38 protein-coding genes and 8 tRNA genes are annotated in these 42594 nt (G+C 48.7%); 6 read left to right on the top strand and 40 right to left on the bottom strand.

Annotation, left to right across the window (positions count from 1 at the left end; genetic code table 11):
* Window positions 1-38: 38 nt before the first annotated feature.
* From DWY84_RS13210 to DWY84_RS13195, 4 genes are all read right to left on the bottom strand, one after another.
* A complete protein-coding gene (locus tag DWY84_RS13210) occupies window positions 39-1496 on the bottom strand; it encodes a 4Fe-4S dicluster domain-containing protein (protein ID WP_118533839.1) in 1458 nt (485 codons plus the stop codon).
* An 88-nt stretch (window positions 1497-1584) separates the two neighbouring features.
* Window positions 1585-2766 carry a SpoIIE family protein phosphatase gene (locus DWY84_RS13205; protein WP_118533838.1) on the bottom strand — a complete coding sequence of 394 codons (1182 nt, stop codon included), beginning with the start codon at window positions 2764-2766 and terminating at the stop codon, window positions 1585-1587.
* A gap of 1 nt (window position 2767) precedes the next feature.
* Window positions 2768-4501 (bottom strand): [Fe-Fe] hydrogenase large subunit C-terminal domain-containing protein, encoded by a 1734-nt coding sequence (locus DWY84_RS13200; RefSeq protein ID WP_118533837.1) that lies wholly within the window; start codon window positions 4499-4501, stop codon window positions 2768-2770.
* Window positions 4502-4503: 2 nt separating this feature from the next.
* On the bottom strand, window positions 4504-4743 hold the full coding sequence (locus tag DWY84_RS13195) for an NAD(P)H-dependent oxidoreductase subunit E (protein ID WP_118533836.1): 240 nt from the start codon (window positions 4741-4743) through the stop codon (window positions 4504-4506).
* A gap of 258 nt (window positions 4744-5001) precedes the next feature.
* Here DWY84_RS13195 and DWY84_RS13190 point away from each other — a divergent pair.
* Window positions 5002-5075 (top strand) — tRNA-Pro (locus DWY84_RS13190).
* Window positions 5076-5079: 4 nt separating this feature from the next.
* Window positions 5080-5151, top strand: a tRNA-Glu gene (locus DWY84_RS13185).
* Between the two features lie 149 nt (window positions 5152-5300).
* Here DWY84_RS13185 and DWY84_RS13180 read toward each other — a convergent pair.
* The 17 genes from DWY84_RS13180 to DWY84_RS13100 all read right to left on the bottom strand — a co-directional run bounded on the left by DWY84_RS13180 (window position 5301) and on the right by DWY84_RS13100 (window position 16120).
* A tRNA-Gln gene (locus DWY84_RS13180) sits at window positions 5301-5372 on the bottom strand.
* A 110-nt stretch (window positions 5373-5482) separates the two neighbouring features.
* On the bottom strand, window positions 5483-6544 hold the full coding sequence (gene trpS, locus DWY84_RS13175; RefSeq protein ID WP_118533835.1) for a tryptophan--tRNA ligase: 1062 nt from the start codon (window positions 6542-6544) through the stop codon (window positions 5483-5485).
* Between the two features lie 156 nt (window positions 6545-6700).
* A tRNA-Leu gene (locus tag DWY84_RS13170) sits at window positions 6701-6781 on the bottom strand.
* Between the two features lie 56 nt (window positions 6782-6837).
* A tRNA-His gene (locus tag DWY84_RS13165) sits at window positions 6838-6911 on the bottom strand.
* 36 nt (window positions 6912-6947) lie between these two features.
* Window positions 6948-7021 (bottom strand) — tRNA-Arg (locus DWY84_RS13160).
* 25 nt (window positions 7022-7046) lie between these two features.
* Window positions 7047-7117, bottom strand: a tRNA-Gly gene (locus tag DWY84_RS13155).
* A 14-nt stretch (window positions 7118-7131) separates the two neighbouring features.
* Window positions 7132-7206 (bottom strand) — tRNA-Pro (locus DWY84_RS13150).
* 176 nt (window positions 7207-7382) lie between these two features.
* Window positions 7383-7874: a metallophosphoesterase gene (locus DWY84_RS13145; protein WP_118533834.1), complete on the bottom strand. Its 492-nt coding sequence runs from the start codon at window positions 7872-7874 to the stop codon at window positions 7383-7385.
* The gene (gene rdgB, locus DWY84_RS13140) at window positions 7874-8485 is read right to left on the bottom strand and encodes an RdgB/HAM1 family non-canonical purine NTP pyrophosphatase (RefSeq protein ID WP_118533842.1); all 612 of its coding nucleotides are present in this window, start codon (window positions 8483-8485) and stop codon (window positions 7874-7876) included. The genes DWY84_RS13145 and rdgB overlap by 1 nt, the downstream gene beginning before the upstream one ends.
* Window positions 8486-8499: 14 nt before the next feature.
* A complete protein-coding gene (locus tag DWY84_RS13135) occupies window positions 8500-9933 on the bottom strand; it encodes a lectin like domain-containing protein (protein WP_243024859.1) in 1434 nt (477 codons plus the stop codon).
* A 26-nt stretch (window positions 9934-9959) separates the two neighbouring features.
* Window positions 9960-11147, bottom strand: a complete 1188-nt coding sequence (locus DWY84_RS13130) for a class I SAM-dependent RNA methyltransferase (protein ID WP_118533833.1) — start codon at window positions 11145-11147, stop codon at window positions 9960-9962.
* Window positions 11148-11158: 11 nt separating this feature from the next.
* Window positions 11159-11704: a phosphodiesterase gene (yfcE, locus tag DWY84_RS13125; RefSeq protein ID WP_118533832.1), complete on the bottom strand. Its 546-nt coding sequence runs from the start codon at window positions 11702-11704 to the stop codon at window positions 11159-11161.
* A 115-nt stretch (window positions 11705-11819) separates the two neighbouring features.
* Window positions 11820-12137: a rhodanese-like domain-containing protein gene (locus tag DWY84_RS13120; protein WP_182434957.1), complete on the bottom strand. Its 318-nt coding sequence runs from the start codon at window positions 12135-12137 to the stop codon at window positions 11820-11822.
* 150 nt (window positions 12138-12287) lie between these two features.
* Entirely contained in the window at window positions 12288-12872 is a 585-nt protein-coding gene (locus DWY84_RS13115; RefSeq protein ID WP_118533830.1) for a TetR/AcrR family transcriptional regulator, read from the bottom strand.
* A 71-nt stretch (window positions 12873-12943) separates the two neighbouring features.
* Window positions 12944-14746 carry an alpha/beta fold hydrolase gene (locus DWY84_RS13110; RefSeq protein ID WP_118533829.1) on the bottom strand — a complete coding sequence of 601 codons (1803 nt, stop codon included), beginning with the start codon at window positions 14744-14746 and terminating at the stop codon, window positions 12944-12946.
* A gap of 279 nt (window positions 14747-15025) precedes the next feature.
* Window positions 15026-15259: a hypothetical protein gene (locus tag DWY84_RS13105; RefSeq protein ID WP_347560801.1), complete on the bottom strand. Its 234-nt coding sequence runs from the start codon at window positions 15257-15259 to the stop codon at window positions 15026-15028.
* 246 nt (window positions 15260-15505) lie between these two features.
* Window positions 15506-16120 carry a C40 family peptidase gene (locus DWY84_RS13100; protein WP_118533827.1) on the bottom strand — a complete coding sequence of 205 codons (615 nt, stop codon included), beginning with the start codon at window positions 16118-16120 and terminating at the stop codon, window positions 15506-15508.
* A 200-nt stretch (window positions 16121-16320) separates the two neighbouring features.
* Between DWY84_RS13100 and DWY84_RS13095 the strand changes: the two genes are divergently transcribed.
* Window positions 16321-17403, top strand: a complete 1083-nt coding sequence (locus DWY84_RS13095; RefSeq protein ID WP_118533826.1) for a M23 family metallopeptidase — start codon at window positions 16321-16323, stop codon at window positions 17401-17403.
* Window positions 17404-17431: 28 nt separating this feature from the next.
* Here DWY84_RS13095 and DWY84_RS13090 read toward each other — a convergent pair whose 3' ends face one another.
* The gene (locus tag DWY84_RS13090; protein WP_118533825.1) at window positions 17432-17935 is read right to left on the bottom strand and encodes a DUF1700 domain-containing protein; all 504 of its coding nucleotides are present in this window, start codon (window positions 17933-17935) and stop codon (window positions 17432-17434) included.
* Window positions 17936-18044: 109 nt separating this feature from the next.
* Here DWY84_RS13090 and DWY84_RS13085 point away from each other — a divergent pair, with 109 nt between their 5' ends.
* Entirely contained in the window at window positions 18045-18848 is an 804-nt protein-coding gene (locus DWY84_RS13085; protein ID WP_118533824.1) for an MBL fold metallo-hydrolase, read from the top strand.
* 63 nt (window positions 18849-18911) lie between these two features.
* On the opposite strand, the gene DWY84_RS13080 is transcribed toward DWY84_RS13085, so the two are convergent.
* From DWY84_RS13080 to DWY84_RS13055, 6 genes are all read right to left on the bottom strand, one after another.
* A complete protein-coding gene (locus DWY84_RS13080) occupies window positions 18912-19319 on the bottom strand; it encodes a PTS sorbitol transporter subunit IIB (protein WP_118533823.1) in 408 nt (135 codons plus the stop codon).
* A gap of 58 nt (window positions 19320-19377) precedes the next feature.
* Window positions 19378-20601, bottom strand: a complete 1224-nt coding sequence (locus DWY84_RS13075; protein ID WP_118533822.1) for a hypothetical protein — start codon at window positions 20599-20601, stop codon at window positions 19378-19380.
* 123 nt (window positions 20602-20724) lie between these two features.
* Complete coding sequence (locus tag DWY84_RS13070; protein WP_243024858.1) at window positions 20725-21546, bottom strand: PTS system mannose/fructose/sorbose family transporter subunit IID; 822 nt, start codon at window positions 21544-21546, stop codon at window positions 20725-20727.
* Entirely contained in the window at window positions 21539-22309 is a 771-nt protein-coding gene (locus tag DWY84_RS13065) for a PTS sugar transporter subunit IIC (RefSeq protein ID WP_118533821.1), read from the bottom strand. The genes DWY84_RS13070 and DWY84_RS13065 overlap by 8 nt, the downstream gene beginning before the upstream one ends.
* Before the next feature lie 17 nt (window positions 22310-22326).
* Entirely contained in the window at window positions 22327-22812 is a 486-nt protein-coding gene (locus DWY84_RS13060) for a PTS sugar transporter subunit IIB (protein ID WP_118533820.1), read from the bottom strand.
* Window positions 22813-22821: 9 nt separating this feature from the next.
* Window positions 22822-25590, bottom strand: a complete 2769-nt coding sequence (locus tag DWY84_RS13055) for a PRD domain-containing protein (RefSeq protein WP_182434956.1) — start codon at window positions 25588-25590, stop codon at window positions 22822-22824.
* Between the two features lie 279 nt (window positions 25591-25869).
* On the opposite strand from DWY84_RS13055, the gene DWY84_RS13050 reads away from it, so the two are divergent.
* Window positions 25870-26694, top strand: coding sequence for a Cof-type HAD-IIB family hydrolase (locus DWY84_RS13050; protein WP_118533818.1), 825 nt, complete (start codon window positions 25870-25872; stop codon window positions 26692-26694).
* 70 nt (window positions 26695-26764) lie between these two features.
* Here DWY84_RS13050 and DWY84_RS13045 read toward each other — a convergent pair whose 3' ends face one another.
* The 5 genes from DWY84_RS13045 to recA all read right to left on the bottom strand — a co-directional run bounded on the left by DWY84_RS13045 (window position 26765) and on the right by recA (window position 32840).
* A complete protein-coding gene (locus tag DWY84_RS13045) occupies window positions 26765-27751 on the bottom strand; it encodes a cell wall-binding protein (RefSeq protein WP_118533817.1) in 987 nt (328 codons plus the stop codon).
* A 217-nt stretch (window positions 27752-27968) separates the two neighbouring features.
* Window positions 27969-29144, bottom strand: a complete 1176-nt coding sequence (locus tag DWY84_RS13040) for a DUF819 family protein (RefSeq protein ID WP_118533816.1) — start codon at window positions 29142-29144, stop codon at window positions 27969-27971.
* Window positions 29145-29503: 359 nt separating this feature from the next.
* Entirely contained in the window at window positions 29504-31048 is a 1545-nt protein-coding gene (gene rny / locus DWY84_RS13035; RefSeq protein ID WP_118533815.1) for a ribonuclease Y, read from the bottom strand.
* Between the two features lie 117 nt (window positions 31049-31165).
* Complete coding sequence (locus DWY84_RS13030; protein ID WP_118533814.1) at window positions 31166-31747, bottom strand: regulatory protein RecX; 582 nt, start codon at window positions 31745-31747, stop codon at window positions 31166-31168.
* A 4-nt stretch (window positions 31748-31751) separates the two neighbouring features.
* Window positions 31752-32840 carry a recombinase RecA gene (gene recA, locus DWY84_RS13025; RefSeq protein WP_118533813.1) on the bottom strand — a complete coding sequence of 363 codons (1089 nt, stop codon included), beginning with the start codon at window positions 32838-32840 and terminating at the stop codon, window positions 31752-31754.
* Window positions 32841-33328: 488 nt separating this feature from the next.
* On the opposite strand from recA, the gene DWY84_RS13020 reads away from it, so the two are divergent.
* Complete coding sequence (locus DWY84_RS13020; RefSeq protein ID WP_118533812.1) at window positions 33329-34222, top strand: S8 family peptidase; 894 nt, start codon at window positions 33329-33331, stop codon at window positions 34220-34222.
* Between the two features lies 1 nt (window position 34223).
* Here DWY84_RS13020 and DWY84_RS13015 read toward each other — a convergent pair whose 3' ends face one another.
* The 7 genes from DWY84_RS13015 to DWY84_RS12985 form a co-directional block, all read right to left on the bottom strand.
* Window positions 34224-35384: a phosphoglycerate dehydrogenase gene (locus tag DWY84_RS13015; protein ID WP_118533811.1), complete on the bottom strand. Its 1161-nt coding sequence runs from the start codon at window positions 35382-35384 to the stop codon at window positions 34224-34226.
* Entirely contained in the window at window positions 35381-36466 is a 1086-nt protein-coding gene (gene serC, locus DWY84_RS13010) for a 3-phosphoserine/phosphohydroxythreonine transaminase (protein ID WP_118533810.1), read from the bottom strand. Before serC ends, DWY84_RS13015 begins: the two co-directional genes overlap by 4 nt.
* A 56-nt stretch (window positions 36467-36522) precedes the next feature.
* Complete coding sequence (gene ilvB, locus DWY84_RS13005; protein ID WP_118533809.1) at window positions 36523-38229, bottom strand: biosynthetic-type acetolactate synthase large subunit; 1707 nt, start codon at window positions 38227-38229, stop codon at window positions 36523-36525.
* 42 nt (window positions 38230-38271) lie between these two features.
* Window positions 38272-39933 (bottom strand): dihydroxy-acid dehydratase, encoded by a 1662-nt coding sequence (ilvD, locus tag DWY84_RS13000; RefSeq protein ID WP_118533808.1) that lies wholly within the window; start codon window positions 39931-39933, stop codon window positions 38272-38274.
* Window positions 39934-39968: 35 nt separating this feature from the next.
* Window positions 39969-41054: a 3-isopropylmalate dehydrogenase gene (leuB, locus tag DWY84_RS12995; protein ID WP_118533807.1), complete on the bottom strand. Its 1086-nt coding sequence runs from the start codon at window positions 41052-41054 to the stop codon at window positions 39969-39971.
* A 281-nt stretch (window positions 41055-41335) separates the two neighbouring features.
* Window positions 41336-41716, bottom strand: a complete 381-nt coding sequence (locus DWY84_RS12990) for a hypothetical protein (RefSeq protein WP_207665133.1) — start codon at window positions 41714-41716, stop codon at window positions 41336-41338.
* Window positions 41717-41791: 75 nt separating this feature from the next.
* Window positions 41792-42594 (bottom strand): HNH endonuclease (locus DWY84_RS12985; RefSeq protein WP_182434955.1); only part of this gene is annotated, 803 nt, incomplete at its 5' end.

Genomic DNA, 42594 nt, shown 5'->3' with positions numbered 1-42594 from the left:
CTTCGGACCTGTAGTGGGTTCTGTCTCTATATTGTTATTTAGTGTCTATGCATTGCGACCTGATCTACGCCCAGGTTCTTTAAGTTTGCATGTACCTCGCGGTCATCTGCCTGGCCAATCAGAAGATCTCTTGCCTTCTTTGCCTCCAGCTCGGTCTTATGCTTGCTTGGGCCGCCTACACAGCCGCCTACACAGGCCATACCCTCTACAAAGTCTGCCGGAAGCTTGCCGACCTTCATAAGAAGCAGCGCTTTCTTACACTCTGCCGCACCGTTGCACTTCATTACGTTCGGGGTGATATCCTCGTTCATCTCCTTGAAGCACTCTACCACCGCTGCGGTTACGCCGCCTGCGTTACCAAAACGCTTGCCGAATACAGAACCTTCCTGATAGGTGTTCTCCTCCGGCTCAAGATCTACGCCCTTCGCGCGCATCATGGCGCGGATCTCTCCAAAGGTCATGGCATAGTCGGCGTTATCCTTGATATTTAAATCCAGAGTTTCGCTCTTCTTTGCGATGCACGGTCCGATGAAAACCGTAACCGTCTCCGGGTCTTTTTCTTTCAGCATTCTGGAAACGGCACACATCGGAGAAACAGTGGTGGACATATTATCCAGCAGCTGCGGGAAATGCTGTTTGATCATGTTAACAAATGCCGGACAGCAGGAGGTGGTCATCTTCTTACCCTCTTTATAAGCCTCTGCCCACTCAGCTGCTTCTGCTGCAGCGGTCATATCTCCGCCCAGCGCAACCTCTACCATATCTGCGAAGCCAACCTTCTTTAACGCGGTCTTCCAGCTTGCCATGGTAATGTCAGCTCCAAACTGGCCCTCGGTTGCCGGTGCCACCATAGCTACTACCTTCTTGCCGGCATTGATCATGTTGATGACATCTACCATAAAGGTTTTGGAGCCGACTGCACCGAACGGACAGCTGTGGATGCAGGCGCCGCACTGGATACACTTATTTTCATCGATCTCGCATACGCCATACTCGTCGTAGGTAATCGCGTCTACCGGGCAGGCCTTCTTACACGGGCGCTCCAGATGTGCGATCGCGTTGTACGGGCAGGCATTTGCGCACTTGCCGCACTCCTTACACTTGTTCGGATCAATATGGGCACGGGTATCTCCCATGCTGATCGCGCCAAAGTTACAAGAGTTCTGGCATGCTTTACCCATACATTTTCTACAGTTATCGGTTACCGTATAGGATGCGATCGGACACTCCTCGCAGGCTGCGCCGATGACCTGGACTACGTTTCTGGAATCTTTGCCGCTGGTCGGGCACTTGCCCTCTGCCAGGCGGACACGCTGACGGATGATCTCGCGCTCTTTATAAATACAGCAGCGGAACTGTGCCTGCGGTCCCGGTATGATGGTGTACGGAACCTGAGCCTTGTGTTCCTCATCCAGCTCGCCGTTCCATGCAAGCTTTGCTACCTCGTAAAGTACGTCGTGTTTGATGCGTAAGATTGTTGCGTCATTTGTTACCATAATTTTCCTCCTCATTTCCAGGCGTCTGGTCCGCAAAACCATGCGCCCTGCTCAACTCTTCTATTTTCTTTGTATTTATATTGAAAACCTAATAATAGGTTACGGTTACCTGTTTTCCCATCTCTTCCACCACAGTCTTTAACTGCTCCACCAGGTTCTGACGGATGCCCAGGTCAAATGGCAGGCCCGGATTCTGGTAGGCGCTGTTGATGGCTTTTCCTACATATAAATGCAGTTCGGTACAGTCCTCGATCAGCATCTTGGCTACCATGGAGGCGCCGTTTGGCTTATCCAGTTCTAGGAAAAAATCTTCTGAAACGGTCTCATTCTTCACATAGCGCCGCAGAAGCTGTACCACACGGTTTAAGGTCAGCACACCCTCTGTAACCAGCTCAATGCCATCCATGTAGGCAATGGGCGGGATATCTGGATCCACATAGTCCATGGACACATCCAGCCGCTTCTTTAATATTCTGGAGACGATGGTGGCGCTTGTTCCGCCGCAGACGATCCGCTTGGTGGAATCATCCCCCGACATAAAGCTTCGTACCATCTCCTCATCCATGGAAGGATCCTGCGCCGGGCCGGTCATTAAGTGAACCGGCTTTGCGTTGATGATGCGCATGCAGGCCACCGTGGTGTCATCCCCCGGACGATACTGGTAAAGCTCGTCGCAGGCCTGACAGATGGCTGCAGCGAGGCGCATAGCCGATATGGTCAGGGCATACTGCTTGACCGCATACTTGGCGATGTCTTCCCACAGCCAGCCAAAATTTAAAAGCTGGCCTACGCCCGCATGGACGGTTCCGTCACTCATCAGGATCAGCGCATCGCCCCGCTGAACCTGAAAACGGTATTCGTTAATCTTCTTTCCCTGCACTTCCCGGATATTCTGGGGGATCGGCACCAGTTTGCCGTTCCGGATGAAAATGCAGCTTGGATTATCAAACTCCACCAGATAGGCAGCACCGCTGTGAAACACCTGAAGGATACTGAAGGTGGAGTAGGCTACCTGCCGCACCTTGCAGATGGGCAGCGTCTCCACTATCGTTTCCACACACTCCTCCAGCGTAGCACCGTTTAAAAACATGGTTCCCAGGATCTTGGATGTCAGCGTGGCCAGAATGTTGGCCTTTACGCCGCTTCCCATGCCGTCTGCCAGGATCATGATGTTGGAATCATCGGTTTTTAACAGTTCCACCTTGTCACCGCAGAGGACCTCAGTAAATTTATTCAGACTCTTATAAGCAACATCTACGGTAATCGCCATACTACTTACCTCCGTTGTCGCTTCCGTCCTCCAGAAGGGACCGGCAAAGCTTCGTCAGCGTCGTCTTGGTCTCTGCCGTAGTCTCACCGAGAAGACCCGCAATCTCCTGGGCTACCATCATCTGCTTATGGATGACCTTCTGGGCCAGGTCGATGGTGTCTAACTTGCGTTCATACTCCAGTCTGGCCTGCTCTTCTTCCTTAGTAATATCAATGAAAGTAGCAAGCACCACATTCTGCTCCGGTATGTATACAATATTCTGCAGGGTATCCAGCTTAAACTCCGGATAATGGACCTTCTTGCCGTGAATGTTCTGGTGCGTATCAAAGACCCACTGGAAATCTGCCGGGTCAATGAACTCGTACAGATACATCTGCAGCGCCTCCGCCCGGGTCTTGCCAAAATACTTCTCGCCCACCGCGGAATACTCCAGAAGCTTCATATCTTCATCTACGATCATGACCACATTCGGAGAAGTCTCCATGACCAGGTTCGCGAAGGACTTGGATTTCTCGTACATGAACGGAATGCACATGTCAAGTTCCGCCTTCCTCTGATACACCGCAATGGCTTTCTCACGACAGGTCGGATATCCGCAGGCGCCGCAGTTTAATTCATCGTCCGGGCGGATTTTTCCGGTCTTTGCAAGAATCTGACGGATCTCCGCCTCAGACGGAATGGGATCATGCGGGGTACGGTCAAAAAATACCTTGTTCAGTGATACCTGCTCCAGGACCGGAGTGGTCTCCTCTGCCGGAACCGGCTCACGGCTGATCTGCTCCTCCATATCCAGTTTCACTTTAAACCGGGAAATGGAACGGTCATGGACAGTCGGTCCTTTGATGCAGCCGCCGGAGCACATGTTCATCTCAATGAAACAGCCCGTAATCTCGCCGCGGACCATACTCTGGCAGAGGTCGATGCAATTGCTCTCACCATGTACATAGAACTTCCGATAACTGTCCCGCTTTACTTCCGTGGCCACCACAGAACTGATTACGCCGCTGGTCACCGGATAGAGGCGGTTCACCCGCGGATCCATCTGTGGAAACGGAGTATCTTCGCAGTCCTCAATGACGATGTCCTCTTCATTCAGCCAGCGGTTGATATCATTGAAATTTAACACCGCGTCAATGCAGTCCGCATGGCGCGGATCCTGGGCCTCCTGCTTTTTTGCGATGCAGGGTCCCACAAAGACCACCTTCGTGTCCGCTCCCATCTGCTGTTTGATCATGCGCCCATGGGCGATCATCGGAGAAACCACCGGAGCCAGATACGGAATCAGCTGCGGATAGTATTTCTCAATCAGTGCATTCACACTGGGGCAGCAGGTGCTGATGATGTTTTCCATGGTTCCGTCCGAAAGAAGCTTCGCGTACTCCGCTGTCACCAGGGCCGCTCCCTCGGAGGTCTCACGTACATCCGCAAATCCCAGCCGCATCAGCGCACAGCGCACCTGCCCGATGGTGTGAAACTTCAAAAGACCCATATAAGAGGGCGCAAGGGATACAACAACCTTTTCCCCCGCCTCGATCATGTCTTTGACCATACTTAAATCACTGACCAGGGTCTTGGCCGACTGTGGGCAGATCTGCAGGCAGCGCCCGCATAAGACACAGTTGTCCGGCATAATCTCCGCACGACCGTCCTTTACCATGATGGCTTTGACTTCGCAGTTTCGCACACACTTGTAGCAGTGACGGCATTTCGTTGCTTTAAAGTCAATGATCGCCATACCTACAGCCTCCCTAAAATTTCCTTTGCAAAGAAGTCATCGGTGGTCTCCGGTTTTAAGGAGAACAGCTCTCCATCTACGGTCACACAGACACCATTGACACAGTTGCCGGTGCAGAACGCTCCGTTTAAATCTACCTTATCAGAAACTCCGTGTTCCTTTACCAGCTCCTGCAGGCGCTGGATGATCTCTCTTGACCCTTTTAAATGACATGCACTTCCAATACAGATCGTAACTCTCATAACTCTATCCTCCAATTTTGTTAATACTGACCCATTGATTCCGGTCCCGCAAATACGCCAGAACCCATAATTTACACGAATGCGCACAGTGCGCATACTATAGGTTTATTTTCTCATATTGACACATTTTTATCAATAAGTATTTTGTATAAAATGGCGTAAAACCGTGTTTTTTCTTGTATACAAAAACTTTTTTCATTTTTTTCAAAAAAATGCTTGCATTATTTCCAGAATGATGCTATATTATTGGAGTCGCTTCGAGGCGTGGCTCAGTTTGGTAGAGCGCTGCGTTCGGGACGCAGAGGTCGCAAGTTCGAATCTTGTCGCCTCGATTCTGGCCTCATGGTCAAGCGGTTAAGACGACGCCCTCTCACGGCGTAAACTCGGGTTCGATTCCCGATGAGGTCATAGAATCCAGAATCAAAGCGAAGAAACACCAGAGCGTTTGCTCTGGTGTTTCTTCGCTTCATAAAAGCAGACCCACACACACTCCATACTATAAGCCAAAAAGAGCAGGACATCTTCCAATTGAAAATGTTCTGCTCTTTTTCTCTTAGCTGGGCCAGCGGGATTCGAACCCTCGAGTGCAGCAGTCAAAGTGCTGTGCCTTACCGCTTGGCGATGGCCCAATGGTTTATATAATGTAAATGCCTGTCTATTATATCTGATTCCAGTAAAAAAAGCAATAGAAAAGATGCGTTTTCAGCCGTTGCCGACTGAAAAGCATCTTTCCAGAATCTTATTTGGTTAAAGTTCCATTCTCAAAATAGTCAATCTTCATGGAATGGCGAACATCAGCCAGAGTCTTTGCTGCCGTTGCTTCTGCGCGCTTGCTGCCCTCAGCCAGGATATCGTATACATCCGGAAGGCGCTGCTCCCACTCTTTTCTGCGCTCACGAATCGGAGCCAGTTCGGACTGGATGACATTGTTTAAGAACTTCTTGACTTTAACATCGCCAAGTCCGCCGCGGCGGTAGTGGTCTTTTAACTCATCCAGATTGTTGTAATCCGGCAGGAACTCTGCAAAGTGCTCTGGACGGCAGAACGCATCAAGGTAGATGAATACCGGGTTGCCCTCAACCTTACCCGGATCTTCCACGCGAAGATGGTTCGGGTCAGTAAACATGGACATGATCTTCTTGCGGATATCCTCCGGCTCATCGGATAAGTAGATGCAATTGCCGAGGGACTTACTCATTTTTGCCTTGCCGTCGATACCCGGCAGTCTTAAGCATGCCTGGTTCTGCGGAAGGAGAATCTGCGGCTCAACCAGGGTTTCGCCGTATACGGAGTTGAATTTGTGCACGATCTCACGACACTGCTCGATCATCGGCATCTGGTCCTCACCAACCGGAACAGTGGTGGCCTTGAATGCAGTGATGTCGGCTGCCTGGCTGATCGGATAGCAGAAGAAGCCCACCGGAATGCTTGCCTCGAAGTTACGCATCTGGATCTCAGACTTTACGGTTGGGTTTCTCTGAAGGCGGGAAACCGTAACCAGATTCATGTAATAAAAGCTGAGCTCGGTCAGCTGCGGAACCATGGACTGGATGAAGATGGTAGACTTCTCCGGGTCAAGGCCGCAGGAAAGGTAATCCAGCGCAACCTGAATGATGTTGTCGCGTACCTTCTCCGGATGTTCTGCGTTGTCAGTTAAAGCCTGCGCATCAGCAATCATGATGTAGATTTCATCGAATTTGCCGGAATTCTGCAGTCTGACACGCTCTTTTAATGAGCCAACATAGTGGCCAACATGAAGACGGCCGGTAGGACGGTCGCCGGTCAGAATGATCTGTTTCATAAATAATAGGACTCCTTTGTTCTTTGTGCGGCACAGCCGCTGATTCTTCTATTATAATTGTTTCAGCAGAGCGCGTCAACCTGACCTTTGTCGATGCAGCCAAAATGTGCAGCCAAAAACAAAAGCCTCCAGGCAATTGCCCGAGGCTTTTCGTAGTGCGGGCAACAGGACTTGAACCTGCACATCAAAGATACCAGAACCTAAATCTGGCGCGTCTGCCAATTCCGCCATGCCCGCGGATATGAAATTGTAAAAAATCCTTACGCATATCTGCATAAGGATCTAACAATCAGGGTGGATAGAGGGATTCGAACCCTCGGCCTCCAGAGCCACAATCTGGCGCGCTAACCAGCTGCGCTATACCCACCATTATAAAATTCCTCTTTCACTTTCGTGAAAGAAACGAGCCTGAAGGGATTCGAACCCCCGACCCACGGCTTAGAAGGCCGTTGCTCTATCCAGCTGAGCTACAGACTCACTTTGAAAAGATAAACTTTTCAAGAGCGGGTGATGGGAATCGAACCCACGTATCCAGCTTGGAAGGCTGGTGTTCTACCATTGAACTACACCCGCATATTCAATTACAATCGGGGTGACAGGATTCGAACCTGCGACCCCCTGGTCCCAAACCAGGTGCTCTAGCCAAGCTGAGCCACACCCCGGATCACTGAAAACCTGTATGTTCATCCGCTCTCGCTGAGCGTTACCGAACAACGCGAGAGTAATTATATAATACAGGTCTTCATTTGTCAACAGTTTTTCAAAACTTTTTTCAACTTTTTTCTACAACATGTTCCGGTACGTTTCCGTCTCGTTCTGATGAGCCTGCTGCAGCATGTTAGTCGCCCAGAAACATCATGTGATACTTCATCGTTCCGTCCTCTTCCAGGTCCATGATCATATAGGACGGCATTCTGCCCTCCTGGCGCGGATAAGAAAGGCTGCCAGGATTTAAGAGCGTAATGCCTTCCCGTTCCTCCAGATAAGGCCGGTGGGTGTGGCCAAACATGGCAATATCACATCCGCGGTCCTTTGCCTCCTCCCAGAGGCGATCCACGTCCAGAGAGACATTATAATAATGACCGTGAGTCAGAAAAGCGCGGTGCGGCCCTAAATCCAGCTCAATTTCCCGGTCCAGCGAGGAAAAGAAATCGTTGTTGCCCTGCACCATGACAAGCTCGCAGTCTTCATTGAGCCAGTCTGCGATCACATGCTCGCTTCCCTCTGCATCTCCGAGATGGATCAGCATGTCAAGGGGCTTCTCCTTCTCGATCACATCGTACAGGTTTCCGTCTTTTCTGTGGGTATCACTCACGATCAGTATCTTCATCAGGATTCCTCCTCAAAGTAATGCTTTAATTCCTGCTTCATGGCCTCCAGGGCTTTCCCCCTGTGGCTGATCTGGTTTTTCTGCTCCAGGGTAATCTCCGCGGAAGTCATGCCAAATTCCGGAAGATACAGGATCGGATCGTAGCCAAAGCCGCCGCATCCGGCCGGTTTCATGGCAATCTGTCCTTCCATGGCCGCCTCAGTATGGAGCACCCGTCCATCCGGAAGTACCGCCGCAATGTTGCAGACAAAGCGGGCACTGCGTTCCCCTCCCCTTGCATCTGCCAGACGGTCAATGATGTTCTGGTTCTTGATCTCGTAGGATGTATCCTCTCCCATATAGCGGGCAGAATAGATCCCAGGCTCCCCGCCAATGTAATCCACCACCAGGCCAGAGTCATCCGCCAGCACAATATCTCCGGTGCAGTTCCACACTGCGCGGGCCTTAATCTCCGCATTCTCTGCGAATGTAGTGCCATTTTCCTCAATTTCAGGATCTGCTCCCGCCTCTTTCATGGAAACCACCTCACAGCCCAGATCTTCCATGATCAGGCGGATTTCCTTCATCTTTCCGGCATTGCCGGTTGCAAATACGATTCTGTGTTTTTTCATATTCTCTCCATTTTTCACTTCAGTACGGAGTACGCCTTCAGGCAGAGGTTGCACTCCTGCTCCGTTTCCACCCGCTCCCAGACATCACCGTCCGCGCTTAAATACCCTTCTCCATCCGTAATATCCACCAGGCTTCGTCCATCTTCGGAATCATACTCAATCGCCATGGGATGAACAGCCCCCGGCGTATGAAGCTCAACCAGCACGGCAAATCGTCCGCCATCTGGTACTTCCACCGGTTCAGACAACGGAATTGTGTAATACCCTGCATACTGGAGCTTTCCGGATACCGTTCCAGACTTTTTACGCTTCAGCCGCTGCCAGTCTGCATCCGTTGGCTTCTCCGGCACATCCGTGACCACGCTAATTTCGTATTCCGTGCCCGCATCCACCGCATAAAACCCGGCTGCCCGGATTTTTTGCGCACCGCCGGAAGCAGCATAGACATTCGCGCCCCACACGGTCTCACTGCCATAACCAATCTGCCCAAGCCAGCCACACTGGTCGCTCTGATAGATCCGGTCGTAATTGTCTGCCGGTTCCACACCTGAATACACCAGATTGGTGGTGCCAAGGTTCGTATCATAGTAGGAAACATAAAAGAATCCGGCTTCCCCGAACTCCGTTCCCCAGCTGTTCTCACAAAGAAAAGCCCCGTCATCCGGCGGAAGCTCCGAAAAATTCTCTGCCGGATAATCATTGTCCCAGCCCACAATGACTACATCGTGGTTGGGCGGGAGTGTCCCGAAATAATAATACGCTCTGGTTTCTTCCCTGTAATAGCGGCTGTCCTGCTGCCCCTGCAGAGTTGTATAGAGTGCGCTCTGCACCCCGCCGGTCCGGTAAACCGCCGCTTTGATAGCTTCCCGGTCGTACTCCGGCAATATCTGAATTTCCTGCACATGTTTTACCGCTGCAAGTCCCGTTGGAGAAATTCCATCCCCGTAAGGATCCTCCTCTTCCAGCACCGGTCCCCGCCAGGAAAGCAGATACGCCATGGACATGATATAGTCACCGCCGCTCTTCTGATCCAGAAGAAAGTTCGGATCATGGGACATGTGATCCTCAGAAAAATCAAAGGATTCCTCTGGCAGAAGGCTGCTCTCCAGCGCCAGAAGCGAGGCAAATGCCCAACAGGTACCAAGATCCCCCTGGTTCTTCACCGGCGCCGTGCGGTCATCTTTCCGGGCATCGTAACGGGATGGAAGCTCTGATCCGGCTGCTGCTGGAATTTCCACAGCAGCATTTTCTGTCTCCTGCGAAAAAGCCGTGCTTTCCGGTTCCCGGGAGATTTCCGGTTTCAAACGTGATGCGCCCGTCTCCCGGGACTGTTTCGATTCCAGATGCCCTTCCGGCTCCGAAGACCGCACCACAGAACATCCGCCCGTAAAGAGTACAGACATCGTCAGGGCAATGGAGACCCCCGCCCATGCAAACTTCTTATTCAATTCAGACTCTCCCTGCCAGTTTTCTTCTACTGCTCGCGACTCTGGTCCTTCTGCATGCCCTCCGGCTTTCTTCTCGGCGGCTTCGGACCCAGGAACTGGTAGAAGTAGGTCTTCATCATACCGTTGTAAATCTTGCGGTTTCTGTCTGCCTTACGTCCCATGTACTTCTCCACATCTTCATAGGAAGTGATGATGAACGCAGACCAGCTGTCCAGCGCCTTAAATCGTTCCCCGATCTGGGTGTACAGTGCCGGAAGATTCTTTTTCTCTTCGATTCGCTCACCGTACGGCGGGTTTGTGATCAGAAATCCATATTTCTTAGGATGGCTCAGCTCTGCCACCGGTCTCTGCTGGAAGTGGATCATGTGGGCTACACCCGCAAGCTCCGCATTGGCTCTGGCTGCCTTAATGACCTCCGGATCCAGATCATATCCCTGAATGTCCACGCTCACGGTGTCATCTACCATCTCGTGGGCTTCATCCATGGCATCATACCAGCATTTGCGCGGAATGATCTGCTTCCAGTCCTCCGACAGGAAGGAACGATTCATGCCCGGTGCCATGTTGGCTGCCATCATGGCTGCCTCAATCGGGAAGGTTCCGCTTCCGCAGAAGGGATCCACCAGAATGCGGTCTTTATTCCAGGGGGTCAGCATGATGAGGGCTGCAGCCAGCGTCTCCTCGATCGGTGCCTTACTGGTCAGCTTGCGGTATCCACGCTTATGAAGAGATTCGCCCGTAGTGTCCAGCGCCACCGTCACGATATCTTTATACAGGGACACGCGCACCGGATAATCTGCTCCGGTCTCCGGAATCACAGACACTCCATAGCCCTGCTTCATACGGTCGACCATGGCCTTTTTCATGATAGACTGGATATCCGACGGGCTAAAGAGCTTACTTTTGATGGAATTGGCCTTCTTGACCCAGAAACGTCCGTCCTGCGGGATGTACTCCTCCCACGGCAGTGCCTTGGTTCCCTGGAACAACTCCTCAAATGTAGTCGCCTTAAAACTTCCTACCTTTAACAGGATACGCTCTGTTGTTCTCAGGAAAATATTTGCGCGGCAAATGGCCTCCGCATCTCCGAGAAAGGTTACTTTTCCATCTTCTACCTGGGAAATCTCATAGCCGAGATCCAGAATTTCTTTTTTCAGGACTGCCTCCAGACCAAAATGACAGGGTGCAATCAGTTCATATACTTTTGTCGCCATACCGTTCCTTCCTAACCTAATTTTGCTTCTTTGACTACGTTGCCGTCAAAATCAAAGATTTTAAAATCCTGCTCATCCAGGATTGCGTACGTTGCCGGATTGCCGCCCTTCGGAATGGAGGTAGAACCCGGATTTAAAATGTAATGTCCGTTTACTTTTTCTGCTTTCAGCAGGTGCGTATGGCCATGCACCAGAATGTCTCCAGCCTTTAACGGCGGCATCTGATCCTGATTAAACAGATGTCCGTGGGTGGCAAAGAAGGTCAGGCCGTTCAGCACCAGAATGGCGTAATCTGCCATAACCGGGAACTCCAGAACCATCTGGTCCACCTCGGCCTCGCAGTTTCCGCGCACAGCAATAATTTCATTTTTATACTCATTTAACATGGCAATCACCTGCTTCGGCGCATACTCCTGCGGAAGGTCGTTGCGGGGGCCGTGATACAGAAGATCGCCCAGCAGAATCAGGCGGTCTGCGCCAGACTGGCGGTAAGCCTCCAGCATTTTCCGGCAGTAGTGGGCGGAACCGTGAATATCAGATGCAAACATGTATTTCATAGTAGATTCTCCTCGTCTTTCCTTGGCATTAATACTGTTATTTTATTACCCGCCCATGGACTTGTCAACGAATACCTCTGTCGAAATCACAACGCAGAAACGCCAGTCCCGGAAATCACGCTTCCATTCCCCAATCCAGATACCTTCCGCGATAGGCCTGGATCCCGCCGTACACATCCGCTGTCTCATAGCCCAGGGAGGCCAGCCACCTCGCGGCCCGCATGCTGTTCGGTCCATGATAGCAGTACAGCACGATCAGGCGGTCCTGCGGCAGCTCTCCGATCCTGCTTCGCAGTTCCCCGGCCGGAATATTCACGGCTCCCCGGATATGTGCCCTGCGGTACGAGTTGGCATCCCGCATATCTACCAGAAACACATTGCTTCCCTGATCCAGGTATTCATCCAGCTGTGCCCCACTGATCAGATCCCACATAAGCATCCGCCTGTCTTCATTTCTTACTTTATATTATGCAGACAGGCACCTGTTGGACAATCACCACACTCGCCAGCCAGCAGATACCATGTTTTAGGCATAAAAAAGGAAGCCCTGCCAGGCAGGACTTCCTCCTGTTTTTTCCAAACATTACTGAAATGACTTCAGCGCATAACCGATCAGGCGTTCCATGCGCTCTGCCAGTGAAAATGCCTGATCTGCCGCGCACAGACACCATTCATACAAAACTCCGCGAAAAACCACGAACAGATAATCATTGATTTCCTTTGCGGAAACATCACCGCGAAATTCCCCTGCGTTTATTGCTTTTCTGATCAGTTCCTGCATACCGATGTACAGGCTGTTTTCATCACTGCTGTGTTTTCGCATCCGGAACACCCGGTAGCAGGTAAATTCCCGGCCATCTGATAAAACCGTGCCTGCCAGCTTGTCCACAAAGAAACTCTGTATTTTCATGCAGTAACTGTCTGTGTCCTGTGCCAGGTCATGCAGCATGCCGCCCATATCTGCGTCACGGCTTCGATATATCTGGTCCAGGATATCGTCTTTTCCCGTGAAATAGTGGTAGAACGTTCCCGTCGTGACACCTGCCCTTGCGGCAATATCCCGGACACCTACCTCTGAAATTTTCTGCCTGGCAAACAGTTCATCCGCTGCTGCCATTAGTTTTTCTCTGGAAAGTTTTGCCTTCTCCTGCTGCCTGATCCTGCTCATATTCCGTTTCTCCCATCGCACAAATAGATAGAATCATTATAGCGTACTTTCTGTATTTTGAAAAGAAACGGTCAGGCAATCAGGGTAAATCCAGACAGGGTTACCAGACCGGCAAACATAGCTGCCGGAATGACTCCTACCCAGATATTTCCGAATTTGCGGTACAGATAGGTTACCACACCAGTGGTGCCGCCCATCATATAGCAGTATCCAAACGCAAAATCCAGAGCGCCACAGCTGGTATTCTTTCCGGTTCCGTATACATCGATCTGCGGGATCAAAGTCTGGCCGGTGCCCAGAAGCATGCTTCCTCCATACTGAATGAGCAGCAGCAAAAACAATGCAAACGCAGTCATAATCGTATTTACAGCAACCGCAATCCACATATCTTTGCGCGCATCACCAGTGGACGGCAGCACACGCTGGTTCATATTTCCAATGAACATAACGGTAAAGATGATCAGGACATACGGAATTGCGCGAAGAATCCGCATCGGGCTCATTTTTAAATAGGTAGAAAGGTTCCATACCTGATAGTTGATGCCAAGGAATCCTTCCAGCAGATTCAGCCATACAAACACGAAGGTTACACAAATCAGACCCATGAGAAATCCTTTCGCCGGTTTGCTCCAGTCGATGTGTGTTTCTGCCGCTCCGCCCAGAGCATACTCGGACAGATGCTTCGGCTTTCCTTCTTTTTTCCGTTTGGATGCGGCAAAAATCATCCGCACAATGCCAATTGCGGCTACTACCAGCAGCCATCCCATGATTCCGTTTAAGTTTGCGGAAGTCAGGAATTTTGACCAGGGAGTTCCGGCTCCAGTCCATACCATAACGTAAGCGGATACCGGTACAAACAGGATTATTGGGATCACAACTGCAAATAAAGCATCCAGTACCCAGGCCTTTGCGCCTTTGCGCGGTACCTTCACCGGAACCGGGTTTGCTGCGGACGCAAAGAACGGATTCTGCATCAGCAGGTTAACCAGTGCTGCCAGCAGGAACATCATAGTCACGCAGGCAATTCCGGAAAAGATCTGCTGCGGCAGCCATGCTGTATCATCTACTGTACGGGCAACCGGTTCGTTATTGACTGCCGCCTCAAAGGACAGGATTGCCTGAATCGTCTCACCGCTGATGTTGCCGGTCTGGTGCAGGGTTCCGCCAATCTCAGAATAGCGGAACAGCTTGCCGTTTCGGTCATAATCCTGACCAGACACAACCTCAGGCAGACCAGATGCTTTTGTTACATAATCCGTACATGCCTGTGGATCACCAATAAAGAAATAGTCGTACTGGTCCGCATCAGATTTAATCAGACAAAAATCAGTATCTACATCATCAATGCCACCTGCCATCTGAATCATAAATGGTCCAAACACTTCACAGATACTCTTCACCTGATCCGGCATTGCTTTATAAGTCTGAAGAACTGTTTGTGTTCCTGCAGAATAACCGATCAGATTGATGGCATCTTTTTCTACATAGGACAGGCTGTTTGCGTATTCCGCAACCGTTTTTGCCTGAATACTGCGATCTACAGACGGATCAGACTCCCCACCTCCCTGAAGATCCGGCGAAAGCACAACATAACCTCTGCGTGCCAGTTCCATGCTCCAGGTATCATTGGAATGAGCATGATTGGAACGGCCATGATAGATTACGGCTACGGGTGCCGGTGTTTCATCGGTTGCGTTTTTGGGTATGTAAATCAGGGAACTCACGGTTGTTCCATCCTGACTGGTCAGATTCAGCCGTTTGATTTTCACGCTACCCCAGCTTGTTTGAAATCCCCAGATCAGTGTGGAACAAACGAGCAGAATTGCCATGCAGGCAGCAAAAAATGAGACTGCCTTATTCTTTTTTCTCTTCATAATCCTTCTCCTTGTGTTTTAAGAAACTGATTGCTTCCAGACCTTTCGGTCCTAAAATATAACGCGTTATGTTTTTATAAAATATAACATGTTATATTTTTAACGTCAATTCCAATATGCTCTTTTTCTCCGGTGATTTCTGACTTTCAGCACTCTTGACAATTTTTCAGCAAAAATCTATGCATTTTTCCTATAGCGATTCTTTCATATAAAAAAGGAAGCCAGCAGACGCGTTTGTAGCGCGTCCGCTGGCTCGTGTCCGATCATAATTTGAGAATGTTAATTTCTGCTGCTGTTATCCATGTTATTCCGGCTGGAGTTCTGTGCCTTGTTCTGGCTGGAATTACGGCTGGTATTCTGGGTTTTGTTCTGACTGGAGTTACGGCTGGTATTCTTGGCGCTGTTCTGGCTGGAATTGCGGCTGGTATTCTGAGTGCTGTTCTTCTCAGAATCCACGAAATTAGAAGTATGACAGTTTCTGCTGTTGTCCATATCACTGTAATGATCTCTCATAATGATTCCCTCCTGTTTGGACTTGTAAATTTGTTACAGGATTAGTATGCAGTTTTAAGGTTCAAATATACCGGCGCGGTTCTGTCTGTTTTTTCCATTTTACTACAACGTAAAAAGCCGGACAGGGGAGCTGTCCGACTTTTCTTAGGGAGTATAAATAATTAATAAGGTTGAAGAAACTGATTTAAGGGAATCAGCATTCTTCCGCTTCATTATACTGGATATCTTTGGAAAAAGCAATGTAATTTAAAACATGCTTACGATCTTTACCGGATTGCGATAGTTCCATTTGGAAATCTTGATACCGGTCGCATAGGTAGATGCATGCACAATCTTACCGTCTCCAATGTACATAGCCACATGATTGATGCCGGAACCGCCGGAATAAAACAGCAGATCCCCCGGCTGCATCTGGCTGGAGTTCACTGCATGTCCCTGGGTTGCCTGGGAACCGGAGGAACGGTTCATGCTGATGCCTGCGCCGTGCTGCATGACATAACGCACGAAACCGGAACAGTCCACACCGGTACGCGGGTCATTGCCGCCTGCACGGTACGGTCCACCCACAAACTGAAGGGCGTAGTTCACGAGATTCTGGCGGGCATTGGCTGTTGCTTCCGCTGCCTCGGCTGCCGCTGTCTCTGCTGCTGCCAGCTCTTCTTCCAGCTTCTTTGCCGCCTGGATCTCCGGAGCCGGTCCGTTGTCCTCATCGGAATCTTCTTCCGTCGCAACTTCAAGTACAGTAGAAACCGGAGCTTCCTGGATGACCTCTGGCTCTGCGTGTGCAACCATAGGTTTCTGCCACATCAAACCGCCTGATACTGCCAGCACTGCTGCTATGTATAATACTGTTTTCTTCATGAACCGCTCTCCAATCGTGAATACTTTATTTCCAAATATTACATAATTGTTAACTATGTTACAAACTGATTATACACGTATGACGCTTCTGAGTCAAGCAATCTGGGCAGAATTTACTATTTCTTAATAATTTTCTTAAACTTTCTGTGATAAATGTATGATTTTCCCATAAAATGGTAAAAAGCCAAGGGAACAGAGCCATGCAATCTTCCCCCTTGTTTCAGTATGCCCGGTCGCGGTTTCTCCGTTTTGTGGTTACCGCAGAACTTCTGATTCTTACCGCCCTGGCCTTCTCCATTTTTTCCCGAATGCCGTCCTCCAACGCACTTCTCTCCGCCGCCCGATCCGCATCTCCATCCGATTCTGCCAGGACAGAAGAAAAACACTTTATCAAGTGGGTAGATTTCACAGTTTCAAATGAAGCGCTGCGCCAGGCTCTGCGGCTGGATGTGGACAGTTTTACCTCTGACTGCCATTTAAACTGGATCGAGCTTCTGGCCTATCTGGCGGCCCGCTACGGCGGTGATTTTTCCCGCTACCGCGCCGCAGACATGGACGCGCTGGCAGAACGCATAAAAGGCGGAGCCTCCATGCAGTCCCTGACGGAAAACATGAAATACTACGCCTATTATCTGGAAGCCTATACCGCAGTTCTGGGCGGCATGGTCGGCGCTTATGAAATTGAAGAACCCGTTGAGGACGGCAGTGTATCCTGGGTCACCAAATACGGACTGAAGGCATTTTCCCCGATCGCAAAAAACTTTCCCTACCAGGATTATGACGATTTCGGTGTATCACGCAGTTATGGCTACAGGCGTCAGCATCTGGGACACGATATGATGGGACAGGTGGGAACACCTGTCATTGCCGTAGAATCTGGTTATGTGGAAGCCATCGGCTGGAACCAGTACGGCGGCTGGCGGCTCGGCATTCGCAGTTTTGATAAAAAACGCTACTATTATTACGCGCATCTGCGGAAAAATTATCCCTATCATAAATCGTTAAAGGAAGGCAGCATCGTCCAGGCCGGTGATGTGATCGGCTATCTGGGCCGCACCGGCTACAGCCGCACGGAAAACACAAACAACATTGACGAACCGCATCTGCATTTCGGTCTCCAGCTGATCTTTGATGAATCCCAGAAAGAGGGAAACAACGAAATCTGGATTGACTGTTACCAGCTTGTCCAGTTTTTGCAGTTAAACCGCTCCGAGACAAAAAAGAACCCGGAAACAAAAGAATATTTCCGAGTTCTTGAAATGCGAGATCCAGCAGTGCCCTGACAGGATCACAGCTCCATTTTCTGTTGTTTTAGCCGCGCGGACCGCGTACCAGCCACATGACCAGTGCCACAATGCCGATCACCGGCAGCAGCGGAATGAGCAGCGTCAGAATGCCGCCTATGATTGTAAGCACCAGTGTGAAAAATAAAATTACAATCACAACCGCCAGCACCTTCCAGTACCATTTATTCAAGTCATAGTAATGAATGTTCCCGCTTCCGCTGTAGCCACCAGACTGCGTCTGCTGTGCATTCTCCTGCTGACTGCTTCTGCCGCTGTTTCCGGCAAAACTGCCAAATGGATGATACTCCTCATACTCACCCTCTGCCGCTCCCGGCGTTGTATCCAGAATGGTACGGGCAATCAGACGCGGATCTCCCAGTTCATCCATAATGTCAGCTTCCGACCGCCCCTTCTGACGCTCGGAACGAATATAATCATCGTAATAACGGAGATTGTCCCGCACCACAGACGGCGGAACATTGCCGGAAAGCGCATTCTCCAGTCCCCGCAGAAATTCTTCTCTGTTCAACTCGGTATGCCTCCTCTCAGGTTGCTTTTTTTCTAGAAGTATAGTACCATAAATACTGCAAATTGAACAGTTACAAGTTTTCACGAAATGATAAGGAGTATGACATCCTATGGAAGAGCTTTATGTATTTGGCACCGGCAACGCCAATGCCACCCATTATTACAATACCTGTTTTGCCCTGCGTGACGGAGACCAGTATTTCATGGTCGATGCCGGCGGCGGCAACGGAATCCTGCGGATTCTGGAAGATATGAAAATTGATTATCCTCAGATCCATCATCTGTTCGTGACTCATGAACACACCGACCACATTCTCGGTGTCATCTGGCTGGTCCGTTTCATTGCCACCCGCATGAAAAACGGCAAATACGACGGAGATTTCCAGATCTACTGCCACGACGGCCTGGTATCCACCATCGACACCTTCTGCAAACTGACCCTGCAGGACAAATTCTACCGTCTCATTGGCGACCGCATTCACCTGATTCCGGTCCATGACGGAGAAACCTTACATATCCTGGATTACGATGTTACATTCTTCGACATCCATTCCACCAAAGCCCGTCAATTTGGCTTTACCACGGTTCTGAAAAATGGCAAAAAGCTGACCTGCGCCGGTGATGAGCCTTACAATCCAGCCTGCGAGCCTTATGTAAAAGGAAGCGACTGGCTGCTCCACGAGGCGTTCTGCCTGTACGATGAGCGTGACCGCTTCAAGCCTTATGAGAAACATCACAGCACCGTCAAAGACGCCGCAGAGCTGGCCGAAAGCCTGCATATTCCGAATCTGGTGCTCTGGCATACCGAAGACAAATCCGTCGGAAAGCGGAAAGAGCTTTACATGACCGAAGGCAAGACTTACTATCATGGAAATCTCTATGTGCCGGAAGACCGGGATATTATAGCGCTTTAACAAAAATGGCCTCCCGCACAATGCGGGAGGCCGTCGTGTTTATCTTCTCACTTTACATATTTCCTACTCATCATCCTCATTTGTCCCATCATGATACTCATTTACATAGATCAGATGACTTCTTGATTCTTCTACTATAGTCCGGACAGTCTCAGCAGTAAGAGGCATATCCTGAGGCTGTAATACCAGGCTTAAGGCACATGGAAGATTGATACCGCAAATCAGGTGCCGATGTTCGTTTACATATGGGCAGAACTGCTGATTTACGCTGCCTCCTAACATGTCTGTCATCATAACTACTTCATCTTCCGGGTCAAAGGAATCAAATAATTCCTTAATCTGGGTTGGAAGATCGGTGTCATCCATATAAGCGCTGATGTCAATGATGCCGTCCATAGAAGTAAGAAAATTCAATGTGTCTTTGAGGCCATTAGCCAGTAAATGATGGGAGGCGATAATATATCTTCTCATAACGCTTCTCCTTATAGTTTTATAGTTGTAATTGCGATAGCGTGACGGGGATCAGATTCTACAGAGATTTGATCAGATGATCTACGTAAAGTTCTGCTTCTCCCTGGAGAAAAGGAGTCTGCATGCTTTCATAACCTTTTCCGAATTCATCTTTCTCTACGATATAACCTGCACTGTAGTTTGCATAACCCCATACGATGCGCATAGGAGCATGAAAATGCTTTTTGATCTCTATTCCGAAGGTAGAAAACAACTCTCCCGGAATCGTGATGATCTCCAGATCACCTAAGTGGAAAATAACAGATCGGAGTGTAACATCGATACCACCTGCCTTAATTTTTCTTCTCATGTGACGGACACCGGACCAGAGAAGCTTCTTATCATCCTCTGTGACAGCAGCAGACAGTTTCTTTTCATCTTCTGCTAACTGTGCCTTCATGACATCCAGATCATAGGTCTGATGAATGGTATACTCGGCAGTCTTTACAGCGTCAACCTTTAACTCCATAGGAGTTTCTGTTTCCGCAAAAATATCAATCTGCTCCATGATTCCATCGCGGACACGCCACAGCTCTTTTTCATTATTTCCCTGACGGTACTGGCGATTGCCCATATCACCGCAGGCGCCCTGCATGGTAATGAAAATACTATTGTATTTTTCATCCAGTGCTTTTCCGATATTTCCCAAAAGATCAGAACTGATCTTCATATTGTGGATGCCAAGGACCGTTGGATGGCAGGTAAACTGGAACATACCTGCTACTACATGGTTTTCATTGCGGAACAGGATCATGTTGATATCTTTATCACTTGGTTTGTCAATATAATTGCGGTTTCCGTATACACCTTCTATTGTTCCCTTTACCATATAAGGTGTTACCTCTAAGAAACCACGGTCAAAGCATTCATCTACAGCGTCAAAAAGCTGTTTCATTACCAGCTCCCTGTAAACTGCCTTGCGATGATTTCTGTCTTCTCCTTCATCTTCAAAGCTGATATCAGGGCCAGAGTGTGTATGAATGGTTCCGATGATGATATTTTCCTTTGGAACAGAATATTTTCCGGCAAGGACTGTGCGGGCATAATCAGAGATCGGTTCTTCTAACCGGCACAGATCCAGAGTGGACCATATAAAAATCTCCCCGTTAATGCGCAGGACTAAAGTCCTGCAGTAAAGTTCATCTAAAACACCAATGGATTTTCCTGTTCTCATGGCATAACCGCGCATATACATAGGAAATGGAGGTGTGATATTACGTTTTGCTGCGCTTACTTCAACCATATGATATCTCCCCTTAGTTGAATAAAAAAGGGCTCTGCCTGCCAAATAAGACAGGCAGAACCGTCATTATGGTGATGTCACCATCAGGCGACATGTCCGTTTAGTTATGTTAGTTATAAATGATCAAGCCAGGATTCCCAGTGCAGAACAGATCATGGAGAAGATGATAACAATGAGGATCAGGGTAGTGATCTTCATGCCCTTCTTTCCAAGGAGCTTATACAGTACCAGGACAGTAGCTACAGAGATCATAGAAGGCATGATCTTGTCTAACAGATCTGCAACTGCCAGATTAACTTCACCCATCTGGAATGCCAGAGGTGTTTTTGCAGTTACAACCGTTGCGGACAGAGCACCAACAACAGTAAGGCCCAGAACAGAAGCAGCATCTGTGATGCGGGCAAGCTTACCGCCCACTTTGGTGATCAGTTTGGTACCTTCACGGTATCCGATCCACATTAACTGGGTACGGATGCAGATGAAGATAAGGTTTACAATGAGCCACAGGATAACACCGATAGGGTTGCCTTCCAGAGCCATATATCCTGCAATGGAGCCCATGATAGTAGGAAGCAGTGTCCAGAATAAGGTATCACCGATACCAGCTAAAGGTCCCATTAAGCTGACCTTGATATTCTGTACAGCATCCAGGGAAGTGATTCCCTCTTTGTCTTCCAGAGCCAGAGTAGCGCCAAGAACGATATTTGCCAGCCATGGCATGGTGTTGAAGTATTTATAATGGTTGTTTAATGCTTCAACATATTCGTCATCATCTTTATAAATCTTACGCAGCAGAGGTCCAATACCGAAAACAACAGCCGGAGCAAGCTGGGTATCGTAGTTAAAGGTTGTTACTGCCATTAAGGACCAGCGGATGGCACCTTTCACACAGTCTTTTTTTGTTAAAACGGGAGCTTTTTCCATTACTTCATTCTCATTATTCATCTTCAAGACCTCCTGCAAATCCTACATTTTCCTTTGCCTCTTCATCCATATAGAACTTGTAAGCTAAAGCTACACCAAGGAATGCGATACCGAGGATCGGTACGCCCATGTATGCGCTGAGTACAAAGCCGATCAGAATATAGTTGAAGTACTTCTTTGCCGGCATGAAATGGAGCAGCATGGCAATACCAAGACCAGGAAGGAGCTTTCCTGCTACAGACAGACCGCCTGTTACCCAGGAAGGAAGCACATCCAGGATAGCCTGAACTAAAGGAGCGCCTGCTGTTAATGCAACAGCGGTTGGGAATGCCATGAATACAGCTACCATAACAGGGCAAAGGTAAAGGATAGCATACATTTTGCCAAACTGTTTTTCATTGGCATATTTCTGGGATTTCTGGGCAATGAAAGAGTTGCAGATCTTGTATAAAACGTCCATCTGTACGCCCAGCATACCAACAGGAAGACCGATCGTCATACCAACTTCCGGTCCCTGTCCGGTTGTTTTTGCAAATGCGCATGCAATAATGGTTGCAACGCCATAATCAGGTACAGAAGAACCGCCAAGAGCGGCAACACCTAAGGACATCAGTGTGAAAGTACCGCCGATGTAAAGACCGCTGTTCATGTCGCCTAAGATCAGTCCGCACAGGAAACCTACGATAACAGGTCTTGCATGTGTCAGTGATAATCCGCGGCGGTCAACGTTGATTTCAGCAGCCACCAGGACAAGCAGTACAATTTGTAAAGCACTTAATTGCATAACAATTTCCCCCTTTGTTATTTCAGAAATTCATCAATAGAAACTTCTGCGTCTGCAGGTACATACTGTGCATAGAGTTTGGTCCCTGCAGCCTTTAATTTCTTATAAGCCTCAAGGTCATCCGGCTTTGCGTAAGCTCTCTGGGAAAGTTTTACAGCTTCTTCGCCTTCCGCAGGTTTTACAGTTCCGCCAATGACCAGTTCTGGGATCTTTACACCGATTTCAGACAGCTTTACCAATGTTTCCGGCCTCTTAACCAGTACAAATACTGTGTGATCATTGTATTTTCCGGCTTTGAAGTTATTTAAAGCTGCTTCCTCGGTAATGATGGAAATAGCCATTCCGGTAGGTCTGGCAAGCTTCATGCTGGCTTTGGTCAGTTCATTGTTGGCAACCGTATCATCAATAATCATGATACGCTGTGCGCCGGAACGTCCTGCCCACTGTGTAGCCACGATACCATGAAGAAGACGGTTATCAATTCTTGCAAGTACAATACCCATATTTTCCTCCTATTCGTCCTCACGGACGGCCGGGCTTTCTGCCTGCCCGGAAAGCTTGTTTTTTGAATTCAAATGCATGTAATCATAAATGTAAGCAATCTCACTTACAGGCAGAGCCACCCGGTAATGCCGGGAGATATCCTGAAAGCTGTCCCTTACCTGCCTGATAAAGTCGGCGTGTTTTTGTTCAAATTCTTCCAGATCCTGGTAATTATCAATGGTCGTTTTTGTGACCAGTCGTTCCACCAGACAGCAAAGGTGGACATAAAGCCCGATCATGATACGTCCTGCGATCTTTCTTCCTGTGATCTTCTGAAGCCGTCCCACCGCCTGCTCCACTTCATCTAGAAGCTTGTCAGGATTTAAAATGGTAATGGACTCTACTACATTCTGCAGAGAGAAATTCTTTACCAGGTTCTGGTTAAATACTTCCATTTGTTCTTCATCCAGGTACTCTGAAAAAATGTTTGTCAGTTTTTCTGCGGAATTCATAGAAATAATATCCTCCAAAGAAATAAAAGGAATTCCTTCGATTTCCGGATTAAAAAGCCCAATGATACATTTTACATGGTACTGCTGAAAAATCTCATCATGGCTGCCGTTTTTCATCAGCCGGTAATAATCGTAAGCCACAAATTTTACAGGAATGGAAGTGGCGGAAGTCTTTAAGATCAGCTCTTTTAGCTTTTCCGTTGTGTCAATACCGTTTTCTCCGCTGAAGATCACGGCGTCTTCCTTCTGTACATTGTGGATGATACGGTAGGTGCAGACATTGCTTTCGCTGGCCCGTTTCAGGATGTCTTCCAGCTTCTGGTTCCCACAGATGCCAAGGCCGATATCAACAGCTAAGGCAGTGGAAATATTGTTGATGATGCCGATGTTTAAGTTTCGCAGGCCGCCCATCTGGCTGTGGATCTGCTCTAAAGAACCCATATCCACCAGAAGTACTACGTCCTGACAGGTGATAAATCGTTCAATGTGTTTTTCTAACAGTCCGGTGATGTCACTCATCTGCATGTCAAGAGGCATATCAATGGCATCAAATACCTTTCGCCCGATGATCTGATTTGCGGCATCTGCAATACTGGAAGCTGTTGCATAGCCGTGGCTTAAGATAATACCGGCTGCGGAAAGTCCCTGGATCTTCTGGTTCTGGTTTTTTATATCTAAAAGCAAAAACAGCTGGTTTAAACTGTCTGCTTCAATGTCCAGATTCAGTTTGATCAGGTTTACGATCCTGGAACAGATGACCGCTTCTTTTTCAAGAACAGCGCTTACAGCCTGAAACATTTCTTCAATCTCGTCATGGTTTTGTTTCATCCAGTTGTCGATCAGATGGTCGCCCTGAAGCTGTATATATAAGCGGCGGGCAAGTAAGTGACTGTATTTTTTGGAAAGGCTGATGCCATACATTTCACCTACATTTTCAAAAATCTGATTGATCAGCTGTTCGTAAGTGGAGATCTTGATGTTTACAAGCTTCTGTCCGTAGATCAGATAATCGTAATAATCATTTAATTGTTTCCGGAATTCCATCATCAGGCTGTCAAAACTGAGCATATCCTGACGGTAATCTTCAAAGACATCCAGCATGATCTGAAAATACTGTACCGTCTGCCCCAAAGAGGTATCACGGCTATAACTGCTTAAGTGGATCATCCGTTTGTCTTTGTCCTCAACCTCCAGTTTTAAGGAGGAGAGCATGTATTCCGGAAGGTGATAGCTGTGAATAGCGATACCATCGCTGTTTTTTTCCAGATAAGCTCCGGCACAGCTACTGGTAACGCAGGTTTTTAACTCGTCGATGTTGTTTTCGTAGGAAAATTCCAGCATACAGTGGAAGGCGTTCTGGCTGATGCTTACATCTACGCCCATGCGCCGCCCTTCTTCTTTTAAGAAGGAGACTAACATTTCCTCTTTTTCATCGGCTGTGCGTTCATGTAACGTTGGGACCGGAATCACAATGGGGATCATCCTTGCAAGTGGTTTATAGAGTGTTTCCGCCGGTACTTTTGTGGTGGAAAATACCAGTCGTGCATTGGATTCAAAAATATGTTCATCATCATGATATCCTTTGTACTGTCCCGAAATTAAGTAGGAATAGATCAGTTCCTGTCCCGAAAATGGGAGCCTGTCAATTTCATCAAAGAAAAGGATGCCGCCGTTTGCCTTTGCAAGCCAGCCTTTTCCCTCTTCGCTGCCGCAAAGGGAAAGAGCAAATTTTTCTTCATTCTGGGCATATTCGGAGCAGTCTACTGTGATATAGGGCGGGAGAGAAGCTGCGCCTGCAGTTCCAAGAACCCGTTCGTTTACAGCGTATTCATACATCAACCCGGAAAGAAAAGCCTTTCCTGTTCCACCGGCTCCGTTAAAGAGGGCCGGAAGACCGTTTGGCGGATATTTGATAGCTGCTTTACACTGCTCAATACAGGAACCTAAACTCAGGTAATAACCGATAGCTTTCTGAAAATCTCTTTTCTTTTCATCACTGCGGCATTTACGCTGAAAATCGTCCATACCGGAGAATACGCAGGTTTCCAAGGTGACCTGGGCCTCACGTTCAACATTTTTCTTATGGAAGAAATAAACAGGGCGGGAGTTTACCTTAATGGCCCTCTCTTCTTTTACTAACTCGTTCAGATACTGACTGGCCAGATTACGGGAAATGTTCAATGATTCGCTGATATGATTTGCCGTAAAATATTTCAGATCTTTCAGAGCATAACCCCTGCTTATTTTTTCCAGGTAAAGATAGAGTTCTTCTTTTGTGCTGATCATGTACATGATTCTCCTGCTTCTTGATTTGACTTGAATTCTTTTCACGCGTTTTTAATATCTACCTGACTGCAAATACAATTATACAAAAAATAGTTTTGAAAGGAAGATGTTTTGAACGATTTCGCCAGTTTCACAAGGGATTCGTCAGTATCGATGAGGAAAATGATGAAATGTTCGATGGGTGAGAATGGCTTCGACACTAGAATTGACACTGTTATATAGGCTAAGTATGCTATACTTAATGAATCATACAGAAAAATTCAAACGGAGGAAATCAATATGCACAACAAGAAACCAACCATTTATCTGGTGGCCGTAGACATGGACGGAACTCTTCTTCATAATGACAAAAGCATATCAGACTATACAATAAATGTTTTGAGAAAGATTGTTGAAAAAGGCATACTCCTGGTGCCGGCATCTGGCAGACCTTTAAATGGAATGAAAGCTGCTGTCTTAAATAATGTGAAAGGAATCAAATATGCCATCTGCTCCAATGGTGCCATGCTTATGGATGTACAAAAAGAAAAAAGTATCAGCGAGACAGGTATTCCCACAGAAAAAGCATTGAAAGCCCTTGCTTATCTGGAGCAATTTCCCGTGGCTGTATATGTCCATACAGACAAAGGTACTTTCCGGGCAGAAGGCTGGGAGAAAACAGGGCTTTCGGAGAAATATCCTTACATCAGATTCAGCGAAGGAAATGTAAAAAATCTGGGAGAGTTTTTAAAGACCAGCGGGGTAAACGTGATGAAAATGGGGGCTTTTGTCTTAACAGATGAACTGGCACAGAAACTGCTGGAAAAAGGAAGCCCCATACCAGGCATTGCATTTCTGCGAACCGGCGATGGCATTATAGAACTAAACTCCACCAATGCTTCCAAAGGAAATGCACTATATATACTTTGTGAAAAACTGGGGATACAATTGGAAAATGTTCTGGCTATTGGGGATAACGAAAACGATATCTCCATGCTTCAGGCTGCGGGCATTTCAGCCGCAATGAGAAATGCGGAAGATGATGTAAAACAGGCAGCAAAATTTGTAGCCGGGAATAATGAAGAAGATGGAGCAGCTCATTTTCTGGAGGAATGGGTTCTGTAAAAAAACAAAATATGACAAACAAAAACAGCCCGTAGACTTAACGTCTGGGCTGTTTTTATTATCGTATTTTTTAATGATTCTTGATCCGTCCATCGTAATCCAGAATATATCCATCCGGAGTTGTAGTGTTTTTCAGCATTGCACCGGAATTGTCACAATAGTATTTTTCACCGTTCCAGTCAACCCATCCGGTTCTCATGTAACCATTCTCATCGAAGATATACCACTTGCCATCAATCTCTTCCCAGGCATTCTTCGTGTAAGTTCCGTCACTGTGCTGATACCACCAGCCGGTTGTATCGCTCTTCCACTCACCAGAAACCGGCAGACCGCCTGCCTCTCCGGCACGGATTGCCTTCACCTGGTCCGCATTGTAAGAAACAACATTGGATTCTACCCACTTACCCTTGTTAGAAGCATTCTCTCCATTAACCGGGCGCACCTTTACCTGATAACTGGCAGGTCTGGTCACTTCGTTCTTCAGGTTATAGTTCGGTTCTGTAGTTGTCCGCGTGGTCACACCTACTGCACTGCCATCACGGTAGACCATAACCTCATAGCTTCCTGCTCCGGAAATTGGATTCCAGATGGCAAAACCATTATTGGTCAGATTAACCGTCTCTTCTTCGTTAAAATCTGCAACATACTCAGACAGGGACGGAAGTTTTACTACCAGTTTCAATGTTTCAGAGGAATCCTGCTTAGATGCCTTTACCAGTGTTGCTCCGTCCAGTTTCACATCACTCAGCTTTGACAGGGAAAAATAATATCCATCCTCTGCACGCAGATAAATGCTAAGTTCCGGTACATCGGTAGCTACCCATTCAAAACCGGAATTGTTCACCTCATAAGTATCATAATAATACTTGCTGGAGTCCTTTACATCGACATCAACATCTTCAGATCCGATGCGGGTCTCCGGGGTAATACTTGCTGTCACTTTTACATTTACCGATTTGATTTTCTTTTTGCTGGCCGCCATAACCGGCATTGCCATCAGCCCTGTCAGGAGAGCTGCGATGGTAATCATACCAATCAGTTTCTTTTTACTCATCATCTTCCCCACTCTCTTTTTATGATTTATTGCTGGATACTCAGCTTTTTTATGGATCTGGATTATTACAGTTTTACTCTATTACATCTCTTTTCCAATGTCAAGATGCCGTCCTGATTCGTAAGTTTTCTCATAAAAACGTAAGAAAAAAGACCGGCATTTTCTCAATACCGGTCTTTCATTTCGTTTCTCTTGTGTTACCCGTTTCAATTGTTGTTCTCTACCCGATCAGGCTCATTAAGTATCCTACAAATGCGCCGCCCGGCGTTCCAATAATATTGCCGAGGAGAGCCATCAGGATACCGATCGGAACCAGCGCGTTACTGTATGCGCCTGCAAGTACCGGTGCTGTCGCAGTTCCTCCGATATTCGCCAGCGAAGCAACGCCACAGGTAAAGATATCCAGCCGGATCAGCTTTGCGAGGATTACCATAACCGTTACATGGATCAGCAGGATCAGGAATCCGGCTGCCAGCCATACCGGTGCATTTCCCATAGCAGAGATATCTGCTCTGGAAGCGATCATCGCAACGACAATGTAAAGAATGATATTGGAAACCTCTTCCGTTCCCTTAATCTTTCCAAACGGAGTCATCGCTGCGATCAGGCCGGCAGCTGTTACGAGAAGGACCGTCCAGGTTGCCTTATCAAAAACAGGCAGAACGGAAGCAACCATAACACCGGCATCCTTGGACAGAGAGGATACAAAAAAGGATACACCGATCAAAAGAAGCATGTTTTTCCATGCAAGAGGTCTCTTGTCCTCCCTTGCCTCTTTTTCCAGAGATGCTCCTACTTCATCGATCAGACGTACATCTGCCTTTGTCCAGGAGTTGAATTCCTTAGAGAAATTAATCACCCACAGAAGGAACATAACATAGATCACTGCACAAACCGAGTCCATTACCAGGGCATATGCCAGACTTTCTTCACTTACATCCAGAATTGCCTGAACCGCCAGCATATTACTGCCGCCGCCTAACCAGCTTCCGCACAGTGCTGCAAGTGCTTTCCAGCTATCCGGTCCCAGTAATTTATGGAAAATGCCATAGCTTACTACAAAACCAATACCGATTGAAATACTTGCTGAGAAGAAACCGATCAGCATTTTCGGTCCTAATTTAATAATTTTTTTCAGATCACAACGAAGCAGCATTAAAAACAGCATCGCGTAGAGTAATGGATTTTTAATTGCTACATAAACGGCTGACGTATCCTGCAAATCCCATACTTTCATAGTGCATAAAAGCATCATGCCTAAATAGATCAGAACGATCGGTGGTGCAAATTTAAAAAAAGTCTGTGCGCCCTTTCCCCGCAGGTACACAGGAAGATTGACCAAAATTGCTGCCAGCAGCATTAAAGTGGCCAGATAGATAAATCCATCATGAATCATTTGAAATGCTCCATTCCGCCACCAGATATCGGTGGGCTTTAATTTTTTCAGAACAAGTCAAAACAGGCGGTTGAATTTTCCTCCTTCCCCATTTCAATACCTTTTCACGAACCGCAGGACAATGTGAGAATGGCATGGCAGTATGCCACTTCTTATTTTGACTTTTCTTCTATGTAGTATAAAGGGTGACAGCAAAAAAGTCAATTTTCAGACATAAATATCAGTAAACGCTATAGAGCTTTTATATCACAATGGCGTACAGAGCATGATATCGGACATAATGAAAAAAGACCGGCATTTTCTCAATACCGGTCTTTCATTTCTGCTGCTATACTGTACTGCTGTCCGCATAAAAACGATTATTTTGCGTAATCAGTTACGCGGGATTCGCGGATCACATTGACCTTGATCTGGCCCGGATATTCCAGCTCATCCTCAATGCGCTTGGAAATCTCACGTGCCATCAGAACCATGTCATCGTCACTTACCTGCTCCGGGATAACCATGATACGAACCTCACGGCCAGCCTGGATCGCGAAGGACTTATCAACTCCCTTGAAGGAATTGGTGATCTCTTCAAGCTGTTTTAATCGGTTGGTGTATGTCTCCACAGTTTCTCTTCTTGCGCCAGGTCTTGCTGCGGAAATGGTATCTGCAGCCTGTACCAGGCATGGAATCAGGCCCTGCGGTTCAACATCGCCATGATGAGACTCTACTGCATTGATGACAGTCGCAGATTCTTTGTACTTTCTGCAAAGGTCTGCGCCAAGCTGTACATGAGAGCCTTCCATCTCGTGGTCGATGGATTTTCCAATGTCATGCAGTAAACCAGCACGCTTTGCCAGACGCACATCTGCACCAACCTCTGCGGCCAGCAGACCTGCAAGCTGTGCAACCTCGATAGAATGCTTTAATGCATTCTGACCGTAACTGGTTCTGAATTTCATCTTACCAAGCAGTTTGATCAGTTCCGGATGGATGCCGTGGATGCCGACCTCAAGGGCTGCAGCCTCACCATCCTCACGCATATTTGCTTCAACCTCACGCTGTGCTTTTTCTACCATCTCTTCGATTCTCGCCGGATGGATACGTCCATCCACGATCAGGCGCTCCAGGGCAATTCTTGCCACCTCACGCCGTACCGGATCAAAACCGGATAATACGACTGCCTCAGGCGTATCATCGATGATGAGCTCCACACCAGTCATAGTCTCAAGGGTACGGATGTTACGTCCCTCACGGCCAATGATGCGTCCCTTCATTTCATCGTTCGGAAGCTGTACTACAGATACGGTAGTTTCAGCCACATGGTCTGCAGCACATCTCTGAATCGCAGTAACCACATACTCCTTTGCCTTTTTGTCAGCTTCTTCTTTTGCCTTGTTCTCCAGATCCTTGATCATCTTGGCAGTGTCATGCTTGACCTCCGCCTCAACAGATCTGAGCAGATACTCTTTTGCCTGTTCGGAGGTTAAACCGGAAATACGCTCCAGTTCCTGTATCCCTTTTTCGTAAAGGGCCTCAACCTCACCATTACGCTTGTTCAAGGCTTCCTCACGGGATGCAAGCCCGGCTTCCCGCCGTTCAAGGTTCTCTGTTTTTTTGTCTAAGTTTTCTTCTTTGCTCAGCACACGTCGTTCATAGCGCTGAAGTTCAGCTCTTCTTTCCTTTGTCTCTTTATCCAGCTCATTCTTAGTCTTTAAGGACTCTTCCTTCGCCTCCAGGAGAGCTTCTCGCTTCTTTGTCTCTGCCGTCTTTAACGCTTCATCTATTATTTCCCTGGCTTTTTCTTCCGCGGTTCCGATCTTGCTTTCGTAAGCATTTTTCCGATGCGCGGTCGCAACAGCCCAGCTAATAGGCGCCACAACACACAGTGTAATTACAACTGCTATTATCGTTGACACAGGAGCACCTCCTTATTTAGTTTTCATTGTACAACAATACAACACTACAATTTTAAACTGTTTTGTGCATTATGTCAATAACTCTGTAGAAGTTCATTACGCATCCCGCGTCACAAATCAGAAGAATTCCTCCAGTTCTTCCCGCATGCTTTCCATAGCCTTGCGGATGGCTTCCCCTGAAAATCCACGCCGTCCAAGAGCCCCCATAATGCGCCGGTACTCAGACGGCTCCATGCGCTTTCCGGGTTCATATCCTTTCTTCTCAAGAAGCTTTCGGATCTGGCTGTCCTCGTCCACCGTTTTCTCCTGAAGCTGCAGGTCGATGATCTCCCGGGATACCCCTTTGCGCTCTAAATCTGCCCGGATCTGGCGGCGGCTTTTGCGCGCGGCGCAGGATCGGATGTAGCGGTCCGCATAGGCTTCATCGTCTAAATAACGGTACTCCTTTAAAAAGAGTACCGTCTCGTTAATCTCTTCGGCGCTGTATTCGCGCTCTTTTAACTTCTGGCGCAGTTCCCGCTCCGTACGGTCACGAAACTCAAGGAGTGCGAGGGCACACTCCCGGACGGTTCTGTTCTGACTGCCTGTTTTCTTTGTGTTCTCGGCCGGATCCGGATTCTGCCGTTTTCCTGACTGCAGGTTTTCCAGGGACAGATTCTGCACCTGTACTTCTCCGCCCTGTATACTCCAGACCTTCATGCCCTTACTCTTCGTCTTCCAGGCCAGCCTCAGCGAATGCTGCGTCCTGTGCCTCTTCCTCGGCCGCGTTTGCCGCAAGGGCTGCTACAGTCTCGTCTGCCGGAAGACCATGCTTCTCACGTACCTTTGTCTCAACCTCGGCACAGACTGCCGGATGCTCTCTTAAGTAGGATTTGGCATTCTCACGGCCCTGGCCGATTTTGGCACCGCCGTAGGCATACCATGCGCCGCTCTTCTCCACGATGTCATCTTTCACGGCAAGGTCCAGGATGTCTCCCTCTTTGGAAATGCCCTGGCCAAACATGATGTCAAACTCTGCCTCTTTAAATGGCGGAGCAATCTTGTTCTTTACAACTTTCACGCGAACGTGATTACCGATCACCTCACCGCCCTGCTTGATAGACTCAACACGGCGCACATCCATGCGGACGGAGGAATAGAACTTCAGCGCACGGCCACCGGTAGTCGTCTCCGGATTGCCGAACATCACGCCGACCTTCTCACGCAGCTGGTTGATGAAGATGACACAGCAGTTGGACTTGCTGATGATACCGGTCAGCTTACGCAGCGCCTGGGACATAAGACGTGCCTGCAGGCCTACGTGGGAGTCTCCCATCTCACCGTCAATCTCAGCCTTCGGAACCAGGGCTGCAACGGAGTCCACGATGACAATGTCTACCGCGCCGGAACGTACCATGGTCTCGGTAATTTCCAGTGCCTGCTCACCGTTATCCGGCTGGGAAATGTAGAGGTTGTCAATGTCTACACCGATATTCTTTGCGTATACCGGATCAAGAGCGTGCTCTGCGTCAATGAAACCGGCAATGCCGCCGCGCTTCTGCACCTCGGCTACCATGTGGAGCGCCACGGTAGTCTTACCACTGGACTCCGGTCCGTAGATTTCAATGACACGTCCCTTCGGCACACCGCCAAGTCCCAGAGCAATATCCAGGCTGATGGAGCCGGTCGGTACAGTTTCAATATTCATATTGGTACCGGAATCACCGAGTTTCATGATGGAACCTTTTCCGTAGGATTTCTCAATCTGTGTAATGGCAGCGTCAAGGGCTTTTAATTTATCGTCTTTATTCATATTTTCCTCCAAATGCAGAACAAGCGCAGCTACAGTTGCTTTTGCAGCTGCGAACAAATGTTCTTTTCGATGTTCTAATCATAGTATAAACAAATCAAAATGTCAACAAATTACCATAAGTTTTTCCGGGATTCTGGCGAGATGCCGGATAGATTCTTTTGAAAAGGGACGGAGTGGAAGCGCCGTCCAGACTGCACTTTCACTATATCATGCCACAGGGCACCATGTCAAACCTTGAAAATGAAAAATAACCAGAAAAAAACCTGTGCCGTGATGGTTGCACAGGTTTCTTTTCTTACATATCGATTTCAAAAAAGTTTTAAGGAGTTCAGATGTTTATCTTTTTTCTGACTTTAGTATAACATATGCCTTACGAAAATGTTTGTATAATATTTAAATAGATTATGAAGATATTCTTAAATATGAAAAGCTCACCTTGCGCGCTTCCTTCGAATATCATAATACCAAAACAGCTTCCGAGGCTTCCCATGAGCCAGACTCCCTCTGCACATTTTCCTGTTTCCGGATCCGGCTCTTCCTGCCCTTCCGGGCGCGGCATCGGCGTAGCTGTGCTGGATACCGGCTGTTTTCCTCATGAGGATTACAGCAGACGGATTGCTGCCTTTTTCGATATGGTAAGGCGGCGCAGGCTTCCCTATGACGACAACGGCCACGGCACCCATGTCTGTGGCATCATCGGCGGGGACGGCAGCGCCAGCGGCGGCCTCTTCTGCGGTGTTGCGCCCGGCTGCCACCTCATTCCGGTAAAGGTACTGGACAAACGGGGCGGCGGCTATGTCTCGGATGTTCTTTCCGGACTGCACACCGTCCTTCAGCACCGGGACCGCTATAATATCCGCATTGTCAATGTCTCCGTTGGCTCCTTCTCCGGCCGGAACATGAGCGAGAATTCCGCCCTGGTACGGGGCGTGGAGGAAATCTGGGACGCCGGCTTTGTGGTTGTGGTAGCCGCCGGAAATATGGGGCCAGGATACGGGACCATCACCACCCCCGGCATCAGCCGCAAGGTTATTACCGTAGGCTGCTCCGATGATGACAAAGAAGTAAATGTCATGGGAAACCGCATGTCCGACTACTCCGGCCGCGGCCCCACGCGCTCCTGCATCTGCAAGCCGGATATCGTGGCCCCGGGCGCTGCCATCACAAGCTGCAGCAATCAGCCCGGCGGCTATGCTGTAAAAAGCGGCACCAGCATGGCCACCCCTTACGTATCCGGTGCCATTGCCCTGCTTTTGGAACAGCACCCGGAGATGTCGAACCGGGATGTAAAGCTTTTTCTGCGGGAACGCGCCGTAGATCTCGGCCTCCCCAGAAATCAGCAAGGCTGGGGACTTCTCGATATCCCCAGCCTTCTAAAATGAATTAGATAAGTCTGACTCTTAACACGCCCTCAATGGCATTTAACTTCTGCACCATGATATCATCCGGCGTATGCTCCAAATCCATCAGGGTATAGGCGAATTTATCGCGGCTTTTGTTGGTCATGTCAGAAATGTTGATCTTTCCGGCAGCCAGCACTCCGGTGATCTGGCCGATCATGTTCGGAATGTTCATATGTAATACCGCTACACGGCAGGCCGTCTTCTTCACGCCCATATCGCAGGCCGGATAGTTCACGGAATTGCGGATGTTGCCATTCTCCAGATAATCCATGATCTCCTGGACTGCCATCTTCGCGCAGTTGTCCTCGGACTCTTCTGTGGAAGCGCCCAGATGCGGGATTACGATGGTATTTTCCATAGCCACGGACTTCGGATTTGCAAAGTCTGTCACATATTTCTTCACCTTGCCGGACTTTAAAGCCTCAGCCAGGTCATCCTCATTTACCAGAACATCACGGGCAAAGTTTAAAATCACCACACCGTCCTTCATCTGGTCGATAGCCGCCTTATTGATCATGCCCTTTGTGGAATCCACAGCCGGAACATGCAGGGTAATGTAATCACATTCTTGGCAGATGGTATCCAGGCTAGTGGTATGCTTGACATCCCGGGACAGTCTCCATGCCGCGTTGACGGAAATGTACGGGTCATAGCCGTATACCTCCATGCCAAGAGCGATGGCCGCGTTTGCAACCTCAGCACCAATGGCACCCAGGCCTACCACGCCAAGCTTCTTGCCCTTGATCTCACAGCCGGCAAAGGCTTTCTTTGCCTTCTCTGCGGTTTTTCCGATGTTTGCGTCGTCTTTGTTCTCTTTGCACCATTCGATACCGCCTACGATATCACGGGAAGCCAGGAACAGTCCGGCAAGCACCAGCTCCTTTACGCCATTTGCATTAGCACCCGGAGTGTTAAAAACAACAATGCCTTCCTGTGCGCAGGCATCGAGCGGAATATTGTTGACACCGGCTCCTGCGCGGGCAATCGCCAGCAGGGAGTTGGAAAACTGCATTTCATGAAGGGATGCGCTGCGGACCAGAATGCCCTCTGCCTCATTTACCTCATCTGTGAGCTCATAGTCCTCTGTGAACTGGTCTGTGCCATATTGGGAAATGGCGTTGATGCAATGGATCTTTCTCATGCCTGATGCGCCTCCTCAAATTTCTTCATGAACTCCACCAGCTTCTCCACGCCTTCCATCGGCATGGCATTGTAAATACTGGCACGCATACCGCCCACAGTTCTGTGGCCTTTTAAGTTTACAAATCCGGCTGCTGTTGCCTCTTTGACAAACTCTGCATCCAGATCTTTGTCTCCAGTCACGAACGGAACGTTCATTAAGGAGCGGTCCTCTTTTGCCACGGTTCCCTTAAACAGTTTGCTCTGGTCTAGGAAATCATAGAGGATCTTTGCCTTCTTCTCGTTATACTCCTTCATGGCTTCCAGGCCGCCGCGCTTCTTTAACCATTTGAACACCTTGCCGCAGATGTAGATACCGTAGCATGGCGGGGTATTATAAAGAGATTTCGCGTCTGCCTGTACCTTATACTGACAGATGGTCGGGGTTCCCGGAAGGACATCCTCGGTGATGAGGTCTTCACGGATGATCACAATGACCACGCCTGCAGGTCCTACGTTCTTCTGGGCACCGCCATAAAGCAGGCCATATTTGGTCACATCTACCGGCTCAGAGAGGAAGCAGGAAGAGATGTCGGCCACCAGCGTTTTTCCCTTGGTATTTGGCAGGGTTTTGTATTTGGTGCCATAGATCGTGTTGTTCTCGCAGATGTATACGTAGTCCGCGTCGTCGTCAATCGGCAGGTCAGAGCAGTCCGGAATGTAGCTGAAGGTCTTGTCTTCACTTGATGCAACAGCCACTGCCTTTCCGTATTTCTGCGCTTCCTTGAATGCCTTCTTCGCCCACTGACCCGTGATGATATAATCGGCTACGCCGTTCTTCATCAGGTTCTGCGGAATGGCGGAGAACTGCAGATGGGCACCTCCCTGCAAAAACAGCACTTTGTAATTATCCGGAATATTCATCAGATCCCGAAGGTCCTGTTCCGCTTCTTCAATGATGGTCTCAAAGGCTTTAGATCGATGGCTCATCTCCATCACTGACATTCCGGTGCCTCTGTAATCAAGCATTTCTTCTGCGGCTTCCTTCAGGACTTCCTCCGGTAATACGGCTGGTCCTGCTGAGAAATTGTAGACTCTTCCCATTGTTTCTTCCTCCTTCTTTATAGAATAAGATTTTTCATAATAATATGATAACGATCCTACTTGATTTTCAGATCGGTGTCATCAAATGCATCCTGGATCGGTGCACCCGGTGATACCATCGGGTATACCTTGTCATCACAGTTGATCTGGCACTCGATGAGTACCGGAGCCTGTAATGCGATGGCTTCCTCCAGAACCGGTTTTAAATCTTCCTGTCTGGTCACGCGGTAAGCTTTCGCACCCATGGCCTCAGCCAGCTTCACGAAATCTACTGCGTCATTTAATACGGTATGTGAATAGCGTTTTCCGTAGAACAGGTTCTGCCACTGGCGAACCATGCCGAGCACATGGTTGTTCACCACAACCTGAATGATCGGGATGTTGTAGCGGGTCGCGGTGGCAATCTCATTCATGTTCATGCGGAAGCAGCCGTCTCCGGCAATGTTGAACACCGGGGTATCCGGATGTCCCATATCGCCGCAGGCCATCTTGGCTCCGATGGAAGCGCCAAGGCCGTAGCCCATGGTGCCAAGGCCGCCGGAGGTAAGAAAGGTTCTCGGCTTTCTGTATTTGTAGTACTGGGCAGCCCACATCTGGTGCTGGCCAACCTCGGTACAGATAATTGCGTCGCCTTTCGCCAGCTCATCAATGGTCTCCACGATAAACGGACCAGTAAGCTGGGTCTTGGCATAGCGGAGCGGATACATATCCTTCATCATCTCGACGTGCTGGAGCCAGTCCTCATGGTTCATCGGGTCCAGACGGGCATTGAGTTTTCTCAAAACCACCTTCAAATCACCGATGATGCTTGCGTGAGTATGAATGTTCTTGTTGATCTCTGCCGGATCCACATCGATCTGAAGGATCTTCGCATTCTTTGCGAACTTGGACGCGTTGCCGGTCACACGGTCACTGAAGCGGGCACCTGCCACGATCAGCAGATCACACTCACTGATGCCGAAGTTAGAAGTTTTGGTTCCATGCATGCCCACCATGCCGGTGTAGAGCTCATCGGTTCCGTCAAATGCGCCCTTGCCCATCAGGGAATCGGCAACCGGTGCCTGGATCTTGTGAGCCAGCACCTTCAGCTCTTCGGACGCGCCGGAAAGCACTGCGCCGCCGCCTACGAATATAAACGGCTTCTGGCTCTTGCGGATCATCTCAAGGGCAGTCTCGACATCCTCCTCACGGATGGTATCAGTCTGGCGTTCAATCGGTGCCGGTTCCTGCGGCGTATATTCATACTCTGCCGCAGTCACATCTTTGGTGATATCAATGAGGACCGGACCCGGTCTTCCGCTCTGGGCGATGGTAAACGCGCGGCGCACAGTATCTGCCAGCTTCGTGATGTCTTTTACAATGAAATTATATTTGGTGATCGGCATGGTCACACCGGTGATATCAATCTCCTGGAAGCTGTCGCGGCCAAGCAGGCTCACGCCAACGTTACAGGTGATAGCTACCATCGGGATGGAATCCATGAAGGCGGTAGCGATGCCGGTTACCAGATTGGTAGCTCCAGGACCGGAAGTAGCCAGGCATACGCCGACTTTTCCGGTGACTCTCGCATAACCGTCCGCCGCATGGGATGCGCCCTGCTCGTGGGAGGTCAGGATGTGGGTGATCTCATCCTGGTGCTTGTAAAGCGCATCATAGATATTTAGGATGGCTCCTCCCGGATAACCGAACACGGTCTTTACACCCTGTTCTTTTAAACATTCGATCAGAATTTCTGATCCATTCAATACTCTGGTTTCCGCCATGTTAAAACACTCCTTGTCTATCTCTGGTACGGTTTACATTCATTAGTTTCCCTTTAAGATCGCGCCCTTGTCCGCGCTGGTTACCAGTGCAGCGTAGCGCTTTAAGTATCCGCTTACCTCTTTGGTCTTCGGGGTCCAGTTTGCGCGGCGTCTTGCCAGCTCTTCATCAGATACCTTCATGTTGATGGTATTGGCATTGATATCGATGGCAATGATATCGCCCTCCTCTACCAGGCCGATCGGGCCGCCTGCTGCTGCCTCCGGGCTCACATGGCCGATGGATGCGCCTCGGGATGCGCCGCTGAAACGTCCGTCGGTGATCAGGGCTACCGTAGAGCCAAGACCCATGCCGACGATGGCGGAGGTCGGGTTTAACATCTCTCTCATGCCCGGGCCGCCCTTCGGTCCCTCATAACGGATAACAACCACATCGCCTGCCACGATCTTGCCGCTCTTGATGGCTGCGATAGCATCATCCTCACTGTCGAAGACACGGGCCGGTCCTTCATGCACCAGCATCTCCGGTGCTACTGCGGAACGCTTTACCACGCAGGAATCCGGTGCCAGGTTACCGCGCAGAACCGCGATACCGCCGGTCTTGGAATATGGGTTATCAACCGGACGGATGATCTCCGGGTTCTTGTTGACGCAGTCCTTAATGTTCTCGCCAACCGTCCTGCCGGTTACAGTCATGCAGTCCAGATTTAAGAGGCCAAGCTTGCTGATCTCGTTCATAACTGCGTAGATGCCGCCTGCCTCGTTTAAGTCTTCCATATAGGTATGTCCGGCCGGTGCAAGATGGCACAGGTTCGGAGTCTTTGCGCTGATCTCGTTGGCGATATCTACGTTTAACTCCACACCAGCCTCATGGGCGATAGCCGGCAGATGCAGCATGCTGTTGGTGCTGCATCCAAGAGCCATATCCATGGTCAGGGCATTGCGGAATGCTGCCTCAGTCATGATGTCTCTCGGACGAATGTTCTTCTTTAACATATCCATAACAGCCATGCCTGCATGCTTTGCCAGGACCAGACGCTCGGAGTAAACAGCCGGGATGGTGCCATTGCCCTTTAAGCCCATGCCGAGAACCTCGGTCAGGCAGTTCATGCTGTTTGCAGTGTACATACCAGAGCAGGAGCCACAGGTCGGGCAGACCTTGCACTCAAACTCTTTGACATCTTCCTCAGACATAAGGCCTGCCGCGTAGGAGCCAACCGCCTCAAACATGCTGGAAAGGCTGCGTTTCTCACCTTTTACGTGACCGGCTAACATTGGGCCGCCGCTGACGAACACGGTAGGAATGTTTAAGCGGGCTGCTGCCATTAAAAGTCCCGGTACGTTCTTGTCACAGTTTGGAACCATGACTAGCGCGTCAAACTGATGTGCCATAGCCATACACTCGGTGGAGTCAGCGATCAGGTCACGGGTTACCAGGGAGTATTTCATTCCCACATGGCCCATGGCAATACCATCGCATACTGCAATAGCCGGGAATACGATCGGGGTACCGCCTGCCATAGCAACACCCTGCTTTACTGCGTCTACGATCTTGTCCAGGTTCATGTGTCCCGGCACGATCTCATTGTAGGAGCTTACGATGCCGACTAACGGGCGCTCCATCTCTTCATCGGTTAATCCTAACGCACGGAACAGGGAACGGGCCGGTGCCTGCTGCATTCCTGCTTTTGCATTATCACTTCTCATATCTGACTCCTCCTCATGTGAACTTCTATATATTTTTACTGGATGTGTGCCGCGATCAGGTTACCCATTTCCATGGTTCCGACTTTTTTGCAGCCCTCGGAATAAATATCTCCGGTGCGGTAACCATCTGTCAGTACCTGCTGTACGGCTGCCTCAATGGCATCTGCCTCTTTATCCATATCGAAGGAATAACGAAGCATCATAGCTGCGGAAAGAACGGTCGCAATCGGGTTTGCCAGATCCTTGCCCGCAATATCCGGTGCGGAACCGTGGCTCGGCTCGTACATGCCGAATTTGGTCTCGTTTAAGCTTGCGGAAGAGAGCATACCGATGGAACCGGTGATCATGCTGGCCTCATCGGAAAGGATATCACCGAACATATTCTCGGTCAGAACAACATCGAACTGTCCCGGGTTCATAACAAGCTGCATGGCGCAGTTATCAACCAGCATATGCTCTAGCTTTACCTCCGGATAATCCTTAGCCACTTTCTCAACGACCTTTCTCCAGAGTCTGGAGGAATCCAGAACATTGGCCTTGTCCACGCTGATGACATGTTTTCTTCTCTTCATGGCAATGTCGAATGCCTTGATGGCAATGCGGCGGATCTCATTTTCGTTATAAGTCAGGGTATCCGTTGCCTGCAGAACACCATCTACCTCTTCGGTATGACGCTCGCCAAAGTACAGACCGCCAGTCAGCTCGCGCACGATGATCATGTCGAAGCCATCTCCGATGTTCTCTTTCTTTAACGGACAGGCATCTGCCAGTTCATTGTAAAGGTAAGCCGGGCGAAGATTCGCAAATAAATTAAGGCCTTTGCGGATTGCCAGCAGCCCCGCCTCAGGTCTTAAGTTCGGTGCCACATCGTACCATTTTGAATTTCCTACATTGCCGCCAACCGCGCCAAGTAAAACCGCGTCACTCTTCTTTGCGGTTTCCAGTGCCTCGTCCGTTAACGGAACTCCGTATGCATCAATGGAGCAGCCGCCCATCAGAATTTTTGTGTACTGGAAGGTATGTCCATATACCTCTCCTACTTTATCAAGGACCTTGCACGCCTCACGCACAATTTCCGGTCCGATTCCATCTCCAGGGATTGTTACGATATTACAATTCATGTTGTCTTACCTCTTTCTGATCCGCCTCTCTCTGATCGGGATCTTTGTATCTGACGGTGCTATACACAAACAATAACACGTTTCTTCTCATATTAACGCATTTATTTCCATTTTTCAACTAATCACTTCGAATTTATTCAGAAACATCTATACAAGATTGGAATCAGCCCCATAATTTTAAGTTATAAAATAGCACAAAAATATCGCCGTGAGGCATATCCTCACGGCGATGTTTTGATTTCACATTATCGTTTTTATGTCCTGGCGCTTTGTTTTCAGTCCTATTTGCGGCTGTCCCAGGCCCCATCTTTACCTACATAATAGCTTCCGATCGTTTCTTCCGTAGCCATAGCATGATCTTCCTTGAAATAGTACCACTTCCCGTCTATTTCCTTCCAGCCGGTCACAGCTGCTCCGCTGGCATCCAGATAATACCAGGTATGGTCCTGTTCGTGCCATTTGGATGTGGCCATAGTACCGTCCTCCTCGATCCAGAACAGCACATCTCCATTTTTGATCCAGGTATTTTTAGCCATCTTGCCATTGGAATAGTAATAATTCCATACACTTTCGCTGCGCTTCCAGCCGTTCTCCGCATAGCTTAAGAATGCAGAAGACAATGTAAGCAGCACCGCCATGCACAACACAGCCGCCCGTTTCATAACTCCCGTCATCTTCATCATAAAACAGCGCAGGATACCCCGACCTCTTAGGTCGTGGGAGGAATGCGCCCGTCGTTAGACGGCTCTCCTTTCTGTTAAATAATGCGTTCTCGTTGCAATGAACTTTAATTTTTTACAACTCAAACTACCTTTGTTTACTTTCTCTCCAGATAATGTCCGTATATCAAAAAATCCGCTTTGCCGTCGTCCGAAAACGAAATATCCTTTTCCCTGATATGAGACTTTATCGAATAACCGATAACCTTTTACCAGATATGTGGCTTGATTCTGTTTCCGTATTCCACCCTTCAAAACTGTTAGTTTGTGAATCTGACGGTTATGACAACGGACCTTCTTTTGATAGTAATACTCACCGTTTGAAGATGCCTCTGGATTACCACTGATACATCTTGCGTCAACATAGTGCTCTTTAGGCAAGTTATACGCAATACGAGTATGTTTCGTGATATATCCGTATGTGTTATGCACTGGGGTACCAACAGGTTCGTACTGTTGCTTTAGTGCTTCGTAGAAAGCCCATCGCATAATTCCCATAAATGCAGCATCCTTAAATCGCATACCGCGTTTAATGGCCTTTGGCAATTGTACGGTACCTTTGTGGTAACCAGTATGGCAGGTCTCACATAGTGTAATCAGATTGTTCGGGGCATTGCCCCCAGTCTTACGACTCCCAATATGGTGCACATTCAGAATTTTGTCCTTGGACTTACCCTTACAGCACTGGCAGATATGGCCGTCACGGAATAAAACATATTCCCTGACGTTCCAGAATTCTAGCTGATCACCTTGCTGATATTCCGCGCCCTGGATATCCGGGTTCTTGATCTTCTGGATATCAAAGGAAGCTGTCTCAACCA

Origin of the sequence: Clostridium sp. AF27-2AA (assembly GCF_003478505.1) — a bacterium.
In the GTDB taxonomy this organism is placed as follows: domain Bacteria; phylum Bacillota; class Clostridia; order Lachnospirales; family Lachnospiraceae; genus Brotaphodocola.
Note: the sequence above shows the minus strand (reverse complement) of the source record. Positions and strands in the feature narration are given on the sequence as shown.

Excerpts from the sequence above, each read along its gene's own strand:
- DWY84_RS13080 (WP_118533823.1), bottom strand. The coding sequence starts at position 19,319 with ATGAGAAGATATATTATCGCCTCCCATCATTTACTGGCTAATGGCCTC.
- leuB (WP_118533807.1), bottom strand. The coding sequence starts at position 41,054 with ATGAATTGTAATATCGTAACAATCCCTGGAGATGGAATCGGACCGGAA.
- ilvD (WP_118533808.1), bottom strand. The coding sequence starts at position 39,933 with ATGAGAAGTGATAATGCAAAAGCAGGAATGCAGCAGGCACCGGCCCGT.
- trpS (WP_118533835.1), bottom strand. The coding sequence starts at position 6,544 with ATGAAACAGATCATTCTGACCGGCGACCGTCCTACCGGCCGTCTTCAT.
- DWY84_RS13050 (WP_118533818.1), top strand. The coding sequence starts at position 25,870 with ATGCACAACAAGAAACCAACCATTTATCTGGTGGCCGTAGACATGGAC.
- DWY84_RS13200 (WP_118533837.1), bottom strand. The coding sequence starts at position 4,501 with ATGGCGATCATTGACTTTAAAGCAACGAAATGCCGTCACTGCTACAAG.
- DWY84_RS13055 (WP_182434956.1), bottom strand. The coding sequence starts at position 25,590 with ATGATCAGCACAAAAGAAGAACTCTATCTTTACCTGGAAAAAATAAGC.
- DWY84_RS13065 (WP_118533821.1), bottom strand. The coding sequence starts at position 22,309 with ATGCAATTAAGTGCTTTACAAATTGTACTGCTTGTCCTGGTGGCTGCT.
- DWY84_RS13115 (WP_118533830.1), bottom strand. The coding sequence starts at position 12,872 with ATGAGCAGGATCAGGCAGCAGGAGAAGGCAAAACTTTCCAGAGAAAAA.
- DWY84_RS13040 (WP_118533816.1), bottom strand. The coding sequence starts at position 29,144 with ATGATTCATGATGGATTTATCTATCTGGCCACTTTAATGCTGCTGGCA.
- DWY84_RS13085 (WP_118533824.1), top strand. The coding sequence starts at position 18,045 with ATGGAAGAGCTTTATGTATTTGGCACCGGCAACGCCAATGCCACCCAT.
- DWY84_RS13130 (WP_118533833.1), bottom strand. The coding sequence starts at position 11,147 with ATGGCGACAAAAGTATATGAACTGATTGCACCCTGTCATTTTGGTCTG.
- serC (WP_118533810.1), bottom strand. The coding sequence starts at position 36,466 with ATGGGAAGAGTCTACAATTTCTCAGCAGGACCAGCCGTATTACCGGAG.
- DWY84_RS13095 (WP_118533826.1), top strand. The coding sequence starts at position 16,321 with ATGCAATCTTCCCCCTTGTTTCAGTATGCCCGGTCGCGGTTTCTCCGT.
- DWY84_RS13020 (WP_118533812.1), top strand. The coding sequence starts at position 33,329 with ATGAGCCAGACTCCCTCTGCACATTTTCCTGTTTCCGGATCCGGCTCT.
- DWY84_RS13145 (WP_118533834.1), bottom strand. The coding sequence starts at position 7,874 with ATGAAGATACTGATCGTGAGTGATACCCACAGAAAAGACGGAAACCTG.
- DWY84_RS13015 (WP_118533811.1), bottom strand. The coding sequence starts at position 35,384 with ATGAGAAAGATCCATTGCATCAACGCCATTTCCCAATATGGCACAGAC.
- DWY84_RS13195 (WP_118533836.1), bottom strand. The coding sequence starts at position 4,743 with ATGAGAGTTACGATCTGTATTGGAAGTGCATGTCATTTAAAAGGGTCA.
- DWY84_RS13105 (WP_347560801.1), bottom strand. The coding sequence starts at position 15,259 with ATGAGAGATCATTACAGTGATATGGACAACAGCAGAAACTGTCATACT.
- DWY84_RS13060 (WP_118533820.1), bottom strand. The coding sequence starts at position 22,812 with ATGGGTATTGTACTTGCAAGAATTGATAACCGTCTTCTTCATGGTATC.
- DWY84_RS13075 (WP_118533822.1), bottom strand. The coding sequence starts at position 20,601 with ATGGTTGAAGTAAGCGCAGCAAAACGTAATATCACACCTCCATTTCCT.
- yfcE (WP_118533832.1), bottom strand. The coding sequence starts at position 11,704 with ATGAAATACATGTTTGCATCTGATATTCACGGTTCCGCCCACTACTGC.
- rdgB (WP_118533842.1), bottom strand. The coding sequence starts at position 8,485 with ATGAAAAAACACAGAATCGTATTTGCAACCGGCAATGCCGGAAAGATG.
- DWY84_RS12990 (WP_207665133.1), bottom strand. The coding sequence starts at position 41,716 with ATGAAACGGGCGGCTGTGTTGTGCATGGCGGTGCTGCTTACATTGTCT.
- DWY84_RS13070 (WP_243024858.1), bottom strand. The coding sequence starts at position 21,546 with ATGAATAATGAGAATGAAGTAATGGAAAAAGCTCCCGTTTTAACAAAA.
- DWY84_RS13110 (WP_118533829.1), bottom strand. The coding sequence starts at position 14,746 with ATGAAGAGAAAAAAGAATAAGGCAGTCTCATTTTTTGCTGCCTGCATG.
- DWY84_RS13045 (WP_118533817.1), bottom strand. The coding sequence starts at position 27,751 with ATGATGAGTAAAAAGAAACTGATTGGTATGATTACCATCGCAGCTCTC.
- recA (WP_118533813.1), bottom strand. The coding sequence starts at position 32,840 with ATGAATAAAGACGATAAATTAAAAGCCCTTGACGCTGCCATTACACAG.
- DWY84_RS13030 (WP_118533814.1), bottom strand. The coding sequence starts at position 31,747 with ATGAAGGTCTGGAGTATACAGGGCGGAGAAGTACAGGTGCAGAATCTG.
- DWY84_RS13205 (WP_118533838.1), bottom strand. The coding sequence starts at position 2,766 with ATGGCGATTACCGTAGATGTTGCTTATAAGAGTCTGAATAAATTTACT.
- DWY84_RS13100 (WP_118533827.1), bottom strand. The coding sequence starts at position 16,120 with ATGAAGAAAACAGTATTATACATAGCAGCAGTGCTGGCAGTATCAGGC.
- DWY84_RS13210 (WP_118533839.1), bottom strand. The coding sequence starts at position 1,496 with ATGGTAACAAATGACGCAACAATCTTACGCATCAAACACGACGTACTT.
- ilvB (WP_118533809.1), bottom strand. The coding sequence starts at position 38,229 with ATGGCGGAAACCAGAGTATTGAATGGATCAGAAATTCTGATCGAATGT.
- DWY84_RS13120 (WP_182434957.1), bottom strand. The coding sequence starts at position 12,137 with ATGTGGGATCTGATCAGTGGGGCACAGCTGGATGAATACCTGGATCAG.